General features: G+C 37.7%; 44 protein-coding genes and 1 tRNA gene (2 of these 45 cut by a window edge). 33 read left to right on the forward strand and 12 right to left on the reverse strand.

The window, feature by feature from the left end; translation table 11 throughout:
- The 4 genes from gyrA to G622_RS0100255 all read left to right on the forward strand — a co-directional run.
- Positions 1 to 1,765 carry the 3' portion of a DNA gyrase subunit A gene (gene gyrA / locus G622_RS0100240; RefSeq protein WP_044916566.1) on the forward strand. 878 nt of this gene lie to the left of the window's left edge, so the window shows 1,765 of its 2,643 coding nt (coding positions 879–2,643); its start codon lies off the left edge, out of view; its stop codon occupies positions 1,763 to 1,765.
- Between the two features lie 5 nt (positions 1,766 to 1,770).
- Positions 1,771 to 3,219 (forward strand): GGDEF domain-containing protein, encoded by a 1,449-nt coding sequence (locus G622_RS0100245; RefSeq protein ID WP_026509014.1) that lies wholly within the window; start codon positions 1,771 to 1,773, stop codon positions 3,217 to 3,219.
- A 142-nt stretch (positions 3,220 to 3,361) separates the two neighbouring features.
- The gene (locus G622_RS0100250) at positions 3,362 to 3,577 is read left to right on the forward strand and encodes a hypothetical protein (protein WP_026509015.1); all 216 of its coding nucleotides are present in this window, start codon (positions 3,362 to 3,364) and stop codon (positions 3,575 to 3,577) included.
- A 21-nt stretch (positions 3,578 to 3,598) separates the two neighbouring features.
- Positions 3,599 to 4,402, forward strand: a complete 804-nt coding sequence (locus G622_RS0100255) for an exodeoxyribonuclease III (RefSeq protein WP_044956887.1) — start codon at positions 3,599 to 3,601, stop codon at positions 4,400 to 4,402.
- 73 nt (positions 4,403 to 4,475) lie between these two features.
- On the opposite strand, the gene G622_RS0100260 is transcribed toward G622_RS0100255, so the two are convergent.
- Together G622_RS0100260 and G622_RS0100265 are read right to left on the reverse strand one after the other, a co-directional pair.
- Positions 4,476 to 5,531: an SGNH/GDSL hydrolase family protein gene (locus G622_RS0100260; RefSeq protein ID WP_242832926.1), complete on the reverse strand. Its 1,056-nt coding sequence runs from the start codon at positions 5,529 to 5,531 to the stop codon at positions 4,476 to 4,478.
- Positions 5,532 to 5,605: 74 nt separating this feature from the next.
- A complete protein-coding gene (locus G622_RS0100265) occupies positions 5,606 to 6,997 on the reverse strand; it encodes an MBOAT family O-acyltransferase (RefSeq protein WP_242832927.1) in 1,392 nt (463 codons plus the stop codon).
- Between the two features lie 288 nt (positions 6,998 to 7,285).
- On the opposite strand from G622_RS0100265, the gene G622_RS0100270 reads away from it, so the two are divergent.
- Positions 7,286 to 9,556, forward strand: coding sequence for an ABC transporter substrate-binding protein (locus tag G622_RS0100270; protein ID WP_026509019.1), 2,271 nt, complete (start codon positions 7,286 to 7,288; stop codon positions 9,554 to 9,556).
- A 215-nt stretch (positions 9,557 to 9,771) separates the two neighbouring features.
- Here the strand turns inward: G622_RS0100270 and G622_RS0100275 are convergent, their stop codons facing one another.
- Positions 9,772 to 10,629, reverse strand: coding sequence for a MurR/RpiR family transcriptional regulator (locus G622_RS0100275; RefSeq protein ID WP_026509020.1), 858 nt, complete (start codon positions 10,627 to 10,629; stop codon positions 9,772 to 9,774).
- 213 nt (positions 10,630 to 10,842) lie between these two features.
- Here G622_RS0100275 and G622_RS0100280 point away from each other — a divergent pair, with 213 nt between their 5' ends.
- The gene (locus tag G622_RS0100280; RefSeq protein ID WP_026509021.1) at positions 10,843 to 11,382 is read left to right on the forward strand and encodes an NADH peroxidase; all 540 of its coding nucleotides are present in this window, start codon (positions 10,843 to 10,845) and stop codon (positions 11,380 to 11,382) included.
- Positions 11,383 to 11,520: 138 nt separating this feature from the next.
- Positions 11,521 to 12,225 (forward strand): 5'-methylthioadenosine/adenosylhomocysteine nucleosidase, encoded by a 705-nt coding sequence (locus tag G622_RS0100285; protein ID WP_026509022.1) that lies wholly within the window; start codon positions 11,521 to 11,523, stop codon positions 12,223 to 12,225.
- A gap of 176 nt (positions 12,226 to 12,401) precedes the next feature.
- Here the strand turns inward: G622_RS0100285 and G622_RS0100290 are convergent, their stop codons facing one another.
- Positions 12,402 to 13,580 (reverse strand): cation:proton antiporter, encoded by a 1,179-nt coding sequence (locus tag G622_RS0100290; RefSeq protein ID WP_026509023.1) that lies wholly within the window; start codon positions 13,578 to 13,580, stop codon positions 12,402 to 12,404.
- Between the two features lie 194 nt (positions 13,581 to 13,774).
- On the opposite strand from G622_RS0100290, the gene G622_RS0100295 reads away from it, so the two are divergent.
- A complete protein-coding gene (locus G622_RS0100295; protein ID WP_026509024.1) occupies positions 13,775 to 15,355 on the forward strand; it encodes a glucose-6-phosphate isomerase in 1,581 nt (526 codons plus the stop codon).
- Between the two features lie 62 nt (positions 15,356 to 15,417).
- On the opposite strand, the gene G622_RS0100300 is transcribed toward G622_RS0100295, so the two are convergent.
- Together G622_RS0100300 and G622_RS0100305 are read right to left on the reverse strand one after the other, a co-directional pair.
- Positions 15,418 to 16,488, reverse strand: coding sequence for an undecaprenyldiphospho-muramoylpentapeptide beta-N-acetylglucosaminyltransferase (locus tag G622_RS0100300; protein WP_026509025.1), 1,071 nt, complete (start codon positions 16,486 to 16,488; stop codon positions 15,418 to 15,420).
- 140 nt (positions 16,489 to 16,628) lie between these two features.
- Positions 16,629 to 18,311: a hypothetical protein gene (locus G622_RS0100305; RefSeq protein ID WP_026509026.1), complete on the reverse strand. Its 1,683-nt coding sequence runs from the start codon at positions 18,309 to 18,311 to the stop codon at positions 16,629 to 16,631.
- 111 nt (positions 18,312 to 18,422) lie between these two features.
- On the opposite strand from G622_RS0100305, the gene G622_RS0100310 reads away from it, so the two are divergent.
- The gene (locus G622_RS0100310) at positions 18,423 to 19,967 is read left to right on the forward strand and encodes a glucosyltransferase domain-containing protein (RefSeq protein WP_026509027.1); all 1,545 of its coding nucleotides are present in this window, start codon (positions 18,423 to 18,425) and stop codon (positions 19,965 to 19,967) included.
- Between the two features lie 80 nt (positions 19,968 to 20,047).
- On the opposite strand, the gene G622_RS21110 is transcribed toward G622_RS0100310, so the two are convergent.
- Positions 20,048 to 20,971: an alpha/beta hydrolase gene (locus G622_RS21110; RefSeq protein ID WP_044956888.1), complete on the reverse strand. Its 924-nt coding sequence runs from the start codon at positions 20,969 to 20,971 to the stop codon at positions 20,048 to 20,050.
- A 159-nt stretch (positions 20,972 to 21,130) separates the two neighbouring features.
- Here G622_RS21110 and G622_RS0100320 point away from each other — a divergent pair, with 159 nt between their 5' ends.
- The 5 genes from G622_RS0100320 to G622_RS0100340 all read left to right on the forward strand — a co-directional run bounded on the left by G622_RS0100320 (position 21,131) and on the right by G622_RS0100340 (position 27,419).
- Complete coding sequence (locus tag G622_RS0100320) at positions 21,131 to 23,008, forward strand: HD-GYP domain-containing protein (RefSeq protein WP_026509028.1); 1,878 nt, start codon at positions 21,131 to 21,133, stop codon at positions 23,006 to 23,008.
- Between the two features lie 148 nt (positions 23,009 to 23,156).
- Complete coding sequence (locus tag G622_RS0100325) at positions 23,157 to 24,284, forward strand: sensor histidine kinase (protein WP_026509029.1); 1,128 nt, start codon at positions 23,157 to 23,159, stop codon at positions 24,282 to 24,284.
- A gap of 27 nt (positions 24,285 to 24,311) precedes the next feature.
- Positions 24,312 to 25,001: a response regulator transcription factor gene (locus G622_RS0100330; protein ID WP_026509030.1), complete on the forward strand. Its 690-nt coding sequence runs from the start codon at positions 24,312 to 24,314 to the stop codon at positions 24,999 to 25,001.
- A 225-nt stretch (positions 25,002 to 25,226) separates the two neighbouring features.
- Positions 25,227 to 26,606: an MATE family efflux transporter gene (locus G622_RS0100335; RefSeq protein ID WP_026509031.1), complete on the forward strand. Its 1,380-nt coding sequence runs from the start codon at positions 25,227 to 25,229 to the stop codon at positions 26,604 to 26,606.
- A gap of 24 nt (positions 26,607 to 26,630) precedes the next feature.
- Positions 26,631 to 27,419, forward strand: a complete 789-nt coding sequence (locus G622_RS0100340) for an RluA family pseudouridine synthase (RefSeq protein ID WP_026509032.1) — start codon at positions 26,631 to 26,633, stop codon at positions 27,417 to 27,419.
- Positions 27,420 to 27,500: 81 nt separating this feature from the next.
- Here G622_RS0100340 and G622_RS0100345 read toward each other — a convergent pair whose 3' ends face one another.
- Together G622_RS0100345 and G622_RS0100350 are read right to left on the reverse strand one after the other, a co-directional pair.
- Positions 27,501 to 28,016 (reverse strand): hypothetical protein, encoded by a 516-nt coding sequence (locus tag G622_RS0100345; RefSeq protein ID WP_026509033.1) that lies wholly within the window; start codon positions 28,014 to 28,016, stop codon positions 27,501 to 27,503.
- 219 nt (positions 28,017 to 28,235) lie between these two features.
- Complete coding sequence (locus G622_RS0100350) at positions 28,236 to 28,946, reverse strand: hypothetical protein (protein ID WP_026509034.1); 711 nt, start codon at positions 28,944 to 28,946, stop codon at positions 28,236 to 28,238.
- A 158-nt stretch (positions 28,947 to 29,104) separates the two neighbouring features.
- Between G622_RS0100350 and G622_RS0100355 the strand changes: the two genes are divergently transcribed.
- The 3 genes from G622_RS0100355 (at position 29,105) to G622_RS21115 (ending at position 32,342) form a co-directional block, all read left to right on the forward strand.
- Positions 29,105 to 30,157: a DUF3810 domain-containing protein gene (locus G622_RS0100355; RefSeq protein ID WP_026509035.1), complete on the forward strand. Its 1,053-nt coding sequence runs from the start codon at positions 29,105 to 29,107 to the stop codon at positions 30,155 to 30,157.
- A gap of 123 nt (positions 30,158 to 30,280) precedes the next feature.
- Positions 30,281 to 30,952: a response regulator transcription factor gene (locus tag G622_RS0100360; protein WP_026509036.1), complete on the forward strand. Its 672-nt coding sequence runs from the start codon at positions 30,281 to 30,283 to the stop codon at positions 30,950 to 30,952.
- Positions 30,953 to 30,977: 25 nt separating this feature from the next.
- On the forward strand, positions 30,978 to 32,342 hold the full coding sequence (locus tag G622_RS21115; protein ID WP_081675109.1) for a sensor histidine kinase: 1,365 nt from the start codon (positions 30,978 to 30,980) through the stop codon (positions 32,340 to 32,342).
- Here the strand turns inward: G622_RS21115 and G622_RS0100370 are convergent.
- Both G622_RS0100370 and G622_RS0100375 read right to left on the reverse strand, forming a co-directional pair.
- A complete protein-coding gene (locus G622_RS0100370; protein WP_026509037.1) occupies positions 32,325 to 33,365 on the reverse strand; it encodes a putative manganese transporter in 1,041 nt (346 codons plus the stop codon). The genes G622_RS21115 and G622_RS0100370 overlap by 18 nt on opposite strands.
- 232 nt (positions 33,366 to 33,597) lie before the next feature.
- Positions 33,598 to 34,155 carry a hypothetical protein gene (locus G622_RS0100375; RefSeq protein ID WP_026509038.1) on the reverse strand — a complete coding sequence of 186 codons (558 nt, stop codon included), beginning with the start codon at positions 34,153 to 34,155 and terminating at the stop codon, positions 33,598 to 33,600.
- A 359-nt stretch (positions 34,156 to 34,514) separates the two neighbouring features.
- Between G622_RS0100375 and sufC the strand changes: the two genes are divergently transcribed.
- The 5 genes from sufC (at position 34,515) to sufU (ending at position 39,666) form a co-directional block, all read left to right on the forward strand.
- Positions 34,515 to 35,294: a Fe-S cluster assembly ATPase SufC gene (gene sufC, locus G622_RS0100380; protein WP_026509039.1), complete on the forward strand. Its 780-nt coding sequence runs from the start codon at positions 34,515 to 34,517 to the stop codon at positions 35,292 to 35,294.
- Positions 35,295 to 35,373: 79 nt separating this feature from the next.
- Positions 35,374 to 36,783 (forward strand): Fe-S cluster assembly protein SufB, encoded by a 1,410-nt coding sequence (gene sufB / locus G622_RS0100385; protein WP_026509040.1) that lies wholly within the window; start codon positions 35,374 to 35,376, stop codon positions 36,781 to 36,783.
- Positions 36,784 to 36,787: 4 nt separating this feature from the next.
- Complete coding sequence (locus tag G622_RS21120; protein WP_049945619.1) at positions 36,788 to 37,951, forward strand: SufB/SufD family protein; 1,164 nt, start codon at positions 36,788 to 36,790, stop codon at positions 37,949 to 37,951.
- A 10-nt stretch (positions 37,952 to 37,961) separates the two neighbouring features.
- Complete coding sequence (locus G622_RS0100395; protein WP_026509041.1) at positions 37,962 to 39,176, forward strand: aminotransferase class V-fold PLP-dependent enzyme; 1,215 nt, start codon at positions 37,962 to 37,964, stop codon at positions 39,174 to 39,176.
- Positions 39,177 to 39,204: 28 nt separating this feature from the next.
- Complete coding sequence (gene sufU, locus G622_RS0100400) at positions 39,205 to 39,666, forward strand: Fe-S cluster assembly sulfur transfer protein SufU (protein WP_026509042.1); 462 nt, start codon at positions 39,205 to 39,207, stop codon at positions 39,664 to 39,666.
- 345 nt (positions 39,667 to 40,011) lie between these two features.
- Here the strand turns inward: sufU and G622_RS0100405 are convergent.
- Positions 40,012 to 40,084: transfer RNA gene (locus G622_RS0100405), tRNA-Lys, on the reverse strand.
- 403 nt (positions 40,085 to 40,487) lie between these two features.
- On the opposite strand from G622_RS0100405, the gene proS reads away from it, so the two are divergent.
- The 11 genes from proS to G622_RS0100460 all read left to right on the forward strand — a co-directional run.
- Positions 40,488 to 41,924 (forward strand): proline--tRNA ligase, encoded by a 1,437-nt coding sequence (proS, locus tag G622_RS0100410; protein WP_026509043.1) that lies wholly within the window; start codon positions 40,488 to 40,490, stop codon positions 41,922 to 41,924.
- A 96-nt stretch (positions 41,925 to 42,020) separates the two neighbouring features.
- Positions 42,021 to 43,370, forward strand: coding sequence for a CCA tRNA nucleotidyltransferase (locus G622_RS21125; protein WP_044956908.1), 1,350 nt, complete (start codon positions 42,021 to 42,023; stop codon positions 43,368 to 43,370).
- A gap of 32 nt (positions 43,371 to 43,402) precedes the next feature.
- Entirely contained in the window at positions 43,403 to 45,196 is a 1,794-nt protein-coding gene (locus G622_RS0100420; protein WP_026509044.1) for a PEGA domain-containing protein, read from the forward strand.
- Positions 45,193 to 45,432 (forward strand): RNA-binding S4 domain-containing protein, encoded by a 240-nt coding sequence (locus G622_RS0100425; RefSeq protein WP_022761750.1) that lies wholly within the window; start codon positions 45,193 to 45,195, stop codon positions 45,430 to 45,432. Before G622_RS0100420 ends, G622_RS0100425 begins: the two co-directional genes overlap by 4 nt.
- A 188-nt stretch (positions 45,433 to 45,620) precedes the next feature.
- Positions 45,621 to 45,938, forward strand: a complete 318-nt coding sequence (locus G622_RS0100430) for an FtsB family cell division protein (protein WP_026509045.1) — start codon at positions 45,621 to 45,623, stop codon at positions 45,936 to 45,938.
- Between the two features lie 42 nt (positions 45,939 to 45,980).
- On the forward strand, positions 45,981 to 47,411 hold the full coding sequence (gene tilS / locus G622_RS0100435; protein ID WP_026509046.1) for a tRNA lysidine(34) synthetase TilS: 1,431 nt from the start codon (positions 45,981 to 45,983) through the stop codon (positions 47,409 to 47,411).
- A gap of 40 nt (positions 47,412 to 47,451) precedes the next feature.
- Positions 47,452 to 47,976, forward strand: a complete 525-nt coding sequence (hpt, locus tag G622_RS0100440) for a hypoxanthine phosphoribosyltransferase (protein WP_026509047.1) — start codon at positions 47,452 to 47,454, stop codon at positions 47,974 to 47,976.
- A gap of 12 nt (positions 47,977 to 47,988) precedes the next feature.
- Entirely contained in the window at positions 47,989 to 49,863 is a 1,875-nt protein-coding gene (gene ftsH, locus G622_RS21130; protein ID WP_044956890.1) for an ATP-dependent zinc metalloprotease FtsH, read from the forward strand.
- Between the two features lie 203 nt (positions 49,864 to 50,066).
- Positions 50,067 to 52,172, forward strand: coding sequence for a glycoside hydrolase family 13 protein (locus tag G622_RS21135; protein ID WP_049945620.1), 2,106 nt, complete (start codon positions 50,067 to 50,069; stop codon positions 52,170 to 52,172).
- Positions 52,173 to 52,207: 35 nt separating this feature from the next.
- On the forward strand, positions 52,208 to 54,946 hold the full coding sequence (locus G622_RS0100455) for a YfhO family protein (protein ID WP_026509048.1): 2,739 nt from the start codon (positions 52,208 to 52,210) through the stop codon (positions 54,944 to 54,946).
- On the forward strand, positions 54,930 to 57,671 hold the 5' portion of the coding sequence (locus G622_RS0100460) for a 6-pyruvoyl-tetrahydropterin synthase-related protein (protein ID WP_026509049.1). It continues 483 nt past the right edge of the window; the window shows 2,742 of its 3,225 coding nt (coding positions 1–2,742); it begins with the start codon at positions 54,930 to 54,932; its stop codon lies beyond the right edge, outside the window. The genes G622_RS0100455 and G622_RS0100460 overlap by 17 nt, the downstream gene beginning before the upstream one ends.

The following is a 57,671-nucleotide window of genomic DNA, read 5'->3' on the forward strand; positions in this document are numbered from 1 at the left end:
TAAAGCAAATCTTATTTCAAAGATAGCTGAATATGTTAAATTGAAAAAGCTTGATGGAATCACTGCCCTTCGCGACGAATCTGACCGTGAAGGTATGAGAATAGTTATCGAATTAAGGCATGATGTCAACGCGAATGTAATGCTGAATCGTCTGTTTAAACATACACAGCTTCAGGATTCCTTTGGAATAATAATGCTTTCACTTGTCAATAATGAGCCTAAAGTTCTTGGACTTGTTGACATGCTTCATCATTACATAGTCCACCAGGAAGATGTTGTAACAAGAAGAACGCAGTATGATCTTAATAAGGCTGAAGAAAGAAACCACATCGTTGAAGGCTTACTTATAGCTCTTGATAACATTGATGAAGTTATTAGTATTATTCGTGGTAGTGCGACTGTTCAAATAGCTAAAGAACAGTTGATGGAACGCTTCGGTTTATCAGATGCGCAGGCGCAGGCTATCGTAGATATGCGTCTCCGTACTCTCACCGGTTTGGAGAGAGATAAGCTTGAGCAGGAGCATGCTGAACTCTTAAAGAGAATTGATGAATTAAAGCTCATTTTATCTGATAAAAAGGTACTTCTTGGAGTAATCAAGAAGGAAATTACTGAGATATCCGATAAGTATGGTGATGACCGTAAAACTCAGATCGGACATGACGATTCTGATATCAACATCGAGGACATGATTCCTAATGTTAATACTGTAATTGCGATGACAAACGTTGGATATATTAAGCGTATGTCTATAGACAATTTCAGAGCACAGAACCGTGGCGGTAAAGGAATAAAGGGTATTTCCACCATAGAGAATGATTATGTGGAAGATCTTCTTATGACAACGACCCATAATTATATTATGTTCTTTACAAACAAGGGACGTGCATACAGATTAAAAGCATATCAGATTCCTGAAGCTTCAAGAACATCAAGAGGAACTGCCATTGTAAATCTGCTGCAGCTTTCTCCGGATGAAAAGATTACTGCTACAATTCCGATTAAGGAGTACACAGAAGAAAAGAATCTCTTTATGGTCACAAGAAAAGGTACTGTAAAGAAAACTCCTATAATGGAATTTGCCAATGTCAGAAAGAATGGTCTTACTGCTATCAATCTTGATGAAGATGATGAACTGATAGAAGTTAAGACTACAAAAGCTGAATCTGAGATTTTCCTTGTAACAAAGAATGGAATGTGTATCAGATTCAAGGAAACTGATGTAAGACCTACAGGAAGATCATCTATGGGTGTAAGAGGAATTATGCTCGGAGATCAGGATGAAGTTGTAGGAATGCAGCTTAATTCCCAGGGCGATTCTCTTCTCATCGTTTCTGAAAAAGGATTTGGAAAGAGAACAAATCTTGAGGAATTCCATATTCAGTTAAGAGGTGGTAAGGGAGTTAAATGCTATAAAATAACTGAGAAGACCGGAAATGTTATAGGAATCAAGGCAGTTAAGGATGAACATGAAATCATGATGATAACTGATAGTGGAATCCTTATTCAGCTCAGGATGGAAGAAATAACCATTCACGGAAGAGTTACCTCAGGTGTTAAGATGATAAACCTTGATAAGGGTGTAAGTGTCGTAGCAATTGCGAAGGTACGTGAAAAAATTTCTAACGGCGATGAGGAATTTGAGAACATAGAGGATGCTATGGTTGAAATTTCCGAAGATGAAGGCGTAGAGATTTCAGAAGACTTCGATGATTCTTTTGAAGAATTTGATGAAGAAACAGATAACACAGAAAATGAAGAGTAAATCTTATGAGAGTAGGGCTTTTAATAACCGAATTTAAATATAAAAAAGTATGTGATTTATGTTTTGGAGCTGATATAGCTGCCAGAGATCTGGGGGTTGAACTTGTTATTTTTCCGGGAAAAGGCATTATAACCGATAAGAATTTTAACAAGGATAATCCCTATGAGTATCAACATCAGGCTGTTTATGACTATATTTATGAAGCCGGATTTGATGGCCTGATAGTAGATATTGAGAGAATCGGAAAAAATGCTCAGATACTTAAAAAGCAGTCTTTTTTAAGACAATTCGGAAAAAAGCCTATTCTTACTCTTACTGAAGTTGACGGTTATGAAAAAGTAGAATTTGATAAATCCAATACGGACTTTGAAATTGGCTGTTTATCGATTGAACAGATACTAAAGAAAATAACCGGAAACACTGTAAAATCCAGAAGACAGATTCTTAAAGATTATTCTGCAGATGATGCAATTAGTACAATAAATAGAATAGCTTCTCTTTCAGACTTTTCTTCTAAATGCAATTATGTGAAGGATAATTATGATTATATAAATAAAAAAATCATTGAATCCGGCTTTCAGAATTTAGAAATATTCTTATTGGAAAATCCTCAGGTATGCTCCTTAAAAAAAGGATGGAAGGTACCTAAACACAGTAAGAGAATAATAACAATTCATGATGGAAATGCTGAAAAGATAGACAATATCAAATATGTGGACACAAAAAATATATTCGATATGTCAGAAATCAAAGGAACAAAAATCATTAGAAACGTATTTCGTTGTGAAGAACAATATGGTTTTTTCATTATGGGATTTGATGAAAACATCAGAATCGGTAACTTTGATGATCTGTTAGTCAGCATTGTTTTAAGTGCTATAAGAATATATTTCTTAAAGAAATGTCTTGTAGACACTGAAGAGGAATTATTACAATGTCAGGAAGAGATAGCCAGAGATGGTTCTGTTCTTGATCATATCGGAGATGAGGATTATTTAACAAAACTTCCTAATAGGCGAGGATTTTTTGCTAAAGCTTATGATTTATTAAAATCAAGCTTTAAAGAAGGAACCTATGCCGTAGTTGCATATATTGACATGGATTCATTAAAAAATATCAATGCCATTCACGGGCATGATGAGGGCGATCATGCAGTAAAGAGAGTTGCAGAGATATTGAAAGAAGTCTTTAGTGAAAGCAGTGTATGTGGAAGAATAAGAGGTGATGAGTTCGCGGTAATAGAGGTTACCGATGAAGAATATAAGGCAGAAGAACTTAGAATAGAGATGGCAAGACAGAATAATAAGCTTTTAATGGAGAATACAAAGTATTTAAACCATCTCATCTATTCAATATGTGAATTTGATTATGAAAAGAGTCTGTCATTAAGAGAAATGCTCAAAGAAACTGATGATAATCTTAAAAATATGAGAAGAATGGAGACAATCGGTTAATCCTGTTTAACTCAGAAACCCGGCTTTTTTTATAAATGTGTTTAGGGTATTTTAAGAATTTATACAGTTGTTAAATCTAATGAAAAAAGTTAAAATGTGCATAACAAATATCATTAGCATTTAATTACTTTGAGGAAAAAGAATGGGAATTGATGCAAACGGACTGGATCCGGAACAACAGGCCTTACTTGCAAGTATAATGGGTAAATCATCACAGCAGGGCGCGGGGAATTTTCATATGTCAACGCCTGCGGCGGGAGCACCATCAGCACCAGCTGCTCCTCCTAATCCGGCTGATAGTGGTAAAATGCTTAGCCAGTCTGAGATTGATGCTCTTATTGCTTCAATGGCAAAATAATAAAACAGATTTGGGGATTTTATGTCTGACAAAATTACTATAAATGTCGGTGATTTCAATAATGATACTAAAAAACTTGTTTCATGGAATGTAAATGGACTTAGAGCCTGTGTATCGAAGGGTGAATTTCAGAAGTTTATGGAAACTGAAGCCCCTTACATTATTGGACTTCAGGAAACAAAGCTTCAGGAAGGGCAAATCAATCTCGATATTCCAGGGTATTATCAATATTGGAATTATGCTGAAAAGAAGGGATATTCCGGTACAGCTTTATTTACCAGAGAAGAACCAATAAATGTAACATATGGTATCGGGATAGAGGAACATGATAAGGAAGGACGCGTTATAACGGCGGAATTTCCGGATTTTTATTTTATTACAGTATATGTTCCTAATGCAAAAGATGATCTTTCAAGACTTGAATACAGATGTGTCTGGGAGGATGATTTTCTGAAGTATATTAAGAATCTTGAAAAGTCCAAGCCTGTAATTTATTGCGGTGATTTAAACGTAGCTCATAAAGAAATCGATTTGAAGAATCCGAAACCAAATCGTGGGCATGCCGGTTTTACCGATGAAGAAAGAGAAAAATTTGATAATGTTATAAATGCAGATATGATAGATACATTCAGATTTTTCTATCCTGATCTTGAGGGGGCTTACTCCTGGTGGTCATACAGATTCCAGGCCAGAGCAAAGAATGCCGGATGGCGTATAGATTATTTTGTTACTTCCAAATCATTGGAAAGTAATCTCAAGGATGCAATTATCTATAAGGATCAAATGGGATCCGATCATTGTCCTGTAGGACTTATAATCAAATAATAAAACCTCACATATCGCTTATAATAGCTGTGATATGTGAGGTTTTTTATGTAGTAGTATTTAGCAGATATTTCTATTCGTATATTTGCTCGTAATTTATCATATTATTATTTTCATAAGGCTTGATCAGTTCATTTACAATCTTATCTGAGAAGTTTTTCATATCATCAAGAGATTCTTCATAGTTATCTAATGTTAATAGATATTCATCATTAATCATCTGATCAAGCATAAGCCTATTGATTTCAGGTGAAAAATGGATTGAATCCATATAGTTATCAAGATTAGTTATAACATCAGGTTCATTCTGAAAACAATAAAGTTTAACATTATCAAACTGGAGCAGAGCTTTTGTCATTTCCTTTTCACAATGAATAAATGCATCCCTCTCTCCTGTTCTATATATTCCATCCCACCAAAGCATTGAATAAGCAGGATAAAAGAAATAAAACTCAGTATCAGGATGGTTACGTACTTCGTTTGTAAGAAGCTCAATATTTCCCTGCAACTCTTCATCATATACTGACTCTTCCATCATGGGTTTAACATCATTTGGTCTGAAATATAGTCCGAGAGAAGTTTCTTTGTTAAAGCTTTTCCATTTTGCCCAATTGTATGAAAGATTCTCATCGTAATCTACAATATAAGAATTTACTATCATATATGGAATCTTTTCAAATAAAACGCCTTTATTAAAAAGATACTGAATATCATTGAAAGGATTATGATCATAAAGATACATCGGGCATCCTGTGGATTCATAAGTAGGTTCTGTGCTGGCATTTAGTGATGAAGGATCAATATTGTAAAAAACCTTTTTAATATCATTACCTGATGAAAATGCTTCATCCAGCAAATAACATAAGTCAGCTGTAGCGCCATAGGATCTAATTGCCTTAATGGATTTGCAATTAAAAGCTTCATCATACCATCCATTATCATTATTTTCTGCTACTGATGAACCAACTATGATTGCATCATAATCAAAATGTCTAAGAGTTCCGATACATTGATATTCCTTATCATTCAATACCGCTTTTAAACCAAACCAGGGTTTATGGTAATGAAAGAAAGGATCTATAAGGAATACAATAAATCCAATCAGTATGATGATCAGCAGTGTGATCAAGCAAAATCTTTTTAAAAATTTAATATCGTTCTTTATGGTATTCAAGAAAATTCACCTGTTTTAACTAATAAGTTTTAAAACTGAAAATAAATAAAGGTACTTACCTGAGACAATGATATAAATGACCATACGAATAATATAATCAAAAATGCAGTGTACTTTTTAGAAGGAATACCTTTATACGCAATTTTTCTGGCATTTTTATTAAGTATTACTATTGCTGAAATAACTAACAAAATAAGCCAGCTGATTACATATATGATGCTTGTATATTGCTTTGCAAACAGATTAGTTGCGGTTATTATGAGATAGTTTTCTGAAATATCAAGCATTTCAGAGGTTTTATACATAAATCCGGGCCATATAAATATAAAAAGTTGTTTAAAAAACTGAATAGCATATTTAAGGTCCTGTGATCTGAAAAATACGAGAGATATCTGAAATACAATAAATGTAAATATATTTCCAAGCCATTTTGGAATAACAAATAAGGGCTTATTTCTAAGAAGATAATGCTTTTTAATATCTCCGGTTACTGCTATGATTCCAAGGTCATCCCAAACAACCATCAGTCCCATTAATAATCCCCAGCAGATATATGTCCAACCTGCTCCATGCCAGAAACCGCTTAAAATGAAAATAATAAGGACATTCAATGCGGTTCTGAGATTTCCCTTTCGTGAACCGCCAAGAGGAATATATACATATCTTACGAAAAATCTTGTAAGAGTCATGTGCCATCTTTGCCACAGATTACGTACACTTATAGCTTTATAGGGAGAATCGAAATTTTGGGGCAGCTCTATGCCTAACATAATACTGACGCCCTCTGCCATGTCACAATAACCTGAAAAATCAAAATATAATTGAAAAGTGTAGGATAAAAGCACAAGAAGTCCTGTGATTGTATCCATATAATAAGTGTACTTAAAGCCATAATCCACAATTTTAGAAAGGTTATCACCAAGTAAAACCTTCTTTGAAAGACCGATAATAAAGAGCTCCACTCCTATTCTGAAATTGGCAGGATTGGCAATTCTTCTTGTTCTATCTCTGAACTGAGAAATAATTTCGTAAGGAAGGGCTATTGGTCCCTGTACTATTTTTGGAAAGTAAGTTATATAAAGCAAATATTCTGAAAAACTTACATTTCCAAGTCTTTCTTCAACCTTTAGTGTATTATTCTTCTCTCTGTACTGATCTATTAGAAATGCAATTTGTGAAAAAGTATAAAAACTTATTCCTACAGGGAGAATTATATTGAGTTCTGAAAAGTCTTTATTTAATACTGAGTTGATATTCGAAATAAAGAAGTTAGAATATTTAAAATAACCTAACAGTAAAAGATTGAGACAAATACTGGATATAAGAACCGGTTTATTTTCTATCTTTTTAGATAAAAGATAATTTACCAGACTTGAGGCCAGAAGTATAATTACGAAATTTACTGAAAAAAATCCGTACAAAATCAAAGAAGCTGCTATAAGAAAAATATCAGCCAGCTTCCACTTTTCGATTTTATTGAGCCCGTACCAAACTATGAGTACAAGCGGTAAATATATTAAAATAAAAGAAAATGAATTAAACGACATGTATCAATTATATGATGCAAACTCGAAAAGGTCAAAAGTCATCCTCTAATTCTTAAGATTTTCTTTATTTTTTTATTTAGAGTCTATTTTTAATTGCTATTTCCATGCTTCTAATTTATCATGCTATTAACTTTCAACCAGTAATAAATTTGGAAAAATAAGATGATAAAAGGCTTTAGTAAATTTGCAACCATTGCTTTAGCTGTAAGCAGTATGCTATTTGTCTGTTCATGTGGCAGTTATGAAAATAGTATACTTAACACTTATGACAAAGCAGAAAATGGTGACAATAATGCATATGAATATGTTTATGAATTCAATGATATAAGTTTTAATATGTCATCAAATTCTGAGTATACCTGCGTAGAAAGCAATAAAGACGGTATATATGGTCTGAAAAAAACAAGCAGTGAAGGTCATACAAATTACAGTTTTTTAAGTCTTAAAAATGATGATACCAAGCCAAAAGAAACTTTTATTGGATCAGGAAATTATGATTTTGAGAAAGTTATAATGGGCAGTGATGGATGCTTTTATGTTATCCGAACTTTTTATCCGGAAAAATCTGCAGTACAGGAAACTGGAAGCGATAACTCTTTATCAAAGACCGGAACCAGGAGACTTGTTAAATATTCATCTTCCGGAGATGAATTGTGGAAAACATTTTTATTGGATTCGGATAAAAATGCAAATTCCAGAAATATAGCATATTTAAAAAATAAAGGGATATTGATTTACACAAAAACCGGATTCTCATTCTATGATGAAAATACTGGAAAGGGAAAATTTCTAGAAATTGAGGATAATGGTAATGTTCATAACGATCGAATTCTGATTACAGGACAGGATGGAAAAGTTTTTGTCTTTGAAACTGATAGTGAGTGGAATTATGTAATATATGAATTTGATGTAAAAAAGATGACGCTCAAAAATAAAAAGGATGCTCCTGATGGAGTATATACATCGTCATACCTTTTTACAGGTATCTCCTATGATTTCTATTATGTGGATAATGAATGTGTTTACGGATTTAATTTTGGAGATAAAAGTGTTGATAAAATTTGTAGTTTTATAGATTCCGGTTTTTATATAGATAATACGGTCATGTTTAATGAAATATCGCCAGGAAATTTTAGGATTATTGCTTCCTATAACGAAGATACCGGCAAGATTTATTCCATGACAAAAAAAGAAAAAAATACTGATGATAAAACTGTAATCACTATTGGAACAGCTTTTACAGATGAAAACATAAAAAAGAGAATCATAGATTTTAATCAGAATAATGATAAATACATGATAAAGATCAAAGAATACTCTGATGGAGGGTATTCAAGCTATTATTCAGTTTATAAATCGATGAATGAGGATATTGAATCAGGAAATGCACCGGATATTCTGGTTTTAAATTCCTATTCATCCATAGATTCGTATATATCAAGAGGATTTTTGGAGCCTCTCGATTCATATCTGAAAGAAGATACTGAAATACAGAAAAATGACTATCTTCACAATATAACTGAACTTCAGAAAAGGAATGGAAAAACCTATATGATAATTCCATTCTTTTCAGTTGATACCTGTGCAGTGTCAAAAAATCATCTGGATGGAACAAGTGTAAGTCTGCAGAATTATCGGAATATATGTAACAAGCATAATATAAAAATTCAGTATATGCTTGGAGATGTACATTTTGAAGGCATTGATGATTTTTATACTACATCCGGATTTGATTTCATAGATTTTGAAAATAATACCTGTGATTTTGAAAACTACAAATTTGTAAATCTTCTGATTTACCTAAGAGAGATTAAGAAACTTGAAGATAATAAAGGACCACGAATTGGTCAGGATAGTTATAGAAATGAAAATGCACTACTACTCCCCTATTTCATAACTTCATTTGAGGATTATAAAATAATAAAAGACGGATATTTTGGAGAAGATATAGTATTTAATGGATATCCTTCTATCGATGGTGGATCATCCTATATTAATCCCTGGATGATGTTTGCTATCAGTAGCTCAAGCAATAATAAAGAAATCGCATGGGAGTTTATCAGATATTTCCTGCTGGATGAATATCAATACAGTATTGACTGGGGATTCCCGGTTAATGAGAAGGCACTTGATATAATGATGGATGCTTCCTGCCATGAAAAATACTATATTGATGAAAATGGACATAAGATAATAACAAAAAGTAAAACAACAATCGGCGACAGGATTTACTCTATAAAGTCTCTTAACAAGAAAGAGGCAACGGAGTTAAAGTCATTTATAATCAAAATAAATAAGCTAAGGCATCAGGATACTGAGCTTATTGGAATAATAAGTGAAACTGCAACTCATTTTTATAATGAAGAAATAACAGCAGAGAGAGCCTCAACTTTAATTCAACACCGTGTGGAAGAATATTTAAGAAAAGAATAAAAAAGAAAAAACTGTAAGAATTCTTATTTCAATTAAGGAGTCTTACAGTTTTTTAGAATTCTGAATTAATAGGAACTAGTGCTAATGTCGTCAAATAAGTCGACTTTATCACTTACCTGAATTGTCCTCTGCTGCGTTATCATCAATCGCAGTATCGCCCGATACGACTCATTCCTCCGTTTTACAGAAGAACAATTAATACAGTTATAAACTTCTTAGTAGGAACCCATTTCGTGGAACAAATCATAGGAATCCTGAAGATGTTGTCTTATATTTGTAAAATCTTTATTAGCTACTGCTGTATACAAAGTATCAACAAGGAACAGCTGTGCAAATCTTGAGCTTGTTACACCACTCTTCTTGTCAATCTCGGGAGAAGTCGTAAAAAGTACGTGGTTACATCCCTGTGCCAGTGGACTGTTACCGAGTTTTGTAATTGCTATTGTCTCTGATTTTTTCTCATTTGCAATTTTAAGAATTTGCATGATTTCTTCTGTTCTGCCTGAATCGCAAAGGAAAATGGCTACATCATCTGACTGAAGCTGAGCAGCATTCATCAGGCTATTATGGAAGTCCTCATTGTATGTCACATTATAAGAAAGTCTTTGGAATTTGGTGAAAAGATCATATGCTGCAAGAGAGCTGCTACCAACACCAAATATGCGGATCATTCTGGCAGCTACAATAGCATTAACAGCACCCTCAAATGATTGAGTATCAAAGAGTCTATAGGTTGTCTGAATTGCCTGGGAACTGGTAGCACATATATTGTCAGCTATAGCCTGCATGGAAGTATATTGATTGATATCCTTGAATTCTATATGTGGTGATGCCTTTTCCGCTTTCTTGGCATCAGAAAAAATTTCTCTTTTTAATCCCTTTAGGCCGGAATACCCAAGTGATTTTGAAAATCTGCTCCAGGTCGCCTGAGTAGTACCGGAAGCTTCGGCTAATTCTGCTACAGTGTTATTATAAATACTTGAATCATTTTTTAAACAATAATCAGCTGCCTTTTTTTCTTCTCTTGTAAGATTGGCATAAACACTTTTAATTCTTTCTTCTAATAATGACATAGTCCTTCTCCATTTTCTTTAAGTGAGAACAACATAAATAACCATTTATAGTATAACGCAAAAACAGTAACTACATTATTAAATAACAATAATATCTTCGCGTAATTATTAAAATTCTATAAACGATAAAATGTATATTAATTATTTGCTATACTATTTAATAGTTATTACTATATTTTTTTTGGCATAAGTTAAGAAAGGAGATATTAGGCTATGAAATGGGTATGCGCTGTTTGTGGATATGTACATGAAGGTGACGAGCCACCAAAGGAATGTCCGATTTGTCATGCACCTGCAGAAAAATTCAGTAAGCAGGATGGAGATTTGACATGGGCAGCTGAACACGTTGTTGGAGTTGCAAAGGGGGCTCCGGATGATATTATTGAAGACCTCCGTTCCAATTTCAATGCTGAGTGTTCAGAAGTTGGTATGTATCTGGCTATGAGCCGTCAGGCGTATAGAGAGGGTTATCCCGAAATTGGTGACTATTATACAAAGGCTGCTTTTGAAGAGGCAGATCATGCATCCAAGTTCGCAGAACTCTTAGGAGAGGTACTTACAGATTCAACAAAGAAGAATCTTGAAATGCGTGTAGATGCTGAGAATGGTGCTACAGCAGGAAAAACTGATCTGGCTAAAAGAGCTAAAGCTCTTGATCTTGATGCTATTCATGATACGGTTCATGAAATGGCAAGAGACGAGGCAAGACACGGAAAAGCATTCAAGGGACTTCTGGACAGATATTTCAAATAATAGTATTAAAGAGTGCAAAGCAAACGTTTTGCACTCTTTATTTGAGATGAGCACTTGACGAGGTATGCTATAACTTGTTATTTTTCCAGGATTTGATAAAGTAATCTTAAATAAAAATTTAGTGAAAGTGAGTATAATATGAGTTATAAAATCGGAATAATAGGTGCAATGGAAATTGAAGTGGAAAGCCTTAAAAATGAAATGTCTCTTTCCAGAACACTTACCAAGGCAAATATGGAATTTAACGAGGGCAAGATTGGAAAGATAGATGTTGTTGTGGTTAAGAGCGGAATCTGTAAGGTAAATGCTGCTCTTTGTGTACAGATTCTTGTGGATGATTTCAAGGTTACTCACATCATCAATACCGGTGCAGCAGGTTCACTTGATGCAAAAATTGACATTGGAGATTTCGTAGTATCAACTGATGCTGTTTATCATGATGTTGATGCTACTATATTTGGTTATAAAAAGGGTGAAATCCCTCAGACGGGAAGGCTCGAATTTACAGCCGATAAATGGATGATAGATAATATTAAAAAAGCTGCAAAAGATGCAAATATTACAGGAAAGCTCTGGGATGGCAGAATATGTTCAGGAGATCAGTTTATATCTGATAACGCTGTAAAAGATAGTATCAAGAACGAGTTTGGCGGACTTTGCTGCGAAATGGAAGGTTGTGGTATTGCTCAGGCATGCGCACTCAATAATATTCCATTCGTAATTTTAAGGGCTATCTCTGATAAAGCTGACGGAAGTGATATCATGGATTATCCTGAATTTGAGAAAAAAGCTGCCAGGGACTGTGCTGCTCTTACAGAAAGCTTTATAAAGGGAATTGAATAAAGGTATTTCAAATCTCATTTTTTGTGCATAAGAATCCCCTCATTACCGGGTTATCCTGTAATGAGGGGATTTATAGTAAATATAAATTTTGGTTTTCTCTCAGAAAAACAGAAGCCGTACCGGACTAGTGCAGCTTTAATCTTTAGATGAAAGCGTATCTGGCATTAGCCTGAAAATCACATAGATTTCTCATCGGCGGCATATATTGCCTTAAGAATGATAGGTGTAAGTACTGAACTAATCACGATCAAAAGTATTACTGCCGTAAAATATCTGCTATCAATAATATCAGCCTTTAGACCTCTTTGAGCAACAATAAGAGCAACTTCTCCTCTTGTCATCATTCCGACACCAATCTTAAGTGAATCAGATGGTGTATAACCAAGAATCTTAGCCACAAGACCACATCCTACAACTTTTCCTAAAAGACCAACAATTACAAAAGCAATTGAAAATGCAAGAATTGTCAGATCAACTGTTCGTAGATTTGTCTGAAGTCCAACACTGGCAAAAAATATAGGACCAAATATCATATATGAATTGATATCCATCTTTCTGTCTATATATTCTGAATCATCAAGAGAACTCAAAATTATTCCTGCAACGTATGCGCCAGTAATATCAGCTACTCCAAAATACTTATCTGCGACATAAGCAAGTATAAAGGCAAGAGTCATTCCTATGATCGGAATTCTTCTTGTGTGAGGCCATCTCTCATCAAGTTTCTGCATGATTTTGAAAATAACTATTCCCAGGACAAGTGAAAGAGCAAAGAATAAAACAGTTTTTATACATACCGCTCCCAAATTGGCATTAGGATCTTTTAAACCAAGTACAGCTGTCAGAACAACGATACCTATAACGTCATCGATGATTGCCGCACTCATTATTGTTGTGCCTACATCAGTGGATATTTTGCCAAGCTCTTTAAGTGCCTGAACAGTAATACTTACTGATGTTGCTGTGAGTATGGTTCCTATGAAAAGTGCCTGCATGAATCCTGTGGATCCCGGAGCCTGAAATCCGTAGAAGCACATAAAAAGTATAGTTCCAAAAATAAGAGGTATTGAAACACCTGAACAGGCAAGAATTGTAGCTTTGATTCCTGATTTCTTCAAGTTATCAATATCTGTCTCAAGGCCTGCACTGAACATTAAAAGAATTACGCCTATTTCTGCCATGCCTGCCAGAAAGTCATCTGTGGAAACTACATTCAAAAGTGTGGGGCCAATAAGAAGACCCGCAATGATCTCTCCTGCAACCTGAGGAGCTTTTAGCTTTCTTGCTATAAGACCGAAAGCTTTGGCAGTTATGATAATAATTGCAAGATTTCTTAAGATTTCTAAAGTATCCATTTCCATTTCTCCGAATTAATTTTTATTATAAAAAATGTTTCAAGATAGCATTTTATGCCTAAATAATAGTTTTATCAAGATTAATATAATTAAAATTAATCAATATTTAATTAGTTAATTGTTGCGACATCATTCATGTTTTGTTAAACTTGAACGCGAAAGTGGAAAGAATCAAAGACAGGAGGATTCTACAAATGGTTAATTGGAAAAACCTTGATACACTTGATTCCTACAAGGAATTGGGAAATGTTAAACACATTGATCTTGTTTCAGCTATGACCGGTGAGTCAGGAGCAGAGAGAGTAAAGAAATACTCAGTAAAAATGGCAGCAGGACTTAATTATAATTATGCTGCTAAGGAAATTGATGACGATATCCTTTCAGCACTTGATAAGCTTGCCAAGGAAGCTCAGCTTTCAGAGAAATTTGAAGCTCTTTATAACGGCGAAGTTATTAATACAGGCGAGAAGAGACTGGTTCTTCACCAGTTGACCAGAGGCCAGCTTGGAAATGATGTAGTAGCTGATGGTGTTAATAAACGTGAATTCTATGTAAAAGAGCAGAAAAGAATTGCAGATTTTGCAGATAAGGTTCACTCAGGTGAAATAGCAAATGAGAAGGGTGAGAAATTCACAACTGTAGTTCAGATTGGTATTGGTGGTTCAGATCTTGGCCCCAGAGCAATGTATCTTGCACTTGAGAACTGGGCTCACAGAACCGGAAACTTCAAGATGGAAGCAAAGTTCATCAGCAACGTAGACCCTGATGATGCATCTGCAGTACTTAGTTCAGTAGATGTTGCACATTCTATTTTTATCCTTGTATCAAAGTCAGGTACTACACTTGAGACTTTGACAAATCAGTCCTTTGTTATGGATGCGCTTAAAAAGGCCGGACTTAATCCTGCTAAGCACATGATTGCTGTTACTTCTGAAACATCACCTCTTGCTAAGAGCGATGATTTTATAGAAGCATTCTATATGGATGATTATATCGGTGGAAGATATTCTTCAACTTCAGGTGTAGGTGGAGCAGTGCTTTCACTTGCATTTGGTCCTGAAGTATTTGCAGAATTCCTTGATGGTGCTGCAGAAGAAGATAAACTTGCTGCAAACAAGGATATGATGCAGAATCCTGCTATGTTAGATGCTCTCATCGGCTTTTATGAGAGAAATATTCTCGGCTATCCTTCTACAGCAGTACTCCCCTACTCACAGGGACTTAGCCGTTTTCCTGCTCATCTTCAGCAGCTTGATATGGAATCAAATGGTAAGAGCGTAAATAGATTTGGTGAACCCATTGATTATGTGACAGGCCCTGTAATCTTTGGTGAACCAGGAACAAACGGACAGCATTCATTCTATCAGCTTCTTCATCAGGGTACAGATGTTATCCCGATGCAGTTCATTGGCTTTAAGAACAGCCAGTTACAGAATGATGTTGATATTCAGGGAAGCACAAGCCAGCAGAAGCTCTGTGCAAATGTTGCAGCTCAGATAGTTGCCTTTGCATGTGGTAAAAAGGATGAGAACCTTAACAAGAACTTTAAGGGTGGTCGTCCTTCAAGCATAATTATAGGTGATGAGCTTAATCCCAAGTCACTTGGTGCACTCCTCTCCCACTTCGAGAATAAGGTAATGTTCCAGGGATTCATATGGAATCTCAACAGCTTTGATCAGGAAGGCGTTCAGCTTGGTAAGGTACTTGCAAAGAAAGTTCTTGCACACGAAACAGATGGCGCACTTGCTGTTTACAGTAATCTGCTTAATATTTGATCAATATAAATTTAAAGACCTCAGTTTTCTGATTTCAGATAACTGAGGTCTTTTAGCATCTATTATTTTGAAGCAGCTTCTTCTATGATTTTAATGATTGTTTCAGTAGCACCGGACTGGTTACTGTCATGCATCTTCTGTATGAATTTTTCTCTGTTTTCATAAACATCAAAAATGCTTTCCACCAGAATATCTTCATCAAGTTCTTCATTATCAATGACAACTGAAAAGCCCTGCTGCTCGAAGGATTTCGCATTTATTATCTGATCTCCTCTGCTGCTTTTTGCAGATAAGGGAATAAGTACGTTGGGCTTTCTAAGAGCTGCCAGTTCACATATGGCATTCGCACCGGCTCTTGAAACAACAACATCAGACATGGCGAAAATATCTTTCATCTCATTTTTTACATATTCAAACTGTTTGTAACCTTCCATGTTTAGTTTAAGGTTATCCATCTTCTCTTTTCCACATAAATGAACTATGTTGAAAGTAGGTAGAAGTCTTGGAAGTGCATATCTTATGGTTTCATTTATACTCTGGGCACCGAGACTGCCACCTGTTACCATGATCACCGGTTTATCATCAGTAAATCCGCAGAGCTTTTTACCTGCCTCCTTTGAACCCTGAAGAAGTTCTTTTCGGATTGGAGTACCCGTAAGTACAGCCTTGTCTGCAGGAAGAAGATCCAATGTTTCAGGGAAGTTGCAGCATATAGTCTTTGCTGAGGAAAAACTAAGCTTGTTCGCAAGGCCGGGAGTCATATCTGATTCGTGGAGAACACAGGGAATACCCAGTGTAGCGGCTGCACGTATGACAGGAACTGAAACAAATCCTCCCTTTGAAAAGACAACGTCAGGCTTAATTTTCTTAAGAATCTGCCTGGCTTCAACAAAGCCCTTTATTACACGGAAAGGATCGGTGAAGTTTTTGGGATCAAAATATCTTCTTAGTTTTCCTGTTGAAATTGAATAATAAGGTATATGAAAATCTGCTATCAGCTTCTTCTCAATTCCTTCGTGGGATCCTATATAGTTGATTTCATATCCAAGCTTTTTAAGTTCAGGAATCAGCGCCATATTCGGTGTAACATGACCTGCTGTACCTCCGCCTGTTAATACGATTTTCTTAGACATATCAAATATCTCCTCTAATAACGACAGTTTATTATCTTATAAAGTCCAGTCGGATGTCAGTACCGTTACCCACTCACTTCGTTCATGGACGGTACCAGGCTCCTTAATTCATAAGATTATCATAAAAATGACCGGTATGTTCATAAATCTTCAGGAAGCTCATAAAGGATATATCCTTTATCCATTGCTCTGATTTTTGATCTTTTTATTATCTCCATAGCTGTTTCTTTCAGCTCAGGATTCTGATCCATTGCGTTTTCATCCACCAGAAGAAGTTTAACGGCCTCATCTGACAAATCCGGGAATCTGGTGTTTACTTCATCTATTGTACTTATAAGATACACTCTTTCGTGTGAAATGGTAAGGTCCATTGGAGGCTCATAATGAACTTCGTTAGTAAATGAAAAACATACATCATTGTAGTCAGTATTTCTATATAAAAATTCATCCAAGGTATAATCGGCTTCACCATCTCTTGATGCTATATATTTTGAAGTTGAAGTAGGAACACCTGTTATAAGTATTATTATAAAGAAGCTGATTCCAAATGCCGGGATCAATGGAGCAATTTTGTGACCAAGGAAATAGGTACTACCGTTTGATTCATGGCCCATATTAATTGCCCTGACATAACTAATTGCTGCTATAGGAGCGGTCATAGCTACGCACCATCCGGCTTTCATCATTGAAAACTCATGCACAGCTGAATGATTTTTAAGCAGGATTATCTGAAATGCTACCGAGATATAGGCTGCCACAATCAGTGAAATATCAGTATTTGTAAATATAGTTTTTAATCTTGAACCTTTCTTTAAGGTAAGAAATGCAATTATCAGTGAAACAACCTGGAAAAGACTTAAATAAAACATAAAACTTCTCTGCTCCTGAGTAAATGCAGAGGTGTAATTTTCAATAAGTCTTGCTACTATGGCAGAAAAACTGTCATCTCCACCTGTTCTGAATTTCAATTTGTATATAAGAGTATCAAGCCAACCGTCTACAAACTGTAGCTGGACGAAAAAGGTCAAAATAGCAACGACTACCGGTACTGCATAAGAAAGACCTGTTGAAATAATAGTTTTGATTTTATTTTTATTAAGTGCTACACCTATGATACGCATAAGGAATACAAAGAACGCTAGAATCCAGAAGTAATAATCTGTAAGTATTCCTGCGTAGATAGTAACAAAGTGGAGTATGTGCAGAACAATAGTTGCATATTTATGATTCTTTAGCTGCGGAGTATAAAGAAGAAGCTCCAATAGCAAAAAGATCATTACATAGAATATGACACTCTGATCTGTAAAGAAAACGTTTGGAAGATACCATGCATTTACAGGAAGAAGCATCCATAGAACGACTGTGGATACTGATATTATGGCATCAGAAAGCAGACTGCCGATTTTGTGTTTCCAAAGAAGTATGAATATAAAGCTTGAAAAAAGCAGTGACTCAATGGCAAAAAGAACCGTTTGCAGGTGTTTAACAAATGAGATATTGATCATGCTCTTTCCCGCAAGCTTAGCACATAACCAGACAAGTACAATATGTCCGCTGGGATAGCTTATGAAGGGTACCCTGTCATTAAAGCTCTGAAATTCTATAGAGCGATAATTCTCACAGGCAGTGAAATGCATTTTGGCTGCACCTTCTTCGAGCCAGATATTTACATATTTGACGGTTGATGCTGATTGCCATATATTATCACCACCCATATTTGTATATCTGATAGGATATTTAAAATTGAAAAGTGTAAGAAAAATTAAAAGTGTTATCAGATTTACAAGAAAAAAATAAAGCGGAAAGTTTTGAAATTTCTTCATTTATAAGTCCTCTATACATAATATCATTCTGTTCATACTACCACATTTTCTGCTATAATTGAATTCGATTTTAATATACTAAAGGAGCGTCTGATGGAGAAAACGAGCCAAATGCCTGATTATATTAATAGAATATGGGGTAGAATTCCCAAAACTCTTAGATTCTGCTTTTTTACGAGTTTGATAACAGGACTTTTGGTACATTTTTTCATGATTTCAAATAAAATTACAAACCTTGACGACCTTGTCTGTGTACCGGGAGTTGGAGGAGGTAAGGTCCTTGGAAGGTGGTTTCAGGAACCTGTTCATGATCTTTTTTCTCCCTGGTCAAGTCCTGCTTTTAATGGAATAATGGCGATAATCTTTATTGCCTTATCAGCATGTGTAATATCTACGATTCTTAGGGTAAACAGTATAACAGGGGCGATGCTTATCGGCTTAATGATGATCACTCTGCCAAGTACGGCAAGCAATATGTACTATATGTATCTTGCTCCTACCTTTGCACTTGCAATTCTTGCCAGTGTAATAAATGTCCACATCACTATCAAGTACAAATTCGGCTTCATATTGGGAGCATTATTACAGTTTTTAAGTATGGCATGCTACCAGGCATATTTTGGATTATCAGCATCGCTGTTCGTACTGGCATATCTTCTTATGCTGATGGACGGAATGAATATTGTACTGGTAATAAAAAAGGGACTTAGAAGCCTTATTGGACTTATTATTGCCATGGCAGGATATCTTATAAGTCTGAGATTCGTTGACTTAAGCGATTATAAAGGACTTAGTGATATAGGTCATAGCTCACTACAGGATATATTACTTTCTGTATTAAGGGCATATCACAGAGTTATGCAATATTTTGTTACTGCCCCGGAAAGCTTTATGAAGGGGGCACCTACTCTGTTTAACAGAGCTCTTTGTCTGCTTCTTATTGTTTCCATCATTCTTTTATTTGTTTGGAAAAAGGTATTTTCAGAGCTTTTAAGAGGAATACTGTCAGTTATATTATTATTGATACTTCCATTGGCATTGGGACTTGTGTATGTAATGGCGCCACAGCTGTCTCATGCATCAACAGTTATGATATATTCCTACAGCGTATTTTATTTTTTCCTTATAGCTGTCATGGAGAGACTTGTAACAAAAAAGGAAGGCGCAGGAAAGAAAATTGCTGTTTTGATTTCCTCGCTGATTTTTATTACTCTCCTATTTGAGGGATATGCAAGTGCCAGAGTTGTAAATAATGCATATTACAGAAGCTATGTAGCTCAGAATCGTGTTATGCAGTACTACAACAGAATAATTACTAAGCTTGAGGAAACTGAAGGATATAAATATGGTGAGCCAATGGCTATACTTGGTGGATTTTATCCTGATCCACTTCCGATTGCCAGCCACAATATGAATGGTAAGGAACTGGTTGATTTTGAAGGTGCAACGCTTGAAGATCTCTTATTCCTTCCGTCTAACAGAGACAGATTTATTCAGATTTTCCTTGGAATAGATACAGGTGATGTAACCATGGAAAAGAAAGAAAAACTGATGGCTACTGATGAATTTAAGAACATGCCCTCGTATCCGGCTGATGGCTGCACAGGAATAATTGATGGAATCTTTGTTGTAAAACTTAATGAATATGACGGTTAAAAAAGAATAGTGTAGCTGTTTTTATATTTCCCCACTATATTATTTGATAGTCGAGTTAATATAAAACAGCTACACTATTTTTAATACCCGGTCTTTTCCATTAATGAATCAACCTTATTCCAATATTTATCGGGATCAACGTATGCACCTGCCACATGGTCTGCACCAAGAATCAGACAATACTGCTTGGGAGCGGTGCATTTTTCATAAAGTCGTGAACACATCTGAGGATCTATCAGCTTATCCTCATCTCCATGTATAAACAGGGTAGGTGTTTTTGATTTTGAAACTGCTTTCAGAACATCTATCTTATTTATGTCATAACCACATCTTATCAAAATCAGAAACCGCAGGATAAAGAGCGCAACAGATACAGGAATAAAAGCATTAAATGATTTATATACTGCTGCAAATTCTTCTGACAAAGTGGTATAACTGCTGTCTGCTACTGCAAAAACTACATTATCAGGAAGCTTTTCTCCGGTAGTCATGAGGGTGATTGCGGCACCCATACTTGTTCCATGGATAAGAATGTGAGCATCCTTGTCCATGTGAGTAATGTAGTAAATCCATTCCATTATGTCCAGGCGGTCAAAGTAACCATAACCTGTGTAATCACCTTCACTTAAGCCGTAGCCTCTGTTATCAGGCAACAGTACATTGATACCCATGTCATGATAATGCTTTGCATACAGTGACATAAATTCTCCGTCACTGTTAATTCCATGAATACATATTGCATACTTATGACTGTCTGTATCGGCTTTAATAAGATGGGCGTGAAGCTTCAAACCGTCAATTGAATTTATATACACATCTTCTCTTGATGGAAGTGATCTGAGCCATTTTATAGCCTCGCTATCAACAGGTGAGGAATCAATTTCCTCTTGGGTTTTCTTTTTAGGTACGACTGCCATGTTATAAAATATTGAGGCAGCTGCGGCTCCTCCTCCCATAAGGGCTGCGAATAAGCCTAAAAATACGAAATTTCGCTTTTTGCTCATAGGAACCTCCTTAAATATTAATGTACTAAAATTTTAGCAAATACTAATAAATTCTGCAATTGATGATGCTCACCATAGCACATATTTACTAAATATGGTATTATTAATCTAACTGATATTTTGCAATTATTTTTTCTTGAATGTATATGAGGGGTACAGATGTTAGAAAGAAAACTTGCAGAGAAATTCAGGAAGCTTTACACTGAAAACTCTTTAAAGCTTAAAAATTATGAAGATCAGCTTTTTACTCTGCAGGATCCATTCGACTGGATTCAGCTTCTTTCTGAGCGCTCTTATGTAATGCGTGAAGTATATGCTGAAAATGAGGAACTTATGGCAGAACTGTGGGATAATTGTTCTGATGAGATAACTCCTGAGGAAGCAGAGCTTTTATATGATCTGGCGATTGGTTTCTTTTTTGATGGTCATCACGATTTTGTTGTGTTGACGGAATTCTGTGAACGCATCCTTCCGGTTTTTATTGATATTGATGAGCCGGAGTTTCTGGTTGCAATTTACCATGTCTTAGGAAGTGAATATGCTAAATTTTATCGATCAGTAGGCGATGATAAGGGAATGCACACTGCACTGGATTATTTTCGCAAATCTGTGGCAGAGGCTGAACGTTATTCACAGATTTCAAGCCCCGAAATCAGAGAATTCATTTTTCAGGATTATTCCAATTTATTGATTTATTTATCGGGATTTCAAAATAACAAAAGTGAGAGCATAAAGCTATATGATGATGCCTGGACGCTTTGGGAAAATGAAAATGTCCAGGATTTAGATGCAGACAATGAGAATATCAAGAAGTCTCTAATGACAATCGAGGATGCATTTGTAGCCAAGAGTAAAGGTATTGATTCCTTATCTGATGATGACAGAGAAAGGTATCTGGAGTTATTTAATAAAGCCGCAAAAAGATCCGCTAATAATGGCGGAGCAGACAAAGGATCACCTGAATTCAGAACCTGTATAACCTACAAATGGCTTCGTGGCGAAATGTCATCAGAGGAAATACTTAATGATCTGATAGATAGCATCAATGATATTATCCCCACACCGGATTTTGAGAATGATGATCCGGTGAATTTTGAACTTGTAATGCGACATTTTAAATATGCATGTACTGCGATAATGGTCCTTGGTTCAATGAAACTAAAGGCATCGGCACTCGAAGAATGGACAGATAAATTTCTTCCGAAGTCCATGCAGATTTTATCAAATATACCATATAGATTTTTTACCGGAGATATGCAGCCTGTCTGTGAAAGATGGTATCAGGCTGTTGAACCTATGCTGGAAGGTGAGCTTAATAAAGTACAGCTCATTATGAAAATGATAGTAAGACGGCAACCGTTTACATATATACACTCACAGATGGTAGCCAAAATAGCAACACTTATAGGTAAGGCAATAATTGAAGCTGATCCTGACCTGCTTATTGGTGTAAGAAGCATAGAATCATCAGCAGAAGTTCAGAAAAATAAAGCATACCTGCTTTCATTTATTACTATAAGCGGATTGGTTCATGATATCGGTAAGTGCTATATTCCGGATACCATAAACAGACAAAACAGAAGTCTTAATACCAAGGAATATGCAACTATAAGAAAGCATTCAGAGGTAGGATACAGAGAAGCACAAAAGAACGCCGCACTCAGACCTTATGCGGATGTTATTTTGGGACATCATAAGCATTTTGACGGACTGCATGGCTATCCGCTGGTATATGACAATACCAAGTCACATATAAGAGTGATCATTGATCTTATATCCATTGCAGATTCTGTAGAAGCAGGAACAGATACACTTTCAAGAAGCTATACCAAGGGCAAGGATTTCAAGAAGCTTTTAAAGGAGCTTCAGGCTGAGGCAGGAACGAGATATAATCCAAGGATAGTGAAGGTTATCGAGAAAAACCATGAACTTATAGAAGAACTTGAAAATCTGACCGGACAGGGAAGATATGATTTATATTATAAGGCGATGCAGGAAATTTTGGGTAAAGAAAAACAAGAAATACCCGATATATAATATATGAGTCATTGGTGGTAATAAACACCACAATGGATTGTGTTTTCCAGTTGATATGAAAAAAATAATGTTTTCCTGTGCGCCAGGTTCAATACAGATTTAAATTTCAGAGGAATTCAATAGTCTATGATATACTTAAGGAGCACACATGCGCTTTAGAACCAGGCTGATGATTACATCAGCAACTATAGTTATATTACCTTTTATCCTGGTCGTTGCTTCATTTGTAGTCATACAGAATTCAGTGGCAAATTCATATACCAGCCTGATAACGTACATGGTGGTAGCTTTTGCACTGATCATGATAGCAACCAGTCTTATTCTTACGGCATGGCTTAGAAAGGGTTTTTTTGAACCGGTCGATGAATTAAATGTGGCCATGCAGCATATTAAGGATGGGAATTTTGATTATATGCTGCCAACCGATATTGGGGATAAAGGTGAGATTGGCGAACTTTATAGAAATTACGAGGATATGAGGCTAAGGCTCAAGGAATCAGCTGACGAAAAGGTTATCAGGGAGGGTCAGAATAAGGAACTCATAAGTAATATTTCCCATGATCTTAAAACTCCCATAACTGCGATCAAGGGCTATTCACAGGGACTTCTTGAGGGAGTTGCCGATACGCCTGAGAGACAGATGAAGTATATTCGTACCATATACAATAAAGCTAATGATATGAATAACCTCATCAACGAGCTTACCCTATATTCAAGTATAGATAATAACAGAATCCCTTATAATTTTACCCGGATTGTTGTGGGAGATTATTTTGGTGACTGTATAGAAGAAATAGGAATGGACCTCGACAGTAAGGACATAAAGCTTAATTATGCAAACCTTACAGCTCCTGATACACAGATAGTGGCTGATCCGGAGCAGCTTAAGAGAGTGGTCAACAATATTGTAAGTAACAGCGTTAAATATCTTGGACGTGACGATGGTACCGGAACAATAGATGTAAGAATACTTGATGAAGTTGATTCGGTCAGAGTTGAGATTGAGGATAACGGAAAAGGAATAGGTTCTCAGGATATTCCGAATATCTTTGACAGATTCTACAGAACAGACTCCTCCAGAAACAGCAAACAGGGAGGAAGCGGAATAGGACTTTCAATAGTAAAGAAGATCATAGAGGATCACGGTGGATACATTTGGGCGACCAGCCATGAGGGAGAGGGTACCTGCATGCATTTCGTTCTTCGTAAATACATGGAGTATCATGAAAAGGCTGACGGAGAAGCTGTGGTAGAACATGATTTTGAGAGTGTATAAACAATAAAAAGATTGGAGGCCAATGGTATGAGCAGAATACTTATAGTTGAGGATGAAGAAGCGATTGCTGACCTCGAAAAAGATTACTTGGAACTTTCTGATTTTGAAGTGAAAATTGAAAACTCCGGTGATGTTGGATTACAGACAGCTCTGAACGAGGAATTTGATCTGGTAATATTGGATCTCATGCTTCCGGGAATGGATGGATTCGAGGTATGTAAGAAAATTCGTGAGAAGAAAGATGTTCCAGTTCTTATGGTATCAGCTAAAAAGGATGATATCGATAAGATAAGGGGGCTTGGGCTTGGTGCGGATGACTATATAACGAAGCCTTTTAGCCCTTCAGAGCTTGTTGCCAGAGTAAAAGCACACATGGCGCGTTATTCAAGACTTGTCGGAAGTGGACATGAATCAAACGATGTTGTTGAGATCAGAGGTCTCAGGATTGACAAGACTGCCAGAAGAGTATACGTGGATGGCGGAGAAAAGAGCTTTACAACTAAGGAATTTGATCTTCTCACATTCCTTGCTGAGAACCCTAATCATGTGTTCACCAAAGAAGAATTGTTCCGTAAAATCTGGAATATGGATTCAATTGGTGATATAGCAACAGTTACAGTGCATATAAAGAAGATTAGAGAAAAAATTGAATTTGATACTTCCAATCCCCAATATATTGAAACAATATGGGGCGTTGGATATCGCTTTAAAGTTTAATCATATAAATGCTAAGCGTTTGCAGTTTTTGGCTGCAAACGCTTTTTTTGTCATATCAGAAAATCCGTTGGATTTCTTATATGACAAAAAAAGATATTCATAAATAAATTTTTTTATGCTAAAATAAAAATTGTATTCAATTTTTATTTACTGTATCTCTGTTAATCAAATATCTGAGATAGGTTCTATAAATCCAACACAGAATTTAATAAAATCGGAGGAAATATGAATATAAAGAATTTATTTGCTCCTGTGGATATGACTGAAGGCAGTCCGGTTAAACAGATTGTGAAATTCACAATTCCTATGCTTTTAGGTAATATTGCGCAGCAGCTGTATAATACTGTCGATAGCATTATTGTAGGAAGATTTGTCGGGGATAACGCTCTTGCCGCTGTTGGAAGTGCGGGACCGCTTCTTAATCTGATGCTGGTTCTTTTCATGGGTGTTGCTGTGGGTGCTTCTATCATGGTATCCCAGTATTTTGGAGCCAGGAAAAGAGAAGCTCTTTCAAAAGCAATAGGTGCAAGTATAACACTAACAGGTATTGCATCTTTATTTATCATGATAGTAGGACCGCTTATTACAAGGCCTATATTGGAACTGCTGGGGACACCTGAGAGTATAATTGACTGGTGTACAAGCTATCTATGGATAATATTTATAGGTATAGCAGGTGGTGGATACTATAACATCATGAGCGGTATCCTGAGAGGACTTGGAGATTCTGTTTCAGCTCTTGTATATCTTCTTGTAGCAACCGTACTCAACATTATTCTTGACCTTGTATTTGTAGCCTACTTCAGAATGGGCGTAGCAGGTGTTGCTCTTGCAACTGTTCTTGCTCAGTTTGTTTCAGCTTTCCTTTCACTTTGGAAGCTGACGCAGATGAAAAATATATTTGATTTAAAGAAAGAGTATCTGTGGCCGGAAAGACACTATATAAATACTCTGGTAAAGTTGGGATTCCCTTCCGGTGTAACTCAGGCAATCTTTTCAATGTCAATGATAGTTGTTCAGAATCTGACCAATACTTTTGGAGAGCAGTATATCGCAGCAAATGTTATAGTTATGCGTGTTGATGGATTTGTAATGCTTCCCGCTTTTTCATTTGGATCAGCCATGACAACCTTTGCCGGTCAGAATATCGGAGCAGGCAAACTTGACAGGGTTTCCAGGGGAGCTAAGAACGGAACTCTTGCTGCAATGGCAATATCAGCTGTTCTGTCCGTTCTCATTCTTATATTTGGAAAATTCATTATGGGAATTTTCACAAGCACACAGGAACTTATAAACCTTAGCTACAATATGATGTGTATACTGATCATAGGATATATTGCAATGGAGGTTACACAGTGCCTGTCGGGAATAATGCGCGGAGCCGGAGATACAATGACACCCATGTGGATTTCAATGTTTTCTTCAATAATTATGCGTGTTCCAATGGCTTACATTTTTGTTAATCTGACAAAAACACCGGAACTGCCGCAGGGAAACTGCTACATGATGCAGGTTTCAATGTTAATAACCTGGACAATCGGAGCATTTATCACTTTTGTTATGTACCGGATTGGTAAGTGGAAAACTAAGGCAATAGCAAGATAAAGCAGAAATTGCGTATGAGGAAGTATGGATAATATAGAGATACTTTATGAGGATAACGATATTCTTGTCTGCAGAAAGCCTGCGGGAATTGCAGTTCAGAGCAGTAATGTTACTATCCCGGATATGGAGACTCTTCTTCGCTCAATTATTCTAAGAAGAGGAGAGTCAAAGAATAAATCGACTGTACTTCATGTGATTCACAGGCTGGATCAACCGGTTGAGGGCATCATAGTCTTTGGAAGAAACAAAAAGGCTGCAGCTGCTTTGAGCTCCCAGGTTCAGGCAGATGGTGATATGAATAAAACATACCTTGCGGTGGTATATGGCAGCTTTTCTGAAAATTTGAAATCAGGAGAACTTAAGGATTATATATATAAAGATTCAAAGACAAAGCGAGCAGTTGTGACCGCATCAAAAGATTCTGATAAGGATAATCCTTCAAGCAGAGCAAAAGAGAGCAGACTGGAATATAAAGTAATATCAGAGCTGGAAATACCTGCTGACAAGATGCCGGATACTTCCGATGAAGAAAACATAACCAATAAAATATCCCTGGTGGAAGTAAAACTGTATACAGGAAGATTTCATCAGATAAGGGCACAGTTTTCAAACATTGGACATCCACTTCTTGGAGATAACAGATATAATTCTCCAAATAGTGCCAAGTTATCCACAATAATAGGGGTAAAAAACGTTGCACTTTGTGGATACAGACTGACTTTTAAACATCCTGTATCCAAAAAAGAAATGAATTTCGAAGTTACTCCAAACGCACAAATATTTAAAGAATTTGATCACAGTGATCAAATTTAGATCTTTCTAAAATAAAATATCAAAAAAAGAAAAGCTAAATCAGATTAGTATTCTGACTTAGCTTTTTATTATCAAGACTTGTTAAAGAATAACCGGAGCATTAGCCTGATCAGGTACATCTACTTCCTTGATTGATTCATCTATATCATGAAAGAATGATCTGGTCTGAATAATGCCCTGTTTGGCATCTTCAAACTCCCAAATAAACTGATTGGGAATATTTTCTCTTCCATACATGGAAATTCTACCTGCATATGCATGGATTATGCTGACATATTTTTTGTCCAGTTCATAATTCCTGTAAATCTCTCTGCGAAGTCTCGGACGCTTGGCTACAAACTTACGTATATCTATCTTAAGATCAAGAGGAAGCTCCTGTTCTCTCTCATGTACTGCCTTTAAGTATTTTGTGTAGGTATCCTCATCTATTTTCTGGAAATGCTCAGCATACTCAAAACATGCTGCTCCGTCCGGAAGATCAAGTCTGTATTTACCATCCGGATATATCTCTTCGATTCTGGCAACAACCTGAGGTACCAAAGGCTTGCCGTTATAATCTAAAATAATTATTTTATCACCCTGTTTATATTCTGCCATAATAAACTCCTCTTAATGCCTTTTTGCCCTTTTCTTGCAAAAAAACTATAGTCCTAAAATAGCTTAAATTCAAGGCTTTTAAAGGTTTTTTCACACCTTTTCCCATTTTTTAAGAAAATCTAAAGAATTAAGGTTAATTTTAGGTTGGAGTCTTATTATTATATCTGTCAGTAAAAAATAAAAAAAGTAGTCATGTTTTGCCGGAATCATCTAATGCAATTAATTGCTGGAACCTTCACTGGCGGTTACTGAGTAATCACCTATTATGATGCCCTCTTCAGAAGAACCGATAGTAACAGATATTCCGTTTTGGGAAGCTGCATTAACATCGCTAAGCTCAAGAGCATATTCAGCAGTTTCCCCGGAAGCGTCAGTTACCAAAAGACTTCTTAAGGTGCTGTCTGTGTATATCGGAAGTACGACGCCTTCAAGGATTTCTCCTGATGAAAGGCTGTGACCTTCCAATATGAAATTGCCTGATTCTGATGAAGTCTGTGCATCTTTTAAAATAATTGATGTAATATCAGAATCTGATTTATTCTCAATCCGGCAAAGTATTTCTATATGTTTTGCAGCTTCATTTGAGATGCTTTCCTCATTTTTTAGCTCAGCATCCATTTTGTCGAATACGGATTTATATGATGAAGTAAGTTCTGATATCTGATTTAAGGTATCAGGGGCTTCCTTATCACTTAGCTTTGAAATATCCATGGATTTATATTCATCATACTTTGATGCCAGATCAGAGAGTTCTCCTTCATAGGAATCTGTAGTCAGTTTGCCATACATTTCTTCTGTAAATTCTTTTTGAGTGGTCAGTTCATTTATGGCATCAGTCAGCTTGTTATGGTTTTCCTCTGAAAGACCACAGGCAGATAAAAGTATTGAGAATGCTGCGATTAAGGCATATATATGAAAACTTCTTTTCATTGAAACACTCCTTTATACGTGATAGAAATCATGTAAAACTATGTCGTTAACTATATCATATGAGATTATTTGCAACAATATTCACAATATTTTCGTATATAATATCTATTATGAGTACAAAGAAAAATAAAAAACCTAATAATAACAAGAAAAAACCAATGAAAAGAAAATTTTTAAAGAGTAAGAGCCTCTATCTGTTTTTATTTACCATTATATTGAATGCCTTATCATGGGTAATTCCGGGCTTTTCAGACAAATATACTCAATATGTCTTTCCGCTGTGGGTTAACAGTTATGGAAGAGTCACTTCATTAGTGAACTTTTCAGTAGGAGAATTCCTGATAATAGCGGGGCTTTTATGGCTTGTGATGATTCTGTTTTCGAAAAATATCAGAAGGCTTACACCGGGGCTGCTTTCAATTATTTTTCTTATAATGACCCTTAACTGCTTTATAAATTATCACTGTACACCCATCGAAAAGACATTTACGAATGAGAAGGAATTTACTATTGATGAGCTGGCTGAATTAAGGGATGTGATTGTTACAAAATGTAATGAACTCTCTGAAGAGGTATCCCGTAATGATGATGGTACACTTTTTTATGATGAAGAACTGATGAATAAAGAGGCTAAGGAATCAATGCAGGCTCTTGGAGGCAGGTTTCCAAAGCTTTCAGGATTTTATGTGACACCTAAAAAGCTGCTGTTTTCGAAGTTTATAAGCCAGCAATATATGCAAGGGTATTATTTCCCGTTTTCCATGGAAGCAAATTATAACAGTATCATGTATGTAACGAATAAACCCTTTACTATGTGTCATGAGCTTGCTCATACAAAGAGTTATATTTTTGAAGATGAGGCGAATTTTCTTGCATACTTGGCATGTGTAGAATCTGATGATACATTTTTCAAATATAGTGGATATCTTGGCGTTCTTAACTATGTGAACAACGCCTTTTATCTGAATGTATCCAAGGAAGAATATAATTCTCATGTGAAAATATCTGACAAAGTAAAAATGGATAATATCTTCCTTACCAAAGACAGCTGGAAAAAGGTGGAAGAAACCGCAGTGATAGACACAGGAACAGTAAAAAAGGCGGCTGATACATTTGTAGATACCACTCTTAAAGTAAATGGTGTAAATGACGGCAAGGCAAGCTATGACAGAGTTGTTGAGCTTTTATTATTGGAGCATTATTCAAAATAGAGTGTATTTATTAAATTTAAATTTTTATTTCTTTATAACCTGCATTTTAAGCGGATTTTTATAATTACTTAACAAATAAAATTAATCTTATCTGATATCATAATTATTAAGGGAAAATGAGAAATGAAGTTACTTCTTGCAGAAGATGAAAAAGAATTATCCAACGCACTTGTTGCAATATTAAAGCATTCAAGCTATACAGTGGATGCGGTTTATAATGGGCAGGATGCTTTGGATTATATATTAGCAAGTGATTATGACGGGATTATCCTGGATATCATGATGCCGGGACTTGATGGTACCGAAGTACTAAGAAGGATCCGGGAAAAAGGAATCAATACTCCCGTTATATTTTTGACTGCAAAATCGGAGACTGATGACAAAATCAAAGGTCTTGATCTTGGAGCTGATGATTATCTGACTAAGCCCTTTGAAATGGGAGAGCTCCTTGCCAGAATTCGTGCAATGACCAGGAGAAAAGCGGATTTTTCACCTAATAATCTAAAGTGTGGGAATCTCGAACTGGACAGGGCAAGCTACGAGCTTAAGACTCCGGAGCATGAGCCTGTCAGGCTTGTGGGCAGGGAATTTCAAATGATTGAAATGCTGATGGAAAGCCCCGGCAGAGTAATTTCTGTGGATTCCTTTATGGACAGGATATGGGCAGATGGTGAAGCGGATGTGAATGTGGTCTGGGTTTATATCTCAAACTTAAGGAAAAAGCTTGCAGCATTGGATGCAGACTGCGAAATAAAGGCCTCCCGTGGAGTTGGATACTCCATGCATGAAAAGTAATATATAGATCTTCCATCGGAGGTTAATGATGGTAAAGAAACTTAGACGTAAATTTGTACTTACGGCAATGATTTCACTTCTTTTAATTCTGATTGGAATAATTGGCGTAATAAACATAGTGAATTTTACTCAGGTTCAGGCAGGCGCTGATGATACATTGAATATTCTTGCAGAGAATGATGGAATGTTTCCTGATATGAGAGACAGACTTAAAAAGCCTGTTGATGAATCTGAATTAGTGGAAGGCGAAAGGGCTCCCTTCGAGAATGTGGCCCCCCAAGATTTTAGCAGATCAATATTTGATAAGAATCTTTTTTATAACAGAACGATTGAGCTACCTTTCCAGTCAAGATATTTCTGGGTAAAGATTTCGGAGATTGGTAAGGTTGAGGTGGTAGATACAGGGCATATTGCTGCTATAACATCGACTGATGCAGGTAATTATGCAAAGAATCTTTTCTTTAACAGTAGAAACAAGACCCGTGGTTATATAGACAATCACTATAGATATCTGATTTCCCAAAATGATGACGGATCATATCTTATGATCTTTTTTGATTGCAGCGACGGCTTTTATAGTGCAACAAGACTATTGCTTATGACACTTCTCATAGGATTTGTTGCGCTGATAGCCATGTTTATACTTGTATATCTCTTTTCAGGAAAAGCTGTTCAGCCGGTTGTGGAATCTCTTGATAAGCAAAAGCGTTTTATTACTGATGCCGGTCATGAACTGAAGACACCACTCGCAGTTATATCTGCCAATATGGATGTCATCGAGCTGGAAGCAGGAGCAAGTGAGTGGACGAAGAGCACCAAGAATCAGATTAAGCGAATGAATGAGCTTGTGAAAAATCTGCTCACTCTATCCAGGATGGAGGAGGAAAACATACACCTGGTCTTTTCAGACATTGATATAAGCAAAATTGTTAATGAAAGCACGGCATATTTTAATGCTGTTTCAGATTTTAAAAATATCAGATATACAACGAATATTGAAGATGATGTCCATATAAATGGGGATAAGAATGCATTTAATCAGTTATGTACACTGCTTATAGATAATGCCATGAAGTATACCCATGACGGCGGGGATGTAAGTGTAACTCTTTCGAGTGATAGAAAGTCAAGAAATGCAATATTAGAGGTGGTTAATAGCTGCGAGAAAATGCCGGAAGGAAATCTGGACAGACTGTTCGACAGATTTTACAGGGAAGATAATTCAAGAAGCCGCGAAACCGGTGGCTATGGAATAGGTCTTTCTGTTGCCAGGGCAATCGCGACTTCGCATGGTGGAACAATAGAAGCTAAAGCAGATGGTGAAAATAGAATTAAATTCGTAGTTCGGGTTCCCATCATGAAAATAAAGACATCAGACAACAATGCCTAACAGATCCAGCATGAACCCTGTAAATGTGCCGATTAAATACAGAATTGCTGTGATCTGTATGTTTTTAACAGGTTCTTCATTTACGCGGTAAAGTATCAGAAGGCCCACTCCTGCACCGACAAGAAGACCTGACATCATCGTTCCAAAGGTGATTATTTCATTCAGGTACAGCTCTGTAATTACTATTGAAGCAGCACAGTTCGGAATAAGTCCGATAATTCCGGCAATTCCGTGACTCAGGATTACATTTTTCTGCAGGATATTTGAAAGAGCATCTTCGCCAATAAATGCTATAACTGCGTTAAGGATTAAAGTAAATATCAGGACATAAATAAAAATGTGAGCTGTATGTATAAAAGCTGAATGTAAAATATTCCCATGTCCCTCTTCGTGGCTGTGTTCATGCTTGGAACTGTTCTCTTTTGCAATATCAGCTTTGCTTATAGATTTATTCAGAGCAGATTCATGGGAAATGGTGCTCTCGTTAGAAATCTCTGGCTTTTCTGTACGTCCTCTGTGAGCAGATATCTTGGGAGAATCATCTTCACAATGACAATTTTCTCTTTTGCATAATTCATCGATTCTCACACGATCTCTTATTGCTCTCTTCTTAATCTTTCTGTAGTGTAAAACAATGAAATCCACTAAGAATCCGTAAAATACACCAAATACGGCTTTCATAGCGATTATTGCAGCCATCTTGGAAATGGGCGCTTGTTCTGAAATAAACAGAGGAAGCATCTCATCTGAAGTAGAAAGGTATATTGCTATCAGAGTTCCAAGAGTAATTACTCTGCCGGCATATAGATTTGTTGCAGCAGCGGAAAAACCGCATTGTGGAAAAGCACCGAATATTCCACCAAAGAGTGGACCAAATTTGCCCGCCTTCTGCACAAGCTCTTCAGTCTTGTCCCCTGTCCTGTGCTCAAGATACTCCATTATTAGATATGTAATAAATAAAAATGGAAGAATATTTATACCGTCTTTGAAAGTGTCAACTAACACATCAATCCAAAAATCCATTATCAGCTCCTTTATAAAAATAAAATCAGAATTTTAAGTTTTTTAGCATAGGAACATTTATACACAATATTGTGATAATTTGCAAATTCCGAAATATAATTGCCTACTATCAGTATAAGAGCAAATGAGGATATTTATTATAAAAAAAAGGTAAAAAAGGCATAAAAAAGCTGCCGCATTTTATTGCGGCAGTTTTGAAAACTCTAAGTTTTGAATTTTTGTTTAGAACAAATTATTTAATTTTGAATTCAAAAGTATTGTACTTAGAACGTGTTGACAATATATCAAAATAAACATAAATTGTTTCACCCGCATTTACATTAATTGTAGCTTTTCTCTTAAGCGGGAAATCAGGACTCTTCTTATTGTACTTACTTGCAAAGTGAAGACTTCCGGGTGCATTTGTCTGAATTTCATCATCATGAATATAGCTGCGATTAGGGTCAGAACTCAAAAAGCTATAGAATCCACATGCGTATGAGCCACTGTTTGACTTTAACTTACTTAATGTAAATGTATAACTCTTTGTCTCAGGTGCGGTGAACTTGATATAAGCTCTTGAATCATACTTCTTTGTTTTGATTTTAAATTTGTAATTACCCTTGGTAACGGCAGTAGCAACTGACTCAGCATAAGCTGTATCAGGGCTGAAGGATGCAACGGCCTTAAGACTCTTTGTCTTAGTCTTAGCTTCAGCACTGATAGGTGTAGCAAATACTAATGAAGCAACTAATGCAACAGAAACTACACGTTTAACGATTCCCCAAAATGATTTGTTTTGTTTTTTCATACTAACTTCTCCTTCATGAAAAATTTTTTCTTTCGATTACAGATTATATATTCTTATATAGTAATTGTCGACATGTTTTTTTTCGAATTATCCATTGAAATATCGCAGAAAAAGCAGACTTTGTATGGCTTAATTTCGCAAATTCAGATTTAAAGCGGCATGCGGCGTTATGTGCGTTGTTAAGCCCGTAATTATTTGACTTTTACAGGTATTGCTATTAATAGAGACATTTGATAATATAATTCCTAGTAATTTGGTAGGAAAAGAAAAATAGTCTTATTTCTACAGTGATTATGATATAATCTATAAGATTATGCGCAAACATAGTGTTCACTTTTATATATTAAAGGAGTAATAGCATGTCAGAACAGTCATTATTGCAGATCAGAGATCTTTCAGCATCAGTTGATGATCTTCAAATCCTGCACGACATTAACTTAGAAATTAAAGCGGGTGAGACTCATGTACTCATGGGACCCAATGGTGCAGGTAAATCTACACTTGGATACACTCTTATGGGTAATCCTCATTATAACGTAACAAAGGGAACTATTCTCTTTGACGGACAGGATTTAACAAATGAGTCCGCAGATAAGAGAGCTAAGGCAGGAATGTTCCTTTCATTCCAGAATCCTCTTGAGGTTCCCGGAATTTCTCTTGGAAGCTTTATAAGAAATGCCTATCATGAGCAGACAGGTAAGCCGGTCAAGCTGCTTCAGTATAAAAAACAGCTTTCTGAAGCAATGGATCTACTGACTATGGACGGTGAGTATGCAGACCGTGACCTCAATGTAGGCTTCTCCGGTGGTGAAAAGAAAAAAGCTGAGATACTTCAGATGCTTATGCTAAATCCTAAGCTCGCTATTCTTGATGAAACTGATTCAGGACTGGATGTTGATGCTGTAAGAACAGTATCTAAGGGAATCCAGGAATACCAGAAAAAGAAGGACGGAGCTCTTCTGATTATTACTCATAGTACAAAGATTTTAGAGTCACTTCATGTTGACTATACACATGTACTTGTTAAGGGTCATATCGTTACAACAGGTGACGGGAGTCTTGTTGATGAGATCAATGAGCACGGCTTTGAGAAGTATATCAGATGCGAAGGCTGTGACGGATGCAATCCGATCAACTAACAATAACCAGGACATGATTTTAAATTCTTTCTTCTATTATTAAGAAGATGTCAGCATTGCTGATAGATGAGGTTAATTAATGAGTGATAATAATAAATCCGTTGTAGACATTGATCGCAGTGTCTATGACATAAAAGATGTGGAGAATGAGCAGGATTTCTACCGCATGGAGGATGGTTTCACCGAGGATATTGTAAGAAAGATATCTGAGGAGAAGCATGATCCTGACTGGATGAGAGAATTCCGCTTAAAATCTCTGGAAATATATAACAAGCTTGAAATGCCGGATTGGGGTCCGGATACCGATGAACTGGATATGAATCTCATTTCCTCATATGTGCGCTCAAAGTCAGATATGAAGGGCAAATGGGAGGATGTTCCGGAGGATATTAAAAATACTTTTGAAAGACTTGGCATTCCGGAAGCTGAGCGTGAATCTCTTGCAGGTGTCGGAGCTCAGTACGATTCAGAGCTTGTTTATCATAATGTAAAAGATGAAGTAGCAGCGCAGGGCGTTATCTATACAGATATGGAAAGTGCTCTTACAGGAGAGTATGCAGATATGGTTCATGAGTATTTCATGAAGCTGGTGCCTCCTACAGATCATAAATATGCAGCTCTTCACGGTGCAGTGTGGTCAGGCGGATCATTTGTTTATGTTCCCAAGGGAGTTAAAGTAGACATCCCTCTGCAGTCATATTTCAGATTGAATGCAGCCGGTGCAGGTCAGTTTGAGCACACTCTTATAATTGTTGATGAAGGGGCTGATCTTCACTTTATTGAAGGCTGTTCAGCACCTAAGTATAATGTTGCAAATCTTCATGCAGGCTGTGTTGAACTTTTTGTCAAGAAGAATGCAAGACTTCGTTACTCTACAATAGAGAACTGGTCAAAGAATATGTACAACTTGAATACAAAGCGTGCCCTTGTGGAAGAGGGAGCTCGTATGGAATGGGTATCCGGTTCCTTTGGTTCCCACACATCATACCTGTACCCCATGACAATTCTTAAGGGTGATCATTCAGCAATGGAGTACACTGGTATCACATTTGCCGGAAAAGGACAAAACCTTGATACAGGAGCTAAGGTTGTTCATCAGGGAGAATATACTTCTTCTCTTATTTCAACCAAATCAATTTCAAAGTCCGGTGGAATAGGTACTTACAGAAGTTCAGTTATAATCAATAAGGAAGCTAAGCACGCAAAGACCTCCGTATCCTGTGATTCACTTATGCTGGATTCGATCTCTCGTGCAGATACTATTCCCGGTATGGACATTAGAACCAATGATGCTGATGTAGGTCATGAGGCAAAGATTGGAAGAATAAGCGACGAAGCTGTATTTTATCTTATGTCCAGAGGCCTTTCAGAGGAAGATGCAAGAGCGATGATAGTAAGCGGCTTTGCTAATCCTGTATCAAAGGAACTTCCTTTGGAATATGCAGTAGAAATGAACAATCTGATTAAGCTTGAGATGTCAGGAGGCTGAGAAATTGAATAGTGTATTAAAAGTAAATCATCTTCCTGCCCTGACTTATCGCTTTTTAAAGTCAAACGACAGTGAGATAGAAATAAAAGATTTTAATGTGAAGGTTGTAAATACACCTGAGCCTGAGAATATACCTTCAGCAGTTACATTCAAAAATGATGTAACAGAGAAGGATATTACTGAACTGTTTGCAGATATCAATGAAAAGATAGCATCAAAGAGAATTGGTCTTCCGGGACCAAACGGAGATACTTCTTTGTTAAACGAAAGCCAGACAGTTAAGACAGGCATGGGAGCAGAGATTGATAATCTCATGAAGGAAATGAATGTTCCTGTCAGCCTTATAACCGCAGAAGAAGGATATAAAGTTGAGGAACCTGTAGTTATCAGTTATGCTTTAAATGACGGAGATTATGTACTTGGTAATCAGGTCATTCATGCAAAGAAGAACTCTGAAATTACAGTAATAATGGAATATGATTCCGAAGCTGAAAGTAATGGATTTTTAGGAGTTCAGACAAGGCTTCTTGCAGAAGAAGGGGCTAAAATCAACCTTGTAAAGGTTCAGATGCTCGGAGAAAAGATAACTCACTTTGAGGATATTGGTGGAGTCTGCGATACAGATGCAGATATTGAGACCATAAATATGCAGCTTGGAGCTGGAAAAACCTGGGGAGGATGCAGAGTAACCCTTTTGGGAGACAGCAGCGTATTCAACAATCACACAGGTTATCTGTGCCGTCATAAGCAGTCATATGATATGAACTATGTTGCTGATCAGATGGGAAAGAAGACCCAGTCAAACATGGTATTTAGAGGAGTGCTTCTCGATGAGGCTGAGAAGACCTTCAGAGGAACACTTGACTTTAAGTCAGGAAGTGCTGGCTCAGTAGGTGATGAGCAGGAAGATACACTTCTTTTGAGTCCCGATGTAATTAACAGGACAGTTCCTGTAATTCTGTGCGAGGAAGAAGACGTAGACGGACGTCATGGCGCATCAATAGGACAGCTTGGCGACGACACTCTGTTTTATATGGAAAGCCGCGGAATAGATGAGGAGACAGCCAAAAAACTCATGATCCGTGCACGTATGGAAAGTATAGCCCGCATGATACCGGATGAAGCGCTGATTATCAGAATTCAGCAGTTTATTAGAACAATACTTTAAGGAGAAGCAAATGTCCAGACCTGAAGATTACCGAAAAGACTTCCCTATATTAGGCAAAGGGGATTATATTTATTTTGATAATGCAGCAACTTCTCAAAGACCTAATGCAGTTATGGATGCAATAAAGGATTTTTATGAGAATTCAAACGCCAACCCGCTTCGAGGACTATATGATTGGAGCGTTGACGCTACAGAGCGATATGAAAATGCCAGAAAAACAGTATCTGATTTTATAGGCGCATCATCTACAGAAGAAATAATCTTTACCAGAAATACTACTGAGTCACTTAATCTTGTGGCATACAGTTATGGCCTTTCTAATGTTGAGGAGGGCGATGAAGTTGTCATAAGCGTTATGGAACATCACAGTAATATACTTCCATGGCAGATGGTCACAAAGCAGAAAAAGGCTAAGCTTGTTTTTCTTGAGCCTGATGAAGAAGGCGTTATAACCCCTGAGGAGTATAAGAGTAAGATTACGGAAAAGACCAAAATAGTTTCTATAGGTCATGTTTCCAATGTTTTTGGAATTACCAATCCTGTAAAGGATATTGCTGCATATGCTCACGAAATGGGTGCTACGGTTATTGTGGATGGAGCTCAGGCTGCGCCCCATATTCCGGTAAATGTTCAGAATCTGGGAGCAGATTTCTATGCTTTTTCAGGACATAAGCTTATGGCACCAATGGGAATCGGTGTTTTGTACGGTCGAAAGAAACTGCTTGAAAACATGAATCCTTTCCTCACCGGCGGTGAGATGATTGAATATGTTACAAGAGAAGATGCCACATATGCAGAGCTTCCTCACAAATTTGAGGCAGGAACGGTCAATGCAGCAGGGGCAGTAGGTCTTGAAGCAGCAATCAAATATCTTCAGAATGTGGGATTTGATTTTATTGAAGAGCAGGAGCTTAAGCTTACAACACGTATGATGGAAGGCATGAAAAAGCTTCCTTACATAAAAATATACGGTTCATCAGATCCCGCAAAACACAGCGGAATAGTTACATTTACTATGGAAGGTGTTCATCCTCATGATATATCATCGGTACTGAACGATGATCATGTATGTGTCAGAGCAGGACATCACTGTGCACAGCCACTGATGCAGTTTATCGGTGCCGGATCAACAGCAAGAGCAAGTGTGTATTTTTATAATACAGAAGAGGAAGTAGACAGGTTTCTTGAGCATCTTGCAGGTGTTAGAAGTGTAATGGGATATTAAGCTTATAGAGCGAATTATTGAGGTTAAAATGGATTTAAAAGGTTTATATAGAGAAATAGTTAATGAGCATAATCTTCGCCCTGCTCATAAGGGCGATATGGAAAATCCCGATCTGGTTCTCAGGGGAGTTAATCCCAGCTGTGGAGATGATATAACTCTTCAGCTTAAGATTGTGGATGGTGTCATTGAAGACGCAATGTTTTCAGGCTCAGGCTGTGCCATATCACAAGCCTCAGTAGATATGATGGCGGATCAGGTAATCGGTAGAACCAAGGAAGATGCCATAAAGCTTGCCGGTACTTTTATGGGCATGATAAAGGGTGAAATAAAGGACGAAGAAGAACTTGAGGAGCTGGACGAAGCTGCAGCCCTTCAGGATATTTCACATATGCCTGCCAGAGTAAAATGTGCGGTTCTTGGATGGAAGACTATGCAGAAGATGCTTGAGCATCCTGAGGATGCTGAAAATATTTCATCTGAGAATGACTGATATCTACTATTTTAATGATTGAAATCAAAGAATATATATAATAAAACCCATCTGTTTAATCAGCAGATGGGTTTTATTATATATAGATTCCTGTTTTTCTTCAGAAAAACGGGAATCGTATTGGACCAGGTCCTCGCGAAGCGAGGAGCGTGTCCTGCCGAAGGCAGGATTTTTGCGGGCGATTTCCGCTTTTGCCCACAAAAAGTCATAGATTCTTGAATGTTTTTTCTTATTTGATAAGTATTTGGCTATGGGGACAAAAGCAATTAGAGACTCATCATAATTAATTCAGGATACAAAAAAAGTACCGCCCCATGGGATATACCCACAAAACAGTACTCGGCGTGCGCCTCCAGGGGCTCGAACCCTGGACACCCTGATTAAGAGTCAGGTGCTCTACCAACTGAGCTAGAAGCGCTTATCTGTTGTTGTCTGCCGTGTTATCTCGGCGACAAGTGATATATTACTACTGTTCTTTTCATAATGCAAGCACTTTTTTGAAAAATTTTTAAAATTTAATGTTTTTTTACAATTAGTACTTAAATAACGTGAAAAATACGCCATCTATTTTAATAAAAAAAATAAAAGTTTCCAAAGAAAATGGTTTTGGCCTGTGTAAAGCCTTCCGTATGCCACATCATTGACAAACAGTGCATTTAAGCTTTATCATGATACAAACTGTCACTTCATGAATGCAATACAGTAAAAGCTTTCATGAATCACGGTTATTACATTATGATAGGATATTCTGCAATGGCGGTACATTTACCTGTCTGCTTTTGTCAGAATTAAAATATTGTTTACAGAGGAGAAAATTTATCATGGCACAGGATGGAAAGAAACTTGTATCAGAGATAACCTCAATGGATGAGGATTTCACACAATGGTACACAGATGTAGTTACTAAAGCAGGACTTATCAGTTATTCAAATATCAAAGGCTTTATGGTAATTAAGCCCGCAGGATATGCTATATGGGAACTGATTCAGAAGCATCTGGATGAGCGTTTTAAGAAGACAGGTGTAACAAATGCATATCTGCCAATGTTGATTCCGGAGTCTCTTCTTCAGAAGGAGAAGGATCACGTTGAAGGTTTTGCTCCTGAAGTAGCATGGGTTACACACGGTGGTACAGAACCGCTTACAGAGAGATATTGTGTACGTCCTACATCAGAGACTCTTTTCTGTGACTATTATAAAGGAGAGATTCATTCATATAAGGATCTTCCTCAGGTACTTAATCAGTGGTGCAGTGTTGTAAGATGGGAGAAAGAGACAAGACCATTCCTTCGCTCAAGAGAGTTCCTTTGGCAGGAGGGTCATACTGCACATGCTACATTTGAAGAGGCTGAGGAGAGAACACAGCAGATGCTTAATGTATATGCTGATTTCCTTGCTGAGGATATGGCTATTCCGGTTATTAAGGGTCAGAAGACTGAGAAGGAGAAATTCGCAGGTGCAGAGGCAACTTATACTGTAGAAGCTCTTATGCATGACGGACGTGCGCTTCAGTCAGCAACAAGCCATAACTTTGGTGATGGTTTTGCTAAAGCATTTGAGATCCAGTACGCAGGAAAAGATAACAAGCTTCATCATGTATTCCAGACATCCTGGGGAGCAACAACAAGACTTATCGGAGCTATGATCATGGTTCATGGAGATAATTCAGGTCTTGTACTTCCTCCCAGAATTGCTCCTGTACAGGTTATGATAATACCTATTCAGCAGAAGAAGGAAGGCGTTCTTGAGACAGCAGGTAAGATGCTGGAGACTCTTAAGGACTTTAGAGCTAAGCTTGATGATTCAGACAGAAGCCCCGGATACAAATTCTCTGATCAGGAGATGAGAGGTATTCCGCTCAGAATAGAGATTGGACCTAAGGATATCGAAGCAGGAAAGTGCGTCCTCGTAAGAAGAGACACATCTGAAAAGATTGAATGTCCTATCGATGAGGTTGCAGCTAAGGTAGGAGAACTTCTTCCTCAGATACAGAATGATATGTATGAGAGAGCTAAGAATCATCTTGATACACATACATTCGCTGCTACTAATAAAGAAGAGTTCGAAGAAGCCTTCAAAGAGACCAAGGGATTTGTAAAGGCTATGTGGTGTGGCGACAGAGCATGTGAGGACAAGATAAAGGAAGATTATTCTGTAACCAGCAGATGTATTCCTTTTGAGCAGGAGAACCTTGCAGGCACATGCGTATGCTGCGGCAAACCTGCAACCAAGATGGTTTACTGGGGCAGAGCATATTAATTTTCAAGGAAATAAAAGGTGGATTTTGAATTTAGTACCTTTTTGTGCTGAAGCAACATGATTCCATCTGTAGGGAAAAAGTTGGAACGAAAAGATATTAGGATTAACATACCGGAACCTGCGGCTCAAATTCTTAATAAACTCCATGAAGCAGGCTATGAAGCCTATGTGGTAGGCGGATGCGTCAGGGACAGTATTCTGAATAGAGAGCCTGGGGACTGGGACATAACAACCAGTGCAAGACCCTGGCAGGTAAAAGAGATATTTGGAAGAACTATAGATACAGGTATACAGCATGGTACTGTAACCATCATGATAGGTAAGGAAGGCTTTGAAGTAACCACATATCGTATAGATGGTGAGTATGAAGACGGAAGACATCCAAAGGACGTAACTTTTACTGCCAGTCTTATTGAGGATTTAAAGAGAAGAGACTTTACTATTAATGCAATGGCATATAGTGAAGAGGATGGCCTTATTGATAAATTTGACGGTCTTGCCGATATAGAAAAAAAGGTGATCCGTTGTGTGGGCAATCCCAAGGAGCGCTTCACAGAGGATGCCTTAAGAATGATGAGAGCTGTAAGATTCGCAGCACAGCTTGGATATTCCATTGAGGAGGACACAAGACAGGCCATTATCGACATGGCACCAACACTTAAGAAAATCAGTGCTGAGAGAATTCAGGTAGAACTGGTAAAGCTTCTGATATCTGCTAATCCCGGTGAGATGCGCGAGTTATATCAGACAGGTATCACTTCGGTTATAATGCCGGAATTCGACAGATGCTTTGAAACACCCCAGATAAATCCTCATCACTCATATAATGTAGGCGAGCATATAGTAAGGAGCGTGGAATCAGTAAAAAATGACAGAATACTGAGAATTACTATGCTTCTACATGATATTGAAAAGCCTTCCTGCAGGACTACTGATGAAAGTGGAAGGGATCACTTCAGAGGACATGCAGAAAAAGGCGCAGATACAGCTTTTGCAATATTAAAGCGCCTGAAATTTGACAGGGACACCATGGATAAGGTTAAAGTGCTTGTGAAGTACCACGATTGGAGATTCCCTGCTGAAAAGAAAAATGTAAGAAAAGCAGTCAATAAGATAGGAGACGAGCTTTTTCCGTTCCTATTGGAAGTAAAACGGGCAGATACCGCTGCACAGAGTGATTATCGCAGAAATGAGAAATATGAGTGGATTGATAAATTAGAAACTCTGTATAATGATATTAAACGTGATAATGAGTGCATTTCTCTGAAAATGCTTGCAGTCAACGGCAATGACCTTATAAAAAAAGGCATTAAACCCGGAAAAGAACTTGGAGATATTCTCTCTGCCATGTTGGAGGATGTTTTGGAAGAGCCTTCGCATAATTTGAAAGAATATCTTTTGGATGAGGATATATTTTTCGGATTTGTAAATAAAAAGGAGAAGTGAAGCAAGTACTTTTTTGGGAAAAGGGGGAGCCTATGAAAAAGTGTTTTCAAATATTTTTCATATTGCTATTTACTCTGATTTTTTCATTGATCAGACCTTCGTATGCTTTGGCATCGGATGTGATCATAAACAAAGATGAAAAAGTCAGAGTTTCTCTTTTGGCAAAATATGACTCTGCTGATACAGCAATTGTTAAGCAGGTCAATACTTATGCTAAGTCTATCCAGTTCAGAAATCATGATATAGGGAAGAATTATACATTGACTTATGATAATACTTCCATGATCTACGATGTGCATGGAAATCCGATGTCTGCATCAATGCTTGAAGTCGGACAGGTTGTTAATATCACATTCTTAAAAGGCGTAAAACATTTGAATTCTCTTGCAGTGTCAGCTGATGCATGGGTAGAGGCAGGAGTAAATGATTTTGATCTTGTAAGTGATGATGAGACGGCCAAAATAAAGGGCACGGTTTTACATATTACTCCCAAAACACTGATAATATCCGAGGGACAGGCAGTTAATCCTGAAGATATCCTTTCTACCGACACATTACGTGTAAGCGGAATAGATAAAGAAATATATAGTATCGTGGTCACAAAGGGCCATGGATATGTGAGCCTCTCTTCAGATACGGTAAATGACAGAAGTCTTGTGGGAGCATGGATAGAGCTTGATAAAGAAGTAATCAGGAAAATAACTCCCAGAATGCTCATCAGTGCACCCGAAGGTACATATAATGTAGCCATCATGGGAAATGGTGCGAAGTTTTCATCTGAAATTGTTGTAAACAGGAATGAAGAGACCGTTATAGACACCAGCGTTGCAGAGGTGGAAAAGATAAAAGAGGGTAATGTAACATTTGTGGTTACTCCTGAGGAATCAAGAGTATTTGTGGATGGAGAAGAGGTGCTCACAGAGGTTCCTCACAGCTATACCTATGGTATGCACAAGCTGCATGTAATGGCTGATGGCTATGAACCACAGGATCACACTCTTAAGGTGGCTGAGCCGGATGCTACTCTTTTTATAGAGCTTGAAGAAAAAGAGGGTTCAAAGGATAAGGAAGCAGAGGAGGAGGCTTCAAGTGAGGAGGAATCCAGTGAAGAAGTGGATTCTGCCGAGGAGTCTTCGACAATTGTTTCTGATGAGCCCAAGGTGGCAACTTCAACAGATGAATGGCTCGATGAGATGAAGAAAAAAGCCGCTGATGCGGCAAAGTCCAAGTCTGATACCGCAAAAAAGAAATCAAATACAAAGGCTTCTTCCAGTTCCAGCACAGGTTCAACTGCATCCGTGGACTCTGAGGCGGCAGCAACGCAGGCTCCCGCAGAGGAAGATACCGCAACCGATTCAGGAACAGGGACTACTAACACATCAGATGCAGCTTCTACCAGCAACACAGGAGATTCATCAGATGGAGAGAATACCGAAGATAAAGACAATGTAATAAGTGGATACAAGGTAACCTTTGATGCACCTATCGGAGCAGAGGTATACATGGATGGAAACTATGTCGGAATCATGCCTGTGAGCCTTGCAAAAACTCCTGGAAAGCATACAATTACTCTTCAAAAAGATGGATTTGAAACAAAGAGCTACACAATACAGGTGGATAAGGAACAGACAAATGTGACCTATAGCTTCCCCGAAATGGTACCGGTAAAGAATACTGATAATCCGGATGAGAATAACAGCGGCAATAATGATTCTACTGATTCCGGAGATGAGAATAAACCAGAGGAAGGCAAACAAGAGGAAGATAGACAAGAGGAAGGTAAGCAAGAAGATAAACAAGAGGAAGTCAGCGGAGGACAGCCATGAGATTAGATAAATATTTAAAAGTGACAAGACTCATAAAAAGACGAACAGTAGCCAATGAAGCCTGCGATGCAGGTAGAGTCATGATAAATGACAGAGTGGCTAAAGCCAGCACAGATGTTAAGGCAGGTGACATAATAGCTATCAGCTTTGGTAATAAAGATGTGAAGGTTGAAGTACTGGACGTTAAGGAAACAATACATAAAGAGGATGTATCGTCACTATATAGATATATTTGAGTACCCTTTAATATCTGTATAACATATTCACTGTTTGTACCTTACAGCGTGAGAATTATCGCTGATTTATATAGCGCTATCGACTATAGTGTACTTGTTGACAGCATTTTTTGAGCGTACTAAAATATATTTGAGGGGTTTATCTCCGAAATAACGTTAATGATAATTGTTTCGGATGGGGAGTTTTAATGGCAACAAGAGCGAGATACAAGAGAGTTAGTGTACAAAACAAATATGGTATGATAATGGCCACTGTTGCAGTAGCCTTGCTTCTTGTTGTGGTTTTAGTTAGAAGTATAAGCCTGGTTGAGAAGAGGGATTCATACCATAATAGAATTGATATACTTCAGTCTCAGATTGAGCAGGAAGAAAAACGAAGAGAAGAAATTGCTGAATTTGAGACATATACAACTACAAGAAAGTATATCGAACAGGTCGCTAAAGAAAAACTGGGGCTTGTTTATCCCGGAGAGATTATTTTCAAGGATAAGAGCGCTGGAAAATGAGTTTATAAGGGCTCCGGAACACTCCGGAGTCTTTTTGGTTATATGATGAGCAATTTGACTGAAGATGTAAAGAAATTTATTGTTGAAAAAGGACTTATAGCAGACGGGGAAATCATTCTTGCGGGTGTGTCGGGGGGTGCTGATTCCGTCTGCCTTTTTCATGTTCTGAGAAGCCTCAGGGAAGAACTGTTATTTAATTTTGCCGTGGTCCATATAAATCATATGATAAGGGAAGCTGCAGAAGGCGAAGCAAAATTTGTCGAGGAGCTATGCAAAAAGTATGATGTACAGTATTTCAGAAGGGATATAGATATCCCGGGAATATATCATGACAACAATGTTTCTGAAGAAGAGGCAGGCAGAAACGAGAGATACAAAGCTTTTTGTGAGATAGCAGGTTATCTTTCGGAAAAATATGGAAGAAATGTGAAAATTGCAACCGCTCACAACAGAAATGATCAGACGGAGACAGTTCTTCATAATCTTTTCAGGGGCAGCAGAATAAAGGGCTTATCAGGAATAAGAGCCAAAGGATCAAGAGATGGTTTTGAGATAATAAGACCTCTTATAGAGACTGATAGAGATAGTATTGAGAATTATCTTGATGAGCAGGGATTTAAACACTGCAACGATGACAGCAATTTTACTGATGATTATACGAGGAACAGAATAAGACATAATATTATTCCTGTAGCAAAAAAGCAGATCAATCCTCAGGCAGATAAGCATGTAGCAGAAACAGCTGACTATTTTGCAAAAATAGATGATTTTTTAGAGGCTATGGCTGATGAGACAAAGGGATGGATCGTGAGCCGTAAGGACGGCGAGGTTATTCTGGATTGCAACGTTCTTGCATCTAAGCATGAGGTGGTGAGGGAACGTCTGATTATAAAAGGAATACAGATGCTGTATCCGCACGTTAAGGATATTCAGGATGTGCACATCAATACGATAAGCAGGATGGTTCTTTCAAATGAAGGATCCAAGGAACAGGATCTGCCCTATGGAATAAAGGTTATAAGAGTATACGATAAACTGAAATTCTATTTTAAAGCTGCTGAGAATCCTTTTACAGAGACCGTGTTTCCCGATATGGAAGCGCTTGATGGAGGAGAGCACGTTTCACTTAGAATACCGGGCATGGGGAAGGTTAATCTTAGAGTTTTTCCTTATGAGCAGGGGGCTAAAATCCCTACGGGAGAATATACGAAATGGCTCAATTATGATAAAATAAATAATAGTTTGCAATTCCGAACGAGAAGTATCGGAGATATTATCTCAATCGGAAATGGAAATAAAAAACTGAAAAAATTCATGATAGATGAAAAGATACCGGTTGATGTTAGAGATTCTATTTATATTCTGGCTGACGGGAATAACGTTTTATGGGTTCCGGGATACCGGATAGGTGATCTTTATAAACTGGATGACTTTTCAAACAGGGTTTTGGAAGTTAAAGTAACAAAAGAATGAAGAAGACGGAGTGATTTACACTCCTGGAAGTGAGGTAATTATGGCAGAATCAGTTAGAGTTTTACTTTCTGAGGAGGAAGTCGACAGAAGAATACAGGCAATAGGAGAGCAGATCAGCAAAGATTATGCTGGCAAGACTGTTCACCTTGTATGCGTTCTTAAGGGTGGAGCATTTTTCATGTGTGAGCTTGCAAAGAGAATCACAGTGCCTGTAACAATGGACTTTATGTCTGCTTCAAGCTATGGATCTTCAACAAAATCCAGCGGAGTGGTTAAGATCGTTAAGGATCTTGACGAACCCCTTAAGGACAAGGATGTGCTTATCGTTGAGGATATTGTGGATTCAGGAAGAACTCTCAGCTATCTTATAAAGATGCTTGGAGACAGAGGTCCTGCAAGTATAAAGCTCTGCACACTTCTTGATAAACCTGAGAGACGTGTAATGGATGTAAAAGTGGATTATACAGGATTTGAGATTCCTGATGAATTTGTTGTGGGATACGGACTTGACTATGATCAGAGATATCGAAACCTTCCTTACATTGGGGTAGTAGAGTTCGATTAAAGGGGATAAACAGTGAATAAAAACAGGGGATTTAATTTTTACTTTGGTCTGATAGTGGTATTACTTCTTGCACTTGCTTTCCTTGAGTATGGGAAGGGAAGGATTCCCACATCAGATACAGCTTACACAAGGGGACAGCTCGTACAGGATTTAAAGAGCGGCAAGGTATACAGCGCCGTTATCATTCCTAATGAGGAGACACCTACCGGAGTTATACAGATAACTCTTTCGGATAATACCGAAAAGGTTTTGTATGCAACGGATATTTCGCAGATAGAGGATATTCTTGTACAAAATGGTGTTGATCCGGTAGTCAGGGATGTTCCCGGAGAGAATCTGCTCATTAGCAGTATAATTCCTATATTGGTAGGTCTGTTTGTAATTACGTTCCTGTTTGTTATGATGAACAATGCTCAGGGCCAGTCATCGGGCAACAGCCGGATGATGAACTTTGGTAAAAGCAGAGCCCGTATGTCAACAGGGGATGACAATAAGATAAAGCTTACTGATGTAGCCGGGCTTGTTGAAGAAAAGGAACAGCTTACTGAGATAATTGAGTTCCTTAAGGATGCGGGTAAGTTTACAAGAGTAGGTGCGAGAATACCTAAAGGCGTCCTGCTTGAGGGTGCACCTGGTACAGGTAAAACACTTCTTGCAAGAGCTGTTGCAGGTGAAGCCGGAGTTCCTTTCTTTAGTATATCAGGTTCTGACTTTGTGGAGATGTTCGTCGGTGTAGGTGCGTCCCGTGTAAGAGACCTGTTTGCAGATGCTAAAAAGAATTCACCATGTATTATTTTTATCGATGAGATTGATGCGGTTGCAAGAAGACGTGGAACAGGTATGGGCGGCGGACATGATGAGCGTGAGCAGACTCTTAACCAGCTCCTTGTAGAGATGGATGGATTCGGAGTTAACGAAGGCATCATCGTCATGGCAGCTACAAACCGAGTAGATATTTTGGATCCCGCTATACTTCGTCCCGGACGTTTTGACAGAAAGATTACTGTGGCAAGACCTGATGTGAGAGGCAGACATGAAATACTCAAAGTTCACGCAAGAAACAAGCCTCTTGCAGAGAATGTGGATCTTGAAAGTATTGCCCAGACAACAGCCGGATTCACCGGCGCTGACCTTGAGAATCTTTTGAATGAATCTGCCATAAATGCAGCGATGGACAACAGAGGATTTATTGTTCAGTCAGATATTCAGAAAGCGTTCGTTCAGGTTGGTATAGGTACTGAAAAACACAGTCATATTATTTCAGACAAGGAAAAGAAGATAACAGCCTATCACGAGGCAGGACATGCCATTCTATATCATGTTCTTCCTGATGTGGGACCGGTATATACAGTATCAGTAATACCCACCGGTATGGGCGCTGCCGGATACACCATGCCCCTTCCTGAAAAGGATGAGATGTTCCTTACAAAAGGAAAGATGCTTCAGGAGATTATGGTTGTTCTTGGCGGAAGAATAGCTGAGGAGATCATATTTGGTGATATAACCACAGGTGCATCAAGTGATATCCAGAAGGCAACAAATGAAGCCAGAAAAATGGTAACCGTATATGGTATGTCCAAGCGAATTGGTATCATTAATTACAATGAGCAGGAAGAAGACGTATTTATCGGATATGATATTCAGCACAACAAGAGAAATTCTGAGCTGATGGCCGGAGAAATAGACAAACAGGTTAAGGATATAATTGACCTTTGCTATGCGAAGGCTAAGGAGATAATAAGGTCTTATGAAGATATTCTTCATTCCTGTTCTGCAGTTTTAATTGAAAAAGAAAAGATTGGACGTGAAGAGTTTGAAGCACTTTTCGCTTCCCATCCGGCTGTTTCACTAAGGGAAGAAGTAGCAGCACTTGCGGAAAAAATATAAACTTGTGCATATTATACAAAAATGTATGAGGGTTTTTAGTTATTTTGTGAAACGTGAGTATTTACCACAATATAAGGTGGTGCTAATATAATCTCGTAACCCCCAATACATTAAAGTTTTTTGCTATACCCATAAGAAAGAAATACCTTCTCTAAAAAAGACAGCAACCCTAAGCTGTCTTTTTTGCTATGTAAGGGGTTTTTATGATTAGAAGAGATCGATTATTTCATGATATGACTTTGGACTTTTATCAGCCTACACAACCAAAGCCGGGGAATATTATGTTCATATATTTCCGTTGTGGTGAGGGTGATGCAGAGAAGATAGTTCTTGTTTACAAAAGCGATTCAGATTCCGGTGAGATAGATATGAAAAAGCATCACTGTGAAGATGGATTCGATTATTATCTTGCTAAAGCTAAGGTTCCCGAAAAAGGTGGGACTGTCTTTTATTATTTCCGAATTGAAGATAAAGATGAAACACTATTCTATGATCAGAGCGGTGTTAACACATCAGTAACAGAAAAATACAGATTTAGAATGATTCCTGAATTTGGGACCCCTGACTGGGCAAAAGGCGCAGTCATGTACCAGATTTTTGTGGACAGATTCAGGAATGGCAACCCTGATAATGATGTTCTGACAAACGAGTATAACTATGTTGGGAAAAAGTCCGTGCAGGTTACAAACTGGAAGAAATATCCTGATCCTGACGGAAATATCAGGGAGTTCTATGGTGGAGATCTTCAGGGTGTACTTGAAAAGCTCGATTATTTAAAGGACCTTGGAATTGATGCGATATATTTTAACCCTCTTTTTGTATCTCCTTCATGTCATAAATACGACACCCAGGACTATGATCATATTGACCCTCACTTCGGGGTAATTGTTACAGATAACGGTAATCTCTTAAAGGATGGGGAAGATAATAAGAAAGCAACGCGATATATCGAGAGAGTAACGAATAAGAGCAATCTTGAAGCTTCTGACAAGCTATTTGCCAAAGTAATCTCTGAAGCCCACAGAAGAGGAATACGCGTCATACTGGACGGAGTATTTAACCATTGTGGCTCATATAATAAATGGATGGACCGGGAAAGAATATATGAGGATGTTCCCGGATATGAAAAAGGTGCCTATGTTGCTGAGGATAGTCCATATCATGAATATTTTGGTTTCCAGGGTGGTAACTGGCCATATAATAGCAATTATGAAGGCTGGTGGGGGTATTATACACTTCCAAAGCTAAACTATGAGGGAAGTAAAAAGCTTGAGGATTATATAATTGCTATCGGCAAAAAATGGGTTTCCGAACCCTATAATGCAGATGGATGGCGACTTGATGTAGCAGCGGATCTGGGACACTCAGCGGAGTATAATCACAGATTCTGGAAAAGATTCAGAAAAGAAGTTAAGGAAGCTAATCCAAATGCTTTGATACTTGCTGAGCACTATGGTAGTGCTCATGAATGGCTAAAGGGTGAAGAGTGGGACAGCATAATGAACTATGATGCCTTCATGGAGCCGCTGACATATTTCCTTACCGGTATGGAGAAACACAGTGATGAATTTCACAGAGAGTACATCGGTGATGTTGACAGATTCTGGGACACAATGATTAAGTCAGAAGCAGACAACTTTGTACAGGAATCATTATTTGTTGCAATGAATCAGCTTTCAAATCATGATCACTCAAGATTTCTTACGAGAACAAATCATGTTGTGGGAAGGTGCGGCACAAAGGGACCTAAGGCTGCCGAGGAAGGTATAAACAAGGCTGTCATGAGGCAGGCAGTTGTGGTGCAGATGACCTGGCCCGGAGCACCTACGCTATATTATGGTGATGAGGCGGGAGTCTGCGGTTTTACAGATCCTGACAACAGAAGAACATACCCATGGGGAACTGAGGACCATGATCTTATTCAGTTTCACAAAGAAATGATCCGTATACATAAGTCCAGCATGGAATTAAAAACGGGTTCTCTTGTAAGGCTTGAAGCGGATAAAGGTGTACTGGCTTATGGAAGATTTAACAGAACCACGGCAACAATTGTGGTGGTTAATACAAATGCATATCTTACGGTATGCGAGATTAAAATTGCGCCGCTGGGGATACCGGACGAAGCAAGGCTTCTAAGGGTTCTTGAAACCAGCAGAAAAGGATATAAGACTAATCCTGTAAGCTACAGTGTAAAAAACGGCAAACTCGTAAGACCTTATGATGCAGACTCAGCAGTCGTGCTTCAGTACAACAGAATAACGGCAGTGAATGAAGAAGCCTTCTGGGCTACTAACTTCTTCCGTATGTAATAAACGATAAATAATAATCCGAGGTTAACCTGATAATGAAAAAGAAATCTACTCAAACCAATAAGGCAGGCTATATTCTTTTTACGATACTTTATTTTGCTATGGCAATCCTTGTATGGGGATGGTTTGTAAAGAGTGGAAAGTCACTTATTAACAGTTCTGATGCATTTGAGCAGCATATTAATGCACTGGCAAAGTACGGAAGATACTTAAGAGGAGTGATGTACAGGATTTTTGTGGAGCATAAGCTTTCCATACAGAATTATGATCTGGGAATAGGTTATGGTGCCGATTTTCTTACATCCATGCAGTACTATGCGGTAGGAGATCCGCTTAATCTTCCTGCAGCATTTTTACCTTCAAAATATATCTATTACTATTTTCAGTTCCTTATCGTGCTTAGACCATATCTTGCAGGACTATCATTCCTTCTTCTGGCATCTGAAAGCAGGAAATTTTCACTCAGCTCACGTCTTAGCGGAGCTTTGTCATACTCCTTTTGCGGAATAGTTCTGTTCATAGGAATGTGGAATCCGCAGTTTGTACAGCCTATGATATGCCTGCCGCTTCTGATATATGGAGTAAGGAAATATGTTAATGAACGAAAATTCATGCCATTTGTTCTTGCAACGTTGCTCTCTGCTGTAAGTAATTTTTATTTCTTCTACATGCTTGTGCTCATGATAATGGTCTATGCAATTATCTACATTTTTACTTCAGGACATTTCGAAAAGCGTGCGGAGGCATTTAAGTGCATAGCAGAGTTTTTGGGGCTTGGGATTATCGGAACATTGATATCAATGCCGATACTTTTGCCTGTCATTATTGCTTTTATTTCAAACCCCAGAGCAGGGCTTGGTTCACACGCAGTACCTGTTTTGTACTCGACAGAATATTATAAAGAGTTACTGGTAAGCCTTTTGTCCTATAAATATTTTCCTAAGTATGACACAGTTATAAGCATGACATTTATAGCATTACCGGCGATTTTTGAAGTTTTTACAAAAGCTAATGATGATGAAAAGGGTGATGCCATAAGGTTTAGAATACTTGCGGTATTAACCACGGTAATGCTTCTTGTACCTGTAGCGGGTTATGTAATGACGGGATTTTCATACACCATAAACAGGTGGAGTTTTGCATATTGCCTGCTGCTTTCTTACATGATCATGCTCCTGTCGGAGAAGATGACAGAGTTTAATGTAAAAGCAAAATTGATAATTACTGCATGCAGCATAGTGTATGTTATCGTAATGCTTACTGTTGGTGAAAAATCAGTAAATGTATATCCTCAGCTGGTGCTGCTTGCACTACTTTTGATTCCGCTATATATCAATAAGATTCCTGAGGCTATAAGAAGAGGCAGCGTGCTTTTACTGGTAATACTTGGTGTTTTGCAGAACGGATATGCTGCAAATGCACCTGAAGCAGGTAATCTTCCAAGTGGATATGTTGATAAGATGACTCCTGAAGAGTATGAGGAACTGGTGATGAATACAGAGCTTAGAGCTTTGTCTGAGACGGTGCCGGAAGCCCAGAATAATTATTATAGTTATTCAGGCAGAAACCTCAACTGGAATGCATCGCTTCCATATAGCGTTCCTTCTACTCAGTTTTACTTTAGCCTGGCTAATGGAGCTGTTTCAGATTTTATGGAGTCACTTGCAGTAAATGAAATGTCTAACTTTTCATTTTTCGGACTTGATGACAGAGCAATGCCTCTGAATATTGCAGGAGTAAAATATTACTCGCTGAGATACAACAATGAACAGGAACAGGCCTATATTCCTTATGGATTTCATCCGTTTGCAGAATGGTATAACTTTGGAATTTATTCAAATGACAGTGCACCTGCTCTTGGATATACCAAAAATCAGGTATTATCAAGGGATGATTACGATAAATTGACACCTGTACAGAGGCAGCAGGTGATGCTGTATGGTGCTGTCAGAGAAAAAGAAAACGATGATGTTCCATGCGAGATCTCAAACCTTGATATAAATGATCAGTCATATTTTTCAGATGAGACAGTTCAATATGAGGTGCTGGAAAAGCATGGAGTTAAGATTAAAGACCATGAATTCGTAGTAAAGAAGCAGAATGCTACTGTGACATTGGCGTTTAGTGGTGTGCCGGAATCGGAAACATATCTGTATATTAAGAACCTTAACTGCAAGACACCATATGATGCTGCTAATATTACAGTTTCAACCGATACACCTGAAAACAGACAGATAACGAAAACAATTGCATTTAAAACGCCCTATAGCCAGTTTTACAGCGGCTGGCATGATTATATTGTTAATCTCTGCTACAGTGACGAGGGAAGAAGCAGGATAACGATTACTTTCCCTGATAAGGGAAGCTATACTTATGATGATCTGCAGATCATTTGCCAGAAAATGCAGGCATATTCAGAGCATATGGGTGAATTTGCATCAGAAACCATGAGAGACAATGCGCTTCACAGAAATCAAATGTCACTTATGACAAATGAGATTACAGGAACAGTAAGCCCGGCTCAGGATTCCTATCTTGTGATAAACATTCCCTATGATAAAGGATGGACTATCTATGTGGATGGGGAAAAGAGGACACCTGAGAAGGCAAATATCATGTTCCTTGGAACTCCTGTTACAGAAGGTACGCATAATATTGTTCTGAGGTACCACACACCGGGACTTTTGATGGGGCTGGTTCTGGCAATCGGAGGAATTGCAATTTTAATAATACTTACGGTTATGGAGAAGAAGAAACGTGCGGGAAGAGAATAATAGCATCAATAAAAAGAAACTGTTTTTTTTACTGGTATATATAATAGCGGTGTGTTCCAGACTTATTTTTCTAAGTAGCAAACCCGCAGGTCTTCATGTTGATGAAGCCGGAATGGCTTATGATGCATTTTGTCTTGCAAATTATGGAGTGGACAGAAATCTGCTTTCATTTCCTGTTTATCTGATAAACTTCGGAGGTGGGCAGAGCGCACTATACGCCTATATAGCAGCGATATTTATCAAGTTTTTGGGACTTAATGTGATTGCACTAAGACTCCCCGGAGTCATATTTTCACTTATCACTTTGTTTGCAGGTGAGCAGATAGTAAAAAAGATTTGCGGAGAGGATTCGATAGCTTCATACGCATATCCTGTATTGTTCACAATATGTCCGGTATTTGTAATGAGTGCCAGATTCGGACTGGACTGCAATCTGATGCTGGGAATGACAACGCTGTTTATCTACACTTTGATTAGAGCGATTGAGTCAGGAAAATGCATAGATTATCTGATTTCAGGAATCTGTTCAGGATTATCGCTTTATACCTACGCTATATGCTATGCAATAATGCCACTTTTTCTGCTGGTTACTTTTATTACTCTTCTGGTTTGGAAAAAGCTTAACATTCAAAGAATTATAAGCTTTGTGATACCTCTTGCAATTTTGGCAGCGCCACTTCTTGTTACTCAATATGTAAACATAAACGGAAAAGATTCTATAGTGTTTGGAATTATCACGATGCCGGCACTTACCTTTTATCGCGGCGGTGAGATAGTGGCTCCATCCATTACAGGATTTATTAATACCTTAAAAAGTGTATTTCTCTTTGACAGCCTGAACTATAACAGCATTCCAGGTTTTGGAACGATGTATTTTATAACTATCTTTTTTGTGCCGCTTGGAATTTATAGAGTCATCAAAGAGATTTATTCTTCTATAAAAGAAAAAAGAGTAAGCTATGCTGTTTTACCTTTTTTCTGGTTTGCAGCAGAGCTTTTAATAGGTTCAATGCTGGGCGGAGATGGACCAAATGTAAACAAGATGAATGGAATATTCTTTAGTGTGGCATTTTTGGCTGCATGGGGAATAGAATTCGTCATTAAGAAGTTTATGGGTAATAAGATCTTAGGAACTGTTGTTGGAGTTTTGATTTGTTGTGTGTATCTTGGATTCTCAGGAGCCTTTTTTACAAGATATTTTGGAACGTATTCCGACAACTTATACCTTTTCCAAAAGCCCATAGATGAGCCGCTTAAAATACTGGAAAATGAAGAATACTTTTCAGATAAGCAGATAGTGTTTATCCACGATAATCAGCCATATATTCCACCTTATATCTTTTATCTGCTTGGAACAAAGCTTTCACCCTATGATTTCAATATGGGTGATACATCCTACTATGGAAGATATCTGTTCAATCCACCGGAAGAACTAAGTCCTGATTATGTGTATCTTGTATTTGATAACAATGATGAGAGGATTGAAAGTCTTCAGAATATGGGATGCGATCAGATCTTAAAATCTGATGGAGCATCGATTATATGGCAGGGCGAACAGATAGAGTCAGACTTTGGCTATCTGAGTGAGAAAAAGGATAAGGGTGTTCCTTTTGGTCACGATCTTCCTTTCCACGTGAGAAGAATTGCAGGAATCGCAGAGGGACTTAAGGCAGGAGAGTTTCCGGTTAAGATTCAGCATTACTGGTTTAATAATTACGGTTATCCTGTTGGAATAATGTACGGAGATGCGCTGTTGTACATACCGGCTATCATGCATCTTATGGGTATGCCCTTGTGGGAGACATATCTTTTTTACATGATATTTATTCAGATACTTACTGCAGCTACTGCTTATTTATGCTTTAGATATATTTCAGGAAACAGGCTTTCAGGAATATTCTGCGCGGCACTTTATTTCTTATCTTTTTGGAGACTTACGGATTTATTTACAAGGCAGGCAGCAGGGGAGTATAGTGCGTTTGCATTTTTCCCGCTTATTGTTCTGGGACTTGCAAGAATACACAGGAATGAAAAAGTAAAAAGAGGGGCAATCCTTCTATGCGTTGGCATGACAGGACTTTTTATGACGCATCTTTTGAGCGTCGTTATGGCAGCTCTGTTCATAGTGATATTTGTTCTTGCTGATGCTAAAAACATGCTGGTTGGTGGGAAATGGAAGACTCTTATCATGGCAGCCGCTGGTACAATGTTACTTAATCTTTGGCAGATAGTTCCGCTTGTTGACTATTATAAAAACGCGCCCATGCTCATTAATTCCGGGGAGACAGCGCCTATTCAGACTTTTGGTATTACCTGGAGACAAATGGCTGGAGCTTTTTATGATGTGATTGCGCCCATGAGAGAGCTTGGAAACGAGCCTGTCACCGAAATGCCGCAATCTCCGGGACTGGCACTGATTATAATATTGATCGCATTTGTTGCATATCTGATCCTGCAGAGAAAAGAGTTAAAAAACAACTTAGTTGCCACATTGGTGTGGGGACTTGGAATAGTCTCACTTGTCCTTAGTACATGTTATTTTCCTTACGATATGCTTTATAACAAAGCAAAGTTTGTTTTTAAAATCCTTGGAAGCATACAGTATCCTGCAAGATACCTGACAGCTGCAACAGTGCTTATTTGTACGGTCTATGCGATTATGCAAAAAAATAAGGTAACGTATAAGCTTAGCATTATTCTTCTGGCTATAAGCCTGTGGCAGAGT

The sequence above is a fragment of the Butyrivibrio sp. LC3010 genome (assembly GCF_000424385.1).
Lineage (GTDB): Bacteria > Bacillota > Clostridia > Lachnospirales > Lachnospiraceae > Butyrivibrio.

Bases quoted from the DNA above. Each gene is read 5' to 3' on its own strand.
- G622_RS0100370 (WP_026509037.1), bottom strand. From the start codon at position 33,365: ATGGATTTTTGGATTGATGTGTTAGTTGACACTTTCAAAGACGGTATA.
- G622_RS0100305 (WP_026509026.1), bottom strand. From the start codon at position 18,311: ATGAAGAAATTTCAAAACTTTCCGCTTTATTTTTTTCTTGTAAATCTG.
- G622_RS0100325 (WP_026509029.1), top strand. From the start codon at position 23,157: ATGCGCTTTAGAACCAGGCTGATGATTACATCAGCAACTATAGTTATA.
- G622_RS0100335 (WP_026509031.1), top strand. From the start codon at position 25,227: ATGAATATAAAGAATTTATTTGCTCCTGTGGATATGACTGAAGGCAGT.
- G622_RS0100350 (WP_026509034.1), bottom strand. From the start codon at position 28,946: ATGAAAAGAAGTTTTCATATATATGCCTTAATCGCAGCATTCTCAATA.
- G622_RS0100280 (WP_026509021.1), top strand. From the start codon at position 10,843: ATGAAATGGGTATGCGCTGTTTGTGGATATGTACATGAAGGTGACGAG.
- hpt (WP_026509047.1), top strand. From the start codon at position 47,452: ATGGCAGAATCAGTTAGAGTTTTACTTTCTGAGGAGGAAGTCGACAGA.
- G622_RS0100285 (WP_026509022.1), top strand. From the start codon at position 11,521: ATGAGTTATAAAATCGGAATAATAGGTGCAATGGAAATTGAAGTGGAA.
- G622_RS0100245 (WP_026509014.1), top strand. From the start codon at position 1,771: ATGAGAGTAGGGCTTTTAATAACCGAATTTAAATATAAAAAAGTATGT.
- G622_RS21135 (WP_049945620.1), top strand. From the start codon at position 50,067: ATGATTAGAAGAGATCGATTATTTCATGATATGACTTTGGACTTTTAT.
- sufB (WP_026509040.1), top strand. From the start codon at position 35,374: ATGAGTGATAATAATAAATCCGTTGTAGACATTGATCGCAGTGTCTAT.
- proS (WP_026509043.1), top strand. From the start codon at position 40,488: ATGGCACAGGATGGAAAGAAACTTGTATCAGAGATAACCTCAATGGAT.
- G622_RS0100455 (WP_026509048.1), top strand. From the start codon at position 52,208: ATGAAAAAGAAATCTACTCAAACCAATAAGGCAGGCTATATTCTTTTT.
- G622_RS0100275 (WP_026509020.1), bottom strand. From the start codon at position 10,629: ATGTCATTATTAGAAGAAAGAATTAAAAGTGTTTATGCCAATCTTACA.
- G622_RS0100340 (WP_026509032.1), top strand. From the start codon at position 26,631: ATGGATAATATAGAGATACTTTATGAGGATAACGATATTCTTGTCTGC.
- tilS (WP_026509046.1), top strand. From the start codon at position 45,981: ATGATGAGCAATTTGACTGAAGATGTAAAGAAATTTATTGTTGAAAAA.
- G622_RS21110 (WP_044956888.1), bottom strand. From the start codon at position 20,971: ATGAGCAAAAAGCGAAATTTCGTATTTTTAGGCTTATTCGCAGCCCTT.
- G622_RS0100270 (WP_026509019.1), top strand. From the start codon at position 7,286: ATGATAAAAGGCTTTAGTAAATTTGCAACCATTGCTTTAGCTGTAAGC.
- G622_RS0100355 (WP_026509035.1), top strand. From the start codon at position 29,105: ATGAAAAGAAAATTTTTAAAGAGTAAGAGCCTCTATCTGTTTTTATTT.
- G622_RS0100430 (WP_026509045.1), top strand. From the start codon at position 45,621: ATGGCAACAAGAGCGAGATACAAGAGAGTTAGTGTACAAAACAAATAT.
- G622_RS0100345 (WP_026509033.1), bottom strand. From the start codon at position 28,016: ATGGCAGAATATAAACAGGGTGATAAAATAATTATTTTAGATTATAAC.
- G622_RS0100420 (WP_026509044.1), top strand. From the start codon at position 43,403: ATGAAAAAGTGTTTTCAAATATTTTTCATATTGCTATTTACTCTGATT.
- G622_RS0100250 (WP_026509015.1), top strand. From the start codon at position 3,362: ATGGGAATTGATGCAAACGGACTGGATCCGGAACAACAGGCCTTACTT.
- G622_RS0100255 (WP_044956887.1), top strand. From the start codon at position 3,599: ATGTCTGACAAAATTACTATAAATGTCGGTGATTTCAATAATGATACT.
- G622_RS0100310 (WP_026509027.1), top strand. From the start codon at position 18,423: ATGCCTGATTATATTAATAGAATATGGGGTAGAATTCCCAAAACTCTT.
- G622_RS0100290 (WP_026509023.1), bottom strand. From the start codon at position 13,580: ATGGATACTTTAGAAATCTTAAGAAATCTTGCAATTATTATCATAACT.
- G622_RS0100330 (WP_026509030.1), top strand. From the start codon at position 24,312: ATGAGCAGAATACTTATAGTTGAGGATGAAGAAGCGATTGCTGACCTC.
- G622_RS0100425 (WP_022761750.1), top strand. From the start codon at position 45,193: ATGAGATTAGATAAATATTTAAAAGTGACAAGACTCATAAAAAGACGA.
- G622_RS21115 (WP_081675109.1), top strand. From the start codon at position 30,978: ATGATGGTAAAGAAACTTAGACGTAAATTTGTACTTACGGCAATGATT.
- sufU (WP_026509042.1), top strand. From the start codon at position 39,205: ATGGATTTAAAAGGTTTATATAGAGAAATAGTTAATGAGCATAATCTT.
- G622_RS0100395 (WP_026509041.1), top strand. From the start codon at position 37,962: ATGTCCAGACCTGAAGATTACCGAAAAGACTTCCCTATATTAGGCAAA.
- G622_RS0100300 (WP_026509025.1), bottom strand. From the start codon at position 16,488: ATGTCTAAGAAAATCGTATTAACAGGCGGAGGTACAGCAGGTCATGTT.
- sufC (WP_026509039.1), top strand. From the start codon at position 34,515: ATGTCAGAACAGTCATTATTGCAGATCAGAGATCTTTCAGCATCAGTT.
- G622_RS0100320 (WP_026509028.1), top strand. From the start codon at position 21,131: ATGTTAGAAAGAAAACTTGCAGAGAAATTCAGGAAGCTTTACACTGAA.
- G622_RS0100295 (WP_026509024.1), top strand. From the start codon at position 13,775: ATGGTTAATTGGAAAAACCTTGATACACTTGATTCCTACAAGGAATTG.
- G622_RS0100375 (WP_026509038.1), bottom strand. From the start codon at position 34,155: ATGAAAAAACAAAACAAATCATTTTGGGGAATCGTTAAACGTGTAGTT.
- G622_RS0100360 (WP_026509036.1), top strand. From the start codon at position 30,281: ATGAAGTTACTTCTTGCAGAAGATGAAAAAGAATTATCCAACGCACTT.